This window comes from Stappia sp. (assembly GCF_965276915.1).
GTDB lineage: Bacteria > Pseudomonadota > Alphaproteobacteria > Rhizobiales > Stappiaceae > Stappia.
The window spans coordinates 917,501-974,723 of the sequence record NZ_OZ255709.1 but is presented as its reverse complement, the minus strand read 5'-3'; the positions used below and the strand labels follow the sequence as shown (position 1 = coordinate 974,723).

The following is a 57,223-nucleotide window of genomic DNA, read 5'->3' as shown; positions in this document are numbered from 1 at the left end:
CGTGTCAGGAGCTCCAGAGGATCTCCGCGGCTGAGCAGAAGGGCGCGGCGAACGCTTTGCTCGGCCATCGGGCCGAGAATCATGCCGAGAATGATCGGGGCGAGCGGCACATTGAGCTTTTCGAGGAAGTAGCCGGCCGTTCCCGCCGCCAGCATCACCCACAGATCGACCGGAATGACCGTGCCCTCGATCCACCACAGGTGATCGCCGGAAAACGTCGTGGTCGCCAGCACCTCGTTGGAGGGATCGACCAGCATGTAATACTGCTCCGAGCGCAGCCGGAAGCTGCGGATACCCTCGACGATCGGATCGGCCGGCCGGGTGATGGTCACGTCATAGTCGATATAGTCCTCGACCGGCTGCAGGTTGTCCGGCCAGCCGGGCGGGTGGGCAACGAACTGGCCACCGATGAGGAAATGATAGGTGGGCCGGTCACGGAAGGCATCGCCCATGTGGCCGTGCCAGCCGGCCATGCCGCACCCGTCGCCGACAAGCTGCAAAAGGCCGTCTTCCTGCAGCTTGGTCATGTTGCCGAATTCCTCGCGATGACCGGACCGCGCCGACGACCAGATCGGCGTGATCAGATCGAGGCCGGCGAGGTCCCCGGGCCGCTCCAGCGGCTCGAGCGTATCGAACACCTCGACCTCGAACCCGTTGTCTTCCAGCAATTTCCTGTACCAGTCGGCGAAGGCTGTGGGGGCGTGCCCCTCCCAGCCACCGACAAAGAGAGCCGCTCTCATCCTCGTTCCTTTCGCATCCAGGAGAGCATCGCCGCCATGTCGCGCGCACCGTGACCGGCCTGCTCCGCCTGCTTCAGCATGCGCAGGGCAACCGCGCCCTGCGGCATCGGCACGCCGAGCCGGCTGGCCAGGTCCACCGCCGTCTCCATGTCCTTGCGCGCCAGCGCCACCGTGAACGTAACCTCGTGATCGGCCTCGTGAAGGTAGAGCGGCCGGCGATAGGTCAGCATCGGAGCCGCCGCCGCCGATGCCTCGATCACATCGAACGCCATGTCGGGCGCGATGCCGGCCGCCCCGGCGAGCGCCATGGCCTCGGCAAGGCTCTGGTTGAGGCCGTGGATCATCGAGTTGACGGCCAGCTTCATCGCGGCGCCAGCGCCCCTTTCACCGAGACAGATGGTCCGCCGGCCCAGCGCCTCCAACACCGGCCACAGAGGCTCCGCCTCCTCGGCGGCGCAGCCGGCCATGATCATCAGCTGCGCGGCGGCGGCTGCCTGCGTGGCGCCCGAGACCGGTGCGTCGATCACGCGCGCCTCGCCGGACGCGCCCTCGACAAGCCTGCGAACATGGTCCGGGCTCATGGTGCCCATTTCCAGGAAGACCTTCGCCCCCGGCGCGGCGAACAACCCGTGCGCAGCGAAATGCACGGCCTCGGATGACGCATCGTCCGCCAGCATGGTGACGACGACATCCGACGAGCCGGTAAGATCGACCGGGCGGGACACCGCCTCGCAACCAAGCTCCGCCGCCAGTCTTTCCGCCTTTTCCGGGGTCCGGTTCCAGAGTGTCAGAGCATGGCCGGCCGCCGCGAGATTGCGCGCCATCGGCTCGCCCATGCGTCCCAGCCCGGCAAAACCGACCCGCATCACGCCACCTTGCCGGGCGCGATGCCCGAGATCGCCTGCACGAGATTGTCCTCGGTCACCTCCGCGGCGGAGAAGGTCCGCATGATCCTGCCGCTGAACATGGCAATGATCCGGTCGGAGACATGCAGCACCTCAGGCATCTCGGAACTGATGACGATCACGGCGTAGCCATGGCCGGCAAGTTCGCGGATCAGGTTGTGGATCTCCGATTTCGAGCCCACGTCGATGCCACGCGTCGGTTCGTCGACGATCAGCACTTCGGGATGCATCGAGAGCCACTTGCCGATGACGATCTTCTGCTGGTTGCCGCCCGACAGGTTGCCGACCGTCTGCCTCCAGCCCGGCGTGCGGATATCGAGCTTGTCGCGATACTGATCGAAGATCGCGACCTCGGCTCCGTCTGACACGAAAGGTCCGGCCGTCAGGTCGCCGACCTGGGGCAGGGTCATGTTGTCCCGGCAGTTCATGCCAAGCACCAGCCCCTGGCCCTTGCGATCCTCCGGCACGAGGGAAATGCCACGGGCGATGGCATCGGAAGGAGACGATATCCGCACCTCCTCGCCGTCGAGCAGGATCCTGCCCGCGGACGGCTGCCGCAAACCGAACAGCGTCTCGGCTATTTCCGTGCGCCCCGCGCCGACGAGCCCGTAGAAGCCGACGACCTCGCCCCGACGCACCTCGAAGCTCACATCCCGGTAGAGCTCTCCGCAGGAGAGACCACGAACCTCCAGCGCCACTTCACCCGGTTCGGCCGGCGCCTGCCGGCGGCTGAGGTCGAGCTTGCGGCCGATCATCAGCTGGGTGATCTCGTCCTCGCTGGTCTCCGCCGTCTCCAGAGTGCCCCGATACTGCCCGTCGCGCAGCACGCTGATACGATCGGTGATGCGGAAGATCTCCTCCATCCGATGGGAGATGTAGACGATCCCGACACCGCGCGCCTTCAGGCCCTCGATCACATCGAAAAGGACACTCTTCTCTGCATCTGTCAGCGACGCGGTGGGTTCGTCGAAGATCGCCACTTTCGCATCCACCGTCAGCGCGCGCGCAATCTCCACCATCTGCTTGTTGGCGATGGAGAGGTCCGCGACGCGGGTGCGCGGCGTGAAACCGACCCGGAGCGTCTCCAGGATGCGAGCGGTGTCCTCGTTCAGCTTCGGCCAGTCGACCCGGCCGAAAGACCGACGGGGCAGTTCGCCGAGGAAGACATTCTCGGCGACCGACAGCTCCTCGGCCAGGCTCAGCTCCTGATGAATGAACACCACCCCCTTGGCTTTCGCCTCGAGCGGCGAGCGCATCACCGTGGGCGTCTCGCCGATCAGGATCTCGCCCTCGTCAGGCTGATGGATACCGCCCAGGACCTTCATCAAGGTGGACTTGCCGGCGCCGTTCTCCCCCATCAGGGCATGCACCTCGCCGGGCCGAACCGAAAAGCCGACACCGTCGAGGGCGCGCACTCCGGGAAAGGTCTTGACGATGCCCTCCAAACGCAGGGCCGGATGTAGGTCGCTCATATCTTCAGCTCCTCCCGGCCCTTGCGATTCAACTGCCTGTCGAGAAACAGCACGGCGACAAGGATCAGCCCGATCACCAGGTTCACGGTCTCGGTGTTGGCGCCGATATGGCCAAGTCCCTTGCGCAGGAGCTGAATCGCGATGACGCCGCCGAAGGTCGACACGATCGATCCGGCGCCGCCGGTCAGGCGCGTTCCGCCAAGTACAACGGCGGTGATCGCCCACAGCTCGTAGAGCTGGCCGTCATTGGGGTTCACCGAACCGCTGCCGGAATAGAAAACGACGGCGGAAAGGCTCGCCAGCAACCCCATGATCATGAAATTGATCAATATGTGCGGACCCACGCGGATGCCGGCATTGACGGCCGCCTCGCGATTGTCGCCGATGGCATAGGCGTTCCGGCCATGCACGGTGAAGCGCATCACCAGCCACAACGCCACTGTCGCGGCGAGCAGGAACCATGTCGCGGTGTGCAGCCCGAGAAAGCGAGCCTCGGTAAAGTCGACCAGCGTCCAGTTCAGATGCGAAGTGGGCTGCTCGCCATTGTACATGAAGACCAGGCCGCGATAGCCGAGCATCGCCCCCAGCGTGACGATGAACGCGTCCACCCCGGTCTTCCATACGATGAGGCCGTTGATCGCGCCGAGCACCAGCCCGCTCACCAGGGCGAGCGCCCAGGCAACCGGAATGACCCAGTCGCCAAGGCCTGCGAACAGCGGCCAGCTCATGCTGTCGAGCAGCACGATCGCCGAGAGCGCGAAGGTGGCCCCGACCGAGAGGTCGATATTGCCGTTGATCATGATGACGGTCATGCCGAGCGCGATGATGCCGATCGGTGCCGACTGCTTCAGGAGCAGGAGCATGTTCTGCGCGTCCATGAAGCCCTTCTGCGACAACGAGAGATATTCGCCGGCGATGCTGAAGAAGACGAGCTCCAGCACGATGAAGCCCCAGATCGCGCCATGCTTGGCGTATTTTTTGAAACTCAGCCGTTCCATGGTTCCAATCCTCACGCGATGGGTGACCAGAGCCGGCCGCGCTTGGCCGCGATGTCCAGCCAGACCGCCAGGATGATGATGATCCAGGTGACGACGTACTGGACATAGAACTCGAGCCCCACGAGCAGCAGTCCGTTCTGGATGAAGCCGAGGATCAGTACGCCGATCACCGTCTTGAACACGGTTCCGGCCCCGCCAAGCAGCGATGCGCCGCCGAGGATGACGGCGGCAAGCACCTCAAGCTCCAGCCCCTGTCCCACCGTGTTCTGGCTGCCCATCGACCGGCTGGCCTGCATGAGACCGGCTGTCGCGACACAGAAGGAGGAAATCAGGTAGCAGCAGAAGACCACCCGGGCGCGGGCAATGCCCGAAAAGGCGGCAGCCGTCGGATTGCCGCCAACCGCGTAGACCTTACGCCCGAAGGGGGTCTTTCCGAGCAGCAGGCTCAGGAGGGCCGCAAGCAGGAAGAAGATCAGGATGGGCACCGGCACCCCAAGAAGCCTGTCCTGCCCGAAGACGCTGAACCAGGTTGCGGACTTGTCCGCGATATCCATGTTCTTGCCACCCGAATAGGCCAGCGTCAGCCCGTGAATGGCGGACAGCATGCCAAGCGTGACGATCAGGGAATTCAGTTTCAGGTAACCGACCAGGAAGCCGATCAGCGCGCCCAGGCACAGGGTCATCGCGAACATGGCCGGGATGGCGAGATCCGGGCCCAGCTTGTCATGCAGGTCCAGCACGACAATCGTCGAGAAGGACATCATCGAGCCGACCGAAAGGTCGAGATTGCCGCTGATGACCACGAAGGTGACGCCAAGCGCCATCACCCCGAGGATCGCCGAGGAGCGGACCACGCCAAGGACGTTGTCGACCGCGATGAACCGCTCGTTGGCGAGCGTGAACCCGATCATGAATATGACAAAGGCGACCAGAATTCCCTGGCGCGCCAGGAAGCCTCCGATCGTTTCCTTCGACGGACGTGACATTGTTTCCTCCCTTCGGCCAACCGCGGCATCCGCCCGGGCCGGCAGTTTTCCGCACGCCACCCTCCCCGGTGGATGCGCCGGCATCCCTCTCAGATCCCGGTATTCCTTTCAAATCAAAGTCATGCCCCCGTCAATCATCACCACCTGCCCGGTCATGTAGTCGCTGTCACGCGAGGCGAGGAACGTGGTCGTCCCGACGATGTCCGCCGGGGTTGCCACCCGGCCACGCAGGATGCCGGCGGCAAACTCCTCCATCGCCTGGCCCGGCCGAGTGGCGGCACCGATTTCCATCAGGTCGCGGTCGACCTCGCGCCACATCTCCGTCGCCACCACGCCGGGCGCGAACGCGGTGACTGTGATGCCGTGCCTGGCGAGGTCGCGCGCGCCGGACTGCGTCAGCGAGACCACCGCCGACTTGCTCGCGCAATAGGGCGCAACATTGCCGAAACCCTGCCGGCTGGCGATCGAGGCGGTGTTGATGATCTTGCCACCGGTGCCCTGGGCGATCATCTGGCGGGCCGCTTCCTGCATGCCGATCAGGCATCCCAGACCGTTGACCCGCATGATGAAATCCCAGTTCTCCTCGGTAACATCGAGGAAATTCATCGGCTTGTTGACGCCGGCATTGTTGAACTTCACGTCAAGCCTGCCGAACACGCCGACCGCGTGGGCGACCATGGCACGCACCTCCGCCCGCTCGGTCACGTCGACGGCGAAATGCGTTATCCTGGCACCGCCACGGGCGGCGCGTTCCTCGTTTTCGCCGGCGACCTCGGCAAGCCTAGCCTTGTTGATATCGGCAAAGCAGACATGAGCCCCCTCGTCCAGAAGCGCCTCGCCGATTGCCCGGCCGATGCCTTGCGCGGCCCCGGTGACAATGCAGGCCCTGCCCGAAACACCGCCCATGGTGTTCCTCCCGTTCAAAGTGGATTCTGGATGAGGAAAGCAGCACCTCGGCAACACGCGGACGCGAAAAGCCGCGCGCGCCGGACAGGACACTCAGAAGACAGGCTTGGTGAAGCTGTCCATGTTGTCCTGGGTGATCTTCGGCGTGTCGAAATAGTTCAGGAACGGCACGTCCTTGCCGCCGAGAATGTCGAGAGCGGTCTGCAGTGCTGCCTCGGCATCGTCCACCGGAGACTGGTAGATCGAACCCCAGTAGTCGCCGGCCGCCATCGCCTCGTAGCCGACGGCGAAGTTGGTCGCCCCGACAAACACGATGTCGCCGCTCCGCCCGGCCGCCCTGGCGGCGTTCAGGGCGCCGACACCCATGTTGTCATCGCCGGAATAGACACCGTCGATGTCGTCATACTTGACGAGGAAGGCCTCCATCACTTGCTGGGACTTCTCGCGGTTCCAGTCGCCGGGCTGGGTCTCGAGCAGGGTGACGTCCGGGCAGACCTCCGGAAGGCGATCCTCGAACCCCTTGGCGCGTTCGATCGCCGTCGTATAGCCCGGCTGGCCGGATATCTGCACGATCCGTGCTTCCTTATCAGTGCCCATCGCCTTGAACCGATCGCACATGATCTCCGCAGCGCGCGCGCCCTGCGTGATGTTGTCCGGCCCGGAGAAGGAGGTGACGAAATCGAACCCGGCTTCGGCGATGTTCGAATTGGTCACGACCACCGGAATCTTCGCCTGATGCGCTTTCCGGACAGCCGGGATCACGGCCTCGCCATTGGTCGGCCAGATGATGATGGCGTCGACCTGCTGCTGGATGAGGTCCTCCATCTGGGCGATCTGGCGCGCCACGTCGCCGCCGGCATCCAGGACCACGACATCGATGTCGGGGTTCGCCTCGGCCGCCGCGACGAAAGCCTTCTCGTAGGTCGTCTGGTAGCTGTCGACGCCGACATTGTTCTGGGTGATGCCGACGGTCCAGCTCTCGGCGCTGACCGGTCCGGCAAGGATCATGCCCGCCAAGGCGGTTGTCAGGGCCAGCCCGGCCTTTTTCGAGAAATCCATCGCATGTTCCTCCCTTGCGATCTTTTTTGAACAGATTGCCGCTGTCCTCCCAGCCGGGGAATCTCCCCATCGCAACCCCCTTCCATTCATCAACGAACAGCGGCCGATCGCAGCCGCGAAAATATCCGAAATGGACATCCCGATATCCATTCCGGATATTTTCGCGATACTTGCCGGATATCAAATCGGACAGCCTTGGGAGGAGCCGGCCATGACAGGACCGGGTAATGGCGGGCGGCGACAGATGCAACGCCCCGGAACAGACGAACTGCGCGGCGGGATGATCCACGAGACCTTGCATAATGTCCATCACGGACAAATCGCGCGTCCCCCGGGCGGCAGCGAGCGCATGGCGCCGAACACGGTCGAACTCGAGGACGTGGTCGGGTTCCTCGAGGAGCTTCTCGTCGAGATCGACACCGCCCTGGAACCGAACGCACCCAACCCGTATCTGAACATGATGTTGCACCTGATGCGCAGCCATCTGGAGGGGCGGGCCGTTACCGCCTCTTCGATGGTCGCGGCGGCGGGCGTGCCCTATGCGACGGCGACACGCAAGCTTGCCGACATACAGCGCGCCGGCCTGATCGAGCACCGTCCCCGCACCAAGACCGGCAAGAGCTTCTCGCTGCATCCGGCGGCCCGGACGCTGGAAACCTGGAGCCGGGTGGCCGACCGCATTCACCGCATCACCATGCGACGCTTCGGCATCCCGGGTGCCGCGCGCAGCACGTCGGACTACTATTTCGGCGGCTCCTACCAGGCAGGCCAAGCACTGATCGCGCCACCCCAGGCCCTCGCCCAGCCGCTGAAGCTGGCCGGCGGGCTCAGCATTCTGGTGCATGGCGATCCGACCTTCATGGTGATGGACACGCTCAAGCGGCAGTTCGAGCAGATCGTCGGCACGAATATCAGGCAGCGTGCGTTCTCGATCGACAGGCTGCGCGAGGAAACACTGCGCAATGCCTCGCGGGCGAGAAGCCGCTATGACCTTGTCGCCGTCGACCTGCCCTGGATCGGGGAGTTCGTGAAGAAGGGCGTGCTGCTGCCCTTGAGCGAGGTGATGGACGTCAACCGCCTCGATCCGAGCGACTTTCATACAGCCGGCTGGCGCGCCGCCCATTGGGACGGCAAGCCTTACGGCGTTCCGAGCCAGACCACCCCGGAGCTGATGTTCTACCGCCGCGACTGGTTCGCCGAGGAAGGCCTTGCGGCGCCGGTGACCACGGAGCAGGTGCTCGAGGCCGCCCGGCGGCTGCACGACCCGCGCAAGGGGCGCTACGGCGTGGCCTGGAACGCGGCGCGCGGCACGGCTCTCGGCCATACCTTCATGATGACCTGCGCCGATTTCGGCCAGCCGATCATCAATATTCCCGAAATGGCCGGCGGGTTCGACGCCGATCATCTCGAGCGGAGCGACATCCGCCCCACCATCGACACGCCGCGCGGGCGCCAGGCGGCGGAATATCTGATGGCCCTGATGGAGTTCTCGCCGCCGGACATCCTGTCGATGTCCTGGTATGAAAGGGTCCGGCCCTATGCTGCGGGCAAGGTCGCGATGGCCTATGGCTACACGCTGCTGGCTCCCTATTTCGAGCTGGACAGCACCTGCCCGGCGCATGGCAACACCGGCTACGTTCCCCATCCGCACGGCCCGCAGGGCGTCCCGATCGCCCCGGTCGGCGGCTATGTGCTCGGCATTCCGGCCAATCTCGCGCCCGAGCGCGTCCCCGAGGCCGTCGACGCGCTCGTCGCCTTCACCGCGCCGGCGGCGCAGAAACTGTTCGTCCAGAACGGCAGCCGCACGGTGCCTCGCTACTCGGTCGGCGCGGATCCCGAAGTCCGCAGCCTGTCACCGATCTTCGAACTGGTCGACCAGATGTCGTGGCGCGACGAGCTGCAGTTCTGGCCACGGCCGCCGATCCCTCAGATCCCGGAGATCATCCAGATCTGCGGCCAGGAACTTCACGACATGCTGCGCGGCGTGATCGCGCCCGAGGACGCCCTCGCGCGTGCGCAGGCCTGCGCCGAACAGGCAATGCGAAAACCGGTTACCTAGGGAGGAAGACATGGACCCCAATCGTCTTGCGGGCAAGAACATCGTCATCACGGGGGCCGCCCAGGGCATGGGCGCGGCCAACGCGGAATATTTCGCCGCGCAAGGGGCGAATGTCTGCCTTGGCGACGTCAACCATGACGGGGTCCAGGATGTCGCCCGCCGGATCAACGCGGCCGGAGGCGGCAAGGCCATCGCGCTGCGGATGGACGTGACCAGACGGGCCGATCACACCGCCGCCGTGAACGCCTGCGCCGAGGAATTCGGGTCGATCAACATCATGCTCAACAATGCCGGCGTCAACAAGCCGCGCATGTTCCTCGATATCGACGAGGACAACTGGGACATGATCATGAACATCAACGCCAAGGGCATGCTGTTCGGCATGCAGGAGGCGGCGAAGAGGATGATCGAACAGGGTCCGATGGAGGATCATCCCTACAAGATCATCAATGTGGGTTCGATTGTCTCGCGCACCGCCTTTCTCGACGTCGTTCCCTATTCCTGCTCGAAATACTGCGCCCTCGCCCTGATCATCGGCGGCGCCAAGGCGCTGTGGGAACACAAGATCACGGTCAACGGCTACGGGCCGGGCGTTGTCAAGACCGAGCTCTGGGAGCAGCTCGACAAGGACCTCGTCGAGATCGGCATGTTCGAGAAGGAGGGCCAGTCGATGGACCATCTCGCGCAGACGATGATCCTGATGAAGAAGCTCTCCGGCCCCGACGACGTCAAGGGCACCGCGGCGTTCCTGTGCTCCCACGAGAGCGACTACATGACCGGCCAGCTCCTCATGATCGATGGCGGCATGATCATGCAGTAGGCCGGATCTTTTCCGCGTCACTCCAGCCATTTCCAGCTTTGCCCACGGTGCGTGCCCACACGCGCCCGACGAGAGGTATCTGCCATGTCACGCGCCCTTACACCCAATATCCTGACCCCGCAGGATCTCGATCCAAACTGGAACTGGGAGGGTCGTCTTCCGGCCTGGGGACACACATCCGTCGATTTCGAACGCCGTGTCGATCACGACCGGCTGCGCCGCTATCGTCTCAGCCGCACCCGCGAGGCGCTGAAGAAGAGCGACTGCGGCACGTTGCTGCTCTTCGACGTGAACAATATCCGCTACGTCTCGGCCACCAAGATCGGCGAGTGGGAGCGGGACAAGATGTGCCGCTTCTGCCTGCTCACCGGCGACGACGCGCCCTATGTCTGGGACTTCGGGTCCGCCGCCGTCCACCACCGCAAATATGCCGACTGGCTGGTGCCCGACCACTGCCGCGCCGGCGTGGTCGGCATGCGCGGGACCATTCCCCCGAGCTTCGGACTGATGCGGAAATACGCCGAGGAAATCGCCGGCCTGATCCGCGATGCGGGCATGGCCGGCCAGCCGGTTGGCGTCGACTATGCCGAGACCGCCATGTTCCACGCCTTGCAGGAGGCAGGGCTCAACGTGGTCGATGGCCAGCAGGTCATGCTGTCGGCGCGCGAGATCAAGAACTGGGACGAAATCCAGTTGCTGACCCAGGCGGCCAGCATGGTCGACGGCGTCTACCACATGATCTACGAGAACCTGAAGCCGGGCGTGCGCGAAAACGACATCGTCGCCATGTCGAACAAGCTTCTCTACGAGATGGGATCGGACGACGTCGAGGCGATCAACGCCATTTCCGGCGAGCGGTGCAACCCGCATCCGCACAACTTCACCGACCGCCTGTTCCGGCCTGGCGACCAGGCCTTCTTCGACATCCTTCAGAGCTATCAGGGCTACCGGACCTGCTACTATCGGACCTTCAATATCGGCCGGGCGACCCCCTCGCAGCACGATGCCTATGTGAAGGCCCGGGAGTGGATCGACGCCTCCATAGCGGCGATCCGGCCAGGCGTGACCACCGACCAGGTGGCGAAGCTCTGGCCCAAGGCGGAGGAGTTCGGCTTCCCCGACGAGCTGTCCGCCTTCGGCCTGCAGTTCGGCCACGGGCTCGGGCTGGCCCTGCACGAGCGGCCGATCATCAGCCGCGCCGTCAGCCTCGACAACCCGATGGAGATCCAGACCGGCATGGTCTTCGCGCTGGAGACCTACTGCCCGGCGAGCGACGGCTACTCGGCGGCACGGATCGAGGAGGAGGTCGTGGTCACCGACAAGGGCTGCGAGGTCATCTCCCTGTTCCCGGCCGAGGACCTGCCGATCGCCAATCGCTATTGATCTCCCGCAAACCGTCCGGCCCGCCATCGGCGCCGGGACCAGCTTCGCGAGACATGCCATGAGTTCCGCAAGGAAGAAGATGAAATCCGGATCGAATGCAGACGACTATCTGCGCATGTATCGGCAGATGGTCCGCATCCGGACATTCGAGGACAATGCCAACCAGCTCTATCTGTCGGCGAAGATGCCCGGCCTCACGCATATGTATTCCGGCGAGGAAGCCGTCGCCGTCGGCATCTGCGAGGCGCTGACCACGTCCGACAAGATCACCTCCACCCATCGCGGACATGGCCACTGCGTGGCCAAGGGCGCGAACTTCCGGGAGATGTTCTGCGAACTGCTCGGCCGCGAGGAAGGCTATTGCCGGGGCAAGGGCGGTTCGATGCATATCGCCGACCAGTCGAACGGCAACCTGGGTGCCAACGCCATCGTCGGCGGCTCCATGGGCATCGCGACGGGGGCGGCCCTTCGGGCGAAGCTGCTGGGATCCGACGATGTCACCGTCTGCTTCTTCGGCGACGGTGCCACCGCGCAGGGTCTCCTCTACGAGGTCATGAACATGGCGGCGCTGTGGAAGCTTCCCGTGATCTATGCCTGCGAGAACAACGGCTACTCCGAATACACCAAGACCGCCGAGATCGCCGCCGGCACCATCACCGGCCGTGCCGAGGCGTTTGGCATCGAGGCGTTCCAGGTGGACGGGCAGGACGTGGTTGCGGTGAACGACCTGGCGCAGAAGCTCGTCGCGCGCTGCCGCAAGGGCGAGGGTCCGTTCTTCGTCGAACTGCTGACCTACCGCTATCACGGCCACCATGTCGGCGACATCAACCGCGACTACTACCGCTCGAAGGACGAGGAGAAGCTCTGGAAAACCGAGCGCGATCCGATCACCCGTCTTGCCGACTGGCTGACCAGCGAGGGCATTGCCTCGGAAGAGGAGCTCGCGGGGGTTCGCGACGACATCAAGGCCGATGCCAAGGCCGCCGTCGAATACGCGCTGAACGCCCGATACCCCGACCCGACCGAGGTCGACCAGCATGTCTTCGCGGACTGAGGGAGAAGCAACCATGCGCGAAATCACCCTGTCCCAGGCCGTCAACGAAGCGCTTGCCGAGGAAATGCGGCGCGACCCGACCACCTTCATCCTGGGCGAGGACGTGGCGGAGGCCGGCACGCCCTTCAAGGTGCTCTCCGGCCTTGTCGAGGAATTCGGCACGGACCGGGTCATCGACACACCGATCGCGGAGCCGGGCTTCATGGGGATCGCCGTGGGCGCCGCCATGACCGGCGCGCGTCCGATCGTCGACCTGATGTTCGGCGACTTCATCTTCCTGGTCATGGACCAGCTCTGCAACCAGGCCGCCAAGATCCACTACATGTCCGGCGGCAAGCTGAACGTGCCACTGGTGCTGCGCACCAACCTCGGCGCCACCCGGCGCTCCGCCGCCCAGCACTCGCAGTCGCTGCAGGCGCTGGTCGCGCATATTCCCGGACTGAAGGTTGCGCTGCCATCCTCTGCCTACGAGGCCAAGGGGCTGCTGAAGACGGCGATCCGCGACAACAACCCCGTCGTCATCTTCGAAGACAAGCTGATGTATAACGACAAGGCCCCGGTGCCCGAGGAGGAATACCTGATCCCCTTCGGGGTCGCCAACGTGCTGCGCCAGGGCTCCGACATCACGCTGATCGCGACCTCGTCGATGGTCCAGGTCGCCGAACAGGCGGCCGCGCTGCTGGACCGCGACGGCATCCGGGCCGAGGTCATCGACCCGCGCACCATCGTCCCCCTGGACGAGGAAACGCTGCTTGCCTCCGTGCGCAAGACCAGCCGCGCCATCGTCATCGACGAAGGCCACCAGAGCTATGGCGTCACGGCCGAGATCGCCTCGCGGCTCAACGAGAAGGCCTTCTACCATCTCGACGCGCCTGTGCTGCGGATGGGCGCGATGGATGTGCCGGTGCCGTTCTCGCCTGCCCTGGAAGATCTCACCGTGCCGACCGCCGAGCGTGTTGCCGGCAATGCGCGCCGGCTCTGCGCCGGGGAGATGATCCATGCCGCATGAGGTGATCATGCCGGCTCTTGGAATGGCGCAGGAAACCGGCCTGCTGGTCCGCTGGATCAAGCAGGCCGGCGATGCCGTGACCGAAGGCGAGGCGCTGTTCGAGGTCGAGACCGACAAGGCGACGATGGAGGTCGAGGCGCAGGCAACCGGTTATCTTGCCGATGTCAGCGCGGGGGAAGGAGACGCCGTACCGGTCGGCGCGGCAATCGCCCGCATTTGCGAAACGCCCGCCACGGACGCCCCGCCGAAGGCAGAGGCGGCCGCGGAGCAACAGCCACGCAGCGGAACCGCGCTTCCCGAAGGCGAGCAGGTGATCATGCCCGCCCTTGGCATGTCCCAGGATCAGGGGCTGATCGTCAACTGGCGCAAGGCACCCGGCGACAGCATTGCCAACGACGACGTTCTCTTCGAGGTGGAAACGGACAAGAGCACCGTGGAAGTTTCCGCCGGACACACCGGGTATCTCGCGGCGGTCCTGGCGAAGGCCGGCGACGAAGTTCCGGTCGGCGAGACCGTTGCAATCATCAGCGTCGCCCGCCAGCAGACCCCGGTCGATCAAGCCTGGAACGCGGCCTCGGCGGTTCACGCCTCCCCCACCGAAACATCCCCTACCCGCCAGACGTCGACGGGCGCGGGTGCCGTCGCGACGCCACCGGCGCGGCGTCCGGCACCGCCGGCAAGCGGGCGCATTCTCGCCTCTCCCAAGTTGAGACGGCTTGCGCTCGAGCGTGGTCTTGAGCTTGAAAAGCTCGCGGATGCGGGCCATTCCCAGCCGTTCCATGCGCGGGATCTGGAAGAACTCGAACGACTTTGCGCCGCTGGTCCCGCAGCGGCCGCCGAGGGACGGGCCGCGCGCCGGGCCACCGCCCGGCTTGCCTTCGACGGTTTCTCGCCCTTTGCCTCCTGGGCAAGGGAGAATGGCGTGACCGATCCCGCCGCCCTGCTCGCCGGGCTCGCCGCCACGTCCCTGCGTCGCAGTGGAGACACGCCGCGCGACAACATCGTCATCGCCGTCGAGGTCTTCGGTGCCAGGCGCCACTATCACGATGCCGACCTTCCGACCCTTCGCGGCGGTCTCGTCGAAGAGGTCGGCGACACAGCCGACCTGATCCTGCGCGACCTTCGCCAAGGCCCGGTTGCCTGTGTCGCGATGGGTCCGGAAGCGGCCCCGGTGCTGACACTGACGGGATCCGGCAACGCCCTCGAGATCACCTTCGAATGCGGCGCGGAGCAACTCTCGGCGCACGCCGCTCTCACCCTCCTGTCCGAATTCGCAGGCCGGATGGAGCAACCGCTCCGCCACCTGCTCTGATCCCTGGAAGGGCCACCCAATGGATTTCACCGACCTCTACATCAACGGTTCCTGGCGCGGCGGATCGTCGAACGAACGGTTCGACGTGGTCAATCCGGCCACCGAGGAGACACTCGCGTCCGTGGCATCCGCGGACATTGCCGATGCGGATGCGGCGCTGGATGCCGCAAAGGCCGCGATGAAGGAATGGGCCGCACGCACCCCGCGCCAGCGCTCCGAGGTACTGCGCAAGGCATGGGAACTGATGAGCGCCCGTCTGGAGGATTTCGCCCGCCTGATCACGCTGGAGAACGGCAAGGCCCGCGCCGACGCCATTGGCGAGGCCGCCTATGCGGCCGAGTTCTTCCGCTGGTTCGCCGAGGAAGCAGTCAGGGCCGACGGCCTGATCACCCGGGCGCCGGCCTCCGGTGCGAGGATCATCGTCCAGCACCGCCCCGCAGGGCTTGCGGTTCTTGTGACCCCCTGGAACTACCCCGCCGCCATGGGCACCCGCAAGATCGCTCCGGCGCTGGCCGCCGGTTGCAGCGTGATCGTAAAGCCCGCGTCCGAGACACCGCTCACCATGCTGGCGCTGATGCCGCTGCTGGAGGAAGCCGGCGTGCCCCCCGGCGTCGTCAACGTGCTTCCCTCGCGGCGCACGGGGCCGGTTGTCGATCACATGCTGCGCGATCCGCGGGTGCGGGTGATCAGTTTCACCGGATCCACCCAGGTGGGCCGGACATTGCTGCACTCTGCGGCCGATCAGGTGCTGAAGCCGGCGATGGAGCTCGGCGGCAATGCCCCCCTGATCGTGTTCGAGGATGCCGACCTGGACGTCGCGATCGACGGCACCATGCTCGCCAAGATGCGCAATCTCGGCGAGGCCTGCACCGCCGCCAACCGCATCTATGTACACGAGGCGGTGGCGGGCGAATTCACGCGCAGGCTCACCGAACGCATGTCCGCGCTCAAGACCGGTGACGGAAGCGATCCTTCCGTCGATGTCGGCCCGCTGGTCAATGCCCAGACGCGGGACAAGGTCGCCGCCTTCGTGGAAGACGCCCTCACAAAGGGCGCGCGCCTTGAATGCGGCGGCCGGATACCGGAGGGCAAGGGCTTCTTCTACCTGCCGACGGTCCTTTCCGGAGTGCCGGACAATGCCGACTGCCTGCGCGACGAGATTTTCGGCCCGGTGGCCGCGATCCAGATATTCACCGACGAAGAGGAGGTGATCGCCCGGGCCAACGACACCGAATACGGGCTGGTCGCCTATGTGTTTTCAGAGGACATGAAGCGGGCGCTGCGCGTCTGCGAAAGGCTCGACTACGGCATGGTGGGGCTGAACCGGGGGCTGGTGAGCGACCCGGCCGCACCCTTTGGCGGCACCAAGCAGTCCGGCCTCGGCCGCGAGGGCGGCCACGAAGGCATGCTCGAATTCATGGAAACCCAATACATCGCCGCGAGCTGGTGAGGGAGGCCGAGATGTCCCAGGTTATCGCCAGCCCGACCGTGCGCAGAATCGCACGGGAGAAGGGCATCGACCTCGACGCGCGCGCCCGGGAGCTCGGGCGCGAGACGCTGGCCCGGGAGGACCTGGAAACTGGGCACGGCCCCGCCCGGGCGGATACCGGCCATGGAACCTGCTGGGACGTCGATCACGCCAGGTACGGCCCTGTCAGCGAAGAGCCGATGGCGCGCTTCGCACAGGTCGCCGCCCGCAATCTCGCGGCGGCCCAGGTCCTGATCCCGGCGGTGACACATCACGAGCGGGCCGACATTTCCGCTCTCGAACAGTTCCGCAAGTCCCTTAAGCCGGAGGCCGAGGCGCGCGGCGTGAAGCTCACCGCCCTTGCGTTCCATGTGCGAGCTCTGGCGCGGTGCATGCGCGACTTCCCCCGCTTCAATGCCTCGCTCTCGCCTGATGGCGACCGGTTGATCCTGAAGGACTACGTGCATATCGGCATCGCCGTCGACACGCCGCACGGGCTCATGGTGCCGGTGATCCGCGATGCCGACCGCAAGGGCATCTGGCAGATCGCCCGGGAGATCGCCGACCTTTCCGGCCGAGCCCGGGAACGAAAGGTCAGAGCGGAGGAAATGGGCGGAGCCTCGACCTCCATCACCAATCTCGGCGCGATCGGCGGGACGGCCTTCACGCCGATCGTCAATCCGCCCGAGGTCGCCATTCTCGGCATCACGCGCAGCGAGACCGTCACCGTATGGGATGACGGGACGCCGCGTCCGGTGCCCATGGTCCCGCTCGATCTCAGCTACGACCACAGGGTTATCAATGGCGCGGATGCGGCGCGGTTCATGGCAAGACTGTGCGAACTTGTCGCCGACCCGCGGCGGATGCTGATCTAGAGGTCGAACGCGGGCTGTTTCAGCCGCGCCGTCGCCGCCGGAACGCCTTGACGAGCGGCCAGAGGATCATGCCGAGCGTCGCGATGGCGAGGGTGGCGGAAATCGGGCGTGTCAGGAGGTCCAGAGGATCTCCGCGGCTGAGCAGAAGGGCGCGGCGAACGCTTTGCTCGGCCATCGGGCCAAGAATCATGCCGAGAATGATCGGGGCGAGCGGCACATTGAGCTTTTCGAGGAAGTAACCGGCCGTTCCCGCCGCCAGCATCACCCACAGATCGACCGGCCGGCCGTTGATGACATAGACCCCGACGCACATCAGGACCAGGATCGCGGGCACCAGAAGCACGCCGGGAAGCCGCTGGATCTGGGCGAAGACGCGGGTTGCCGCCGCGCCGCCGACCAGGAAGATCAGCACCGAAGTCAGCAGCATCTCGATCATGAAGCCACCGACCAGCACCGGGCTCTGATGGAAGAGCTGCGGTCCGGGCTGCAGCCCGTGGATCATCAGCGCGCTGAGCACCAGCGCGGCGACCACGTTGCCCGGAATGCCAAGCGTCAGCGCCGGGATCATGGAGGCAGCGTTGTCCGCATTGTTTCCGCATTCCGCAGCAGCGACCCCTTGCGGGTTGCCCTTGCCGAAACTGCCCGGATCATCGGAGGCATTTTTTGCGGCGTTGTAACTCAGGAAGGCGGCGATGTTGCCGCCCGCTCCGGGCAGGATACCGACGGCTATTCCAATCAGCGACGAGCGAAGCCAGGTCGGGACAAGCCGCCTGATCTCGCCCGGGGCAAACGGAACGCCGGAAAGCTTCAATTCGGATGCCGACAGTCCTTTCAGGTCGCATTTCTCGGCGAGCTGCAGCACCGGCGGCAAGGCATAGAGCCCGACCAGCACCACAATCAGGTCCAGACCGCCGAGCAGCCAGGTCTGCCCGAAGGTGAAACGGGCCTGGCCGGACAGCGGATCGATGCCCATGGTGCCGATCAGGAGACCGAGCGCGGCCGCCATGACACCCTTGACCGGATCGCTGCCGACCATGACGCCAACGGAGGCCATGCCGAACATCGCGATCCAGAAATACTCGGCCGGGCCGAAGAACAGAGTAACGCGCGCCAGCACGGGACCGATGGTCATAAGCGCCAGGGCACTGGCAATGCCGCCGATGGCCGACGACCAGCAGGCGATCTTCAACGCCTTGGACGCCTCGCCACGGTCCGCCATGGGGAAGCCGTCGAACGTGGTCGCGATCGACGCAGGGGTACCGGGAATGCGCAGCAGGATCGCGGGGATCGCGCCGCCATACATCGACCCGTTGTAGATGCCGGCGACCATGGCAAGGGCGACCAGCGGATCCATCGAATAGGTCAGCGGAAGCAGAAGCGCGATCGCCATGACGGGGTTGAGCCCGGGCAGGGCGCCGATCAGCACGCCGAGCAGGGTCGAGCCGAGCATTGCCGCGAGCGGGCCGGCAGTCATCACGGCCAGCACCGCATTGGTGAAGAAATCCATCAGTCTCCCCCGAACCGCGACACGGACCACAGCTCCGCCGGCAGCGGCTTTTCGAGCACCACCGAGAAGACCAGCCAGACAAGGACGATGAAGCTCGCGCCGACGACCAGCGTGTAGAGCGGCCGCCGGAAGCCGAGCAGAAGCGGCAGGCACAGCATCAGCAGGGCCGACGCCGTATAGAAGCCGAGCGGCACGACGAGAGCCACATAGGCAATGCTCGCCGCAAGCGCCTTCGTCATGTTTCCCGGAACGTCGACAAGGCGGCGGGCGACGTCCGCCCGGGCACGCGCCGCCCGCAGGATGACCAGCGAACCGCACAGGGTCAGGAACAGTCCCAGCACCATCGGGTAGCTGCCCCCGGCGCCGGAATAGGAGGCCGCCTGCCAGGCAGCACCCAGACCGAGGCCGGCGAAGAGCAGGCCGAGGGCGATGTCCTGACCCCGCTCCATGCTACTTGCCCAGGCCCAGGTTCCTGGAAACGACGGCAAGCGCATCGAACTCGGCCTGAAGGCGGGCGCCGAGATCCGCTCCCTTCACCACATTGGGCACTTCACCCTTGGAGGCGAGAAACTCGACATAGGAGGGATCGTTGACCGCTTCGTCGATCACCCTGGCGAGCTTGTCGACAATCGCCTGGTCGAGCCCCTTGGGACCGAGAATGGCGCGCCACAGAAGGGTCTCCTTGTCACCCAGCCCGAGGCTGTCCAGTCCAGCGGCCCCCGGCAGCGCCGGCACCGCCGCGGCGGACGTCACCAGGAGGCATTTGGCCTCCCTTGCCTCGACATAAGGCAGGACCGGGGAAATCGAGCCGCCATAGATATCGACATGCTTGCCGAGGAAATTCTGCAAGGTCTCGCCGGCGCCGCCGAAGGGAATCGCCACGGCCTTGATGCCACGCGCCTGGAAGATGCGCTCGGCCGCCAGTTGCATCGTACCGCCGATGCCGTCGTTGCCGTAGGTGTACTTGTCCGGATTGGCCGCGAGTTCGGCCAGGAACTCCTCGCCGGTCGCGGCCGGAAAGTCCGGCTGGACGCAGAGCGTGTAGGCCGTCTCGGACGTCGAGGCTATCGGGGTGAAACTGTCCAGCCCGTAGGCGACGTCCTGCACCTGCGGCACGGTGGTCAGCGGGCTGTTCCAGGTGGCGAACAGCGAGTAGCCGTCGGGCCTGACCTGCATGAACTGCGAGGCACCGACCGACCCGCCGCCGCCGCCGACATTGAGGACGGCAATGGAGGTCCCGAGCTTCTCCTCGAGCAGCAACGCCAGCTTGCGGGCGCTGGTGTCGGTGCCGCCGCCGGCCCCGGCGGGGATGGTCAGTTCGATGGGACGCTCGGGATATTCGGCAAGCGCGGGCATGGCGGTGCAGCCGAGCATGGCGCCTGCGACAATGATCTTCGTGATTTTCATCTGCTTCTCTCCCTAGGGCAGTTTTTTCGTCAGCCGATTTCGCTGCGGTAATGGAATTGCGCGGCACTGCCGCGGGCGACACGCCACTCGACCGGCGTGCCGTCGATGTCGAAGGCAGTGCGCTTGATGATCGCCAGCGGGTCGCCGGGTTTCAGCTTCAGGCGGGCGGCGACCTGCCCGTCGGCACGCCCGAAGGAAAGGTCATCGGTCGCACGCTTGACCAGCACGCCGAAGCGCTCGAAATAGAGCGGATAGAGCAGCGGTCCGAAGGCGCTGTCCGGCAGGGTTTCGAAGCCGGAAAAGCGGTCGGCGCGAATGTAAAGCTCCTCGAAAAGAACCGGCTGATCCGACAGGCTGCGCAGGCGAATGATGCCGATGGCATCGCTCGTGCCCAGCGCGAGCGCCGCTTCCTTCGGCGCCTCGGTGCGGGCGCGCAGGATCAACTCGCTGGTCGGGATCGAGGCGGGCGCCCCGTCGGCGCCCCGGACCTGGAAGAAGCGAAAGAGCGTCGCGTCGAAGGAAGGCCGGCGCAGATAAGTCCCCGATCCCTGGCGCCGTTCAAGCAGGCCTTCCGCCACCAGCCCGTCGACCGCCTTGCGCACCGTGCCGACAGAAATGCCGTACTCGTGCGCCAGCCGCGCCTCGGACGGGATGGGATCGCTGCCCCCCCACTCTCCGCTGGCAATGCGCGAGGCAAGCGCGTCGCGCAGCCTTGCATAGGCCGGCAGCCGCTCGTCCGCGCTCGGAATTCTGGCCGTCATCGTTTCATCCTCCCTGCATGCTTCATTAGCGATATTGACCCATTCAGTCAACCAGTCATATATATGAATTATCACGAGGACTTCACATGATCCGATTCGACTGCCATGCCCATGTCTACGAGACGCTGACCCCGGCCAGTGGCGCGCGCTACGTGCCGGCAGGCCCAGCGCCGCTTTCGGACTGGCTGGCGCACGGGGCCCGCCACGACATCGCGGGCGGGGTGCTTGTCCAGGTCAGTTTTCTGGGCTTCGACAATTCCGAGCTTTGCGCCGCGCTTTCGAAACTGGACAGGCGCCGGTTCGCCGGCATTGCCGTCGTGCCCTTCGACGTATCGGAGGCGGAACTGGACCGGCTCGCCGCCTCGGGCGTGCGCGGCATGCGCTGGAACCTCGTGCGAGGCGCGGCCCTTCCCGACTTCGGGGCGACAACTGTCGGCCGTCATCTGGAGCATCTGCGCAGGCGCGGGCTGCATGTCGAGATCCAGCTGGAAAGTCCCAGGCTGCCCCTGGTCGTCGCCCCGCTGCTCGATCGCGGACTGACGGTCGTGGTCGACCACTTCGGCCTGCCGGGCGAGCACGAGCCCGCCCCGCCTTCCTGGCTGCACACGCGCTCTGCCGCGACCGCTGCCGAGCGGCTCTATGTCAAGTTTTCAGGCGCCTATCGCAGTCCCGTCGAGATAGCGCCTCACGCCAAGGCCCTGCTTGACGCGCTGCCCGCCGATCACGTCGTGTGGGGCAGCGACTGGCCGCATACCCAGCATGAAGACCGCATCGACTACGACCGGACCGTGGCCGAGCGCGGCGCATGGCCGGAGTTCTCCGACGCGCTCGCGGCGCGCAACCTCTACGGCATCGAACCGGCCTGACGGCAGCGCGGCCGGTAACGGCGGCGGCGCGATGTCAGGCCTTGCCCTGCGCCGGAAGATGGATGGAGTTCGCCACTTCGATCAGGTGCGGCGCGATTTCCTCGCACACTCTTTCGAGCGACCATTTCAGGCTCGAGATCGAGCATTGGACCGTTGCCACCGGGCGCCCGTCGGCGGTCGTGATCGGCGCCGCGATGCCGATTTCGTTCATGATGTTCTCGCTCTGGGTCAGGCCGTAGCCGCAGGCAACCGCCTTCTCGATTTCCTCGGCGATCTTCGCGCGGTCCAGCGTGGTCTTCGGCGTCAGCGCGGTAATCGGCCAGGTCGCGATCGCCTCCTTGCGCTCGGCCTCGCCAAGCCGGGCGATCATGGCCCGGCCGCTCGAGGTCGTGAGAGCCGACAATCGCCGGCCCGCGATCATCGCGCCGAATGCCGTCAGCTGCGTCGGGATGCGGATCACGTAGACGATCTCTGTCCCGGCAAGGCGGGCGACATTCACGCGCTCTCCGAGCTGCTTGCCGAGCTCGATCATCTTGGGCATGGCCAGCTGAACGAGAGGGTCCGCCCACTGATAGGCATTGCCGAGTTCAAGCAATTTTACCGAAGGACTGTAGCGGCGAGAATCCGGGTCCTTGTGCAGGTAGCCGATCTTGTGGAGCGTGTTCGTCAACCGCTGGGCAGCACTCTTGTCGAGGCCGGTCAGTTCGGCGATTTCCGTAAGCCCCAGAACGGTGTAGCGCTCGCCGAACGCATTGAGAACCCGCATGCCCTTTTCCAGGGACCCGACGAACAACGTGTCCTGCTTGTCCTTCCCCACGCGAGCTCTCCCTGTCGGTTCCGCCGAAGATTTGCGCAAGAGCGCCATCGAACGGGCATTCTGGATTCTTGACACGCGCAAACGCGCTTCATACGCTCAACTATAATACGGTTTGACGTATTATTATATAATAAAACCCAACCAGAGGGACCGGTCCCCGTGCCGGTTAAAAAGCAGATGAACCCACGTCTCCTGATGAGTTCCGTCGCATTGACCTTGGCCATGGTTGGCAGCAGTGCCCTGGCCGACAAGGCAAGCGACACGCTCAATGCCGCTTTCACCAAGGAACTGGAATCGGTCGACAGCTACTTCAACTCCGCCCGCGAGGGCGTCATCCTGCAGCGCTCGATCTGGGATGGCCTGCTCTACCTCAACCAGGAAACCGGCGAGTACGAAGGCAATCTCGCCACGTCGTGGCAATGGGTGGACGACACCACGCTCGAGATGAAGCTCCGCGAAGGCGTCAAGTTTCACAATGGCGAGGAATTCGACGCCGACGACGTCGTCTACACGGTGAAATTTGTTGCAAACCCGGAGAACGGCGTTGTCGTCCAGCGCAATGTCAACTGGATGAAAGACGCCGAGAAGATCGACAAGTACACGGTCCGCATCACGACGAACGGTCCGTTCCCCGCCGCCCTGGAGTTCCTCGCCGGTCCGGTGTCGATCTATCCGAACGAGTATTACGCCGAGGCGGGTCCCGCCGGCATGGCGCTGAAGCCGGTCGGCACCGGCCCCTACATGGTCGAGAGCGTCGATCCGGGCAAGCATTTCGTCCTGAAGAAGTATGACGGCTACCATGGCGGCCCGAAGGGCAAGGCAACGATCGGCACGGTCGACATCCGCACCATTCCCGACGTCAACACCCAGCTGGCGGAGATGTTCAGCGGCGGCCTCGACTTCATCTGGGGCGTACCGGCCGATCAGGCGGAAAAGCTCGCGGCGATGGGCCGGCTCAACGTCGTCAACGAAAGCACGATGCGCATCGGCTATCTCGAACTGGACGCGGCCGGCCGCAGCGGCGCCGACCACCCGATTACAAAGCTGGCCGTTCGACAGGCGCTCATGCACGCGATCGATCGCAAGGCGATCGTCGACAACCTGCTCAAGGGCAAGTCGAAGGTCGTCCACTCGGCCTGCTTCCCGACACAGTTCGGCTGCGAGCAGGACGTCACCACCTACGAGTACGACCCGGAGAAGGCCAAGGCCCTTCTGGCCGAGGCCGGTTACCCGGACGGGTTCTCCGTCGACCTCTACGCCTATCGCGACCGGAGCTATGCCGAGGCGATGCTGGCCTATCTCGCGGACGTCGGCATCACGGCCAACCTCAAGTATCTTCAGTACTCGGCCCTGCGCGACATGCGCCACAAGGGCGAAACCAGCATGAGCTTCCAGACCTGGGGCTCCTACTCGGTGAACGATGCGTCCGCGATCACCAGCCAGTTCTTCAAGCATGGCGCCGAGGATTTCGCGCGCGATGACGAAGTGAAGGCCTGGCTCGACGTCGCCGACACGGCCGTCGATCCGGAGGTGCGCAAGGAGAACTACTCGAAGGCGCTCAAGAAGATCGCCGACGAGGCCTATTGGGTGCCGCTGTTCTCCTACAACGCGAACTACGTCTTCACCAAGGACGCGGCCTACACGCCGACGCCCGACGAGGTGGTGCGCTTCTTCCACGTGCGCTGGAACTAGCCCCGCTTGCGAGCATCCCGCGCCGCATGCCGGCGCGGGATGTCTCCGGTCCGCCACCGCTTAACCGCTCCCGCAACAGGGGGCGCGACAGGCAGCCAGGGGATGGCCGCGCCTTCCTTCACGAGGAAGCCGGAAGCCTGACGATCGGAACAACACATGCTTATCTTCACGTTGAAACGGCTGGGACTTGCCGTCCTGGTGACGCTGACGGTGTCGCTGCTCAGCTTCAGCCTGCTGTTCATGTCCGGCGACCCTGCCTCCGCGATCGCCGGCGAGAACGCGAACGCCACCGACATCGAGGCCATTCGCGCGCTCTACGGGTTCGACCGTCCGTTCATGGTCCAGTATGTCGACTGGCTGTCGGGCGCCCTGACCGGGGATTTCGGCCAGAGTTATTATTTCAAGCTGCCGGTCTCCACCCTGATCGCCGACCGGTTGTCGACGACCATGCTGCTGGGCGTGTGCGGCATCTCCTTCGCCCTTCTGACCGCCATTCCCCTTGGCGTCCTGGCCGCCATGCGTCCCAATTCGCTGATCGACCGGGGAGCGCTGTTCCTGTCCGTGATGGGGCAGGCGATGCCGAGCTTCTGGTTCGGCCTGGTGCTGATCGTCATCTTCTCGATCCAGCTCGGCTGGCTGCCGCCGTCCGGTTCCAGCAGCTGGAAACACTTCATCATGCCGACCATCGTGCTTGGCTACTACGCCATGCCGGCAATCATGCGCCTGACCCGCGCCGGCATGCTGGAAGTGCTCAACGCGGACTACATCCGTACCGCCCGCGCCAAGGGCGCCAGCGAGATGCGGGTGATGTTCAAGCATGCGCTGCGCAACGCGGTGGTGCCGGTGGTCAGCCTCGCCGCTGTGCAGATGGGCTTCATGCTCGGCGGTTCCATTGTCGTGGAATCCATCTTCGCCCTGCACGGCGCCGGCTATCTTGCCTGGGAATCGATCTCCCGAAACGACCTGCCCACCGTCCAGGCGCTGATCCTGATCTTCTCCTGCTTCTACATCGTGTTCACGTTCCTGTCGGATCTCGCCAATGCCTGGCTCGATCCGCGCATCCGGGTGGGCTGACATGGCGCGTACAATCGAAACGGTTACCGAGGAGCTGCGCGCGCCGAGCCCCGCCGCCATCCTGCGCAAGCGTGTCTTCGGCCATTACGGGCTCGTCTTCGGGTTGACGGCCCTTGCCGTGATCGTCCTGATCGCGCTGCTCGCGCCGCTGCTGGCCGGCCACGATCCCTATGCCCAGAACCTGGTGGCGCGCATGAAGCCGCCCTTCTGGATGGCCGGCAGCGACCCCGAACACCTGCTGGGCACCGACCATCTCGGTCGCGACTATCTGGCCCGGCTCCTCTACGGCGCCCGCATCTCTCTCGCCATCGGCCTGTTCGCGGCGCTGATCTCCGGCCTCATCGGCACGGCGATGGGGGTTGCCGCCGGCTATTTCGGCGGACGCGTCGACCTCGTCGTCACCTTCCTCATCAATGTGCGACTGGCCATGCCGGTCGTGTTGGTGGCGCTGGCGGTCGTCGCCATTCTCGGCGGCTCGCTGCAGGTGGTGGTCTGCGTGCTCGGCCTGCTCCTGTGGGACCGTTTCGCGGTGGTCATGCGCTCCTCCGTCCTGCAGGTGCGCGACCTGGAATATGTCAATGCCGCCAAGGCAATCGGCTGTTCGACACGGCGCATCATCCTGCTGGAGATCATGCCCAACGTGGTCAACAACCTGATCGTTGTCGTGACCCTCGAAATGGCGCACGCGATCCTGCTGGAAGCCGCCCTCTCCTTCCTCGGCCTTGGCGTCCAGCCCCCGACCCCGTCCTGGGGCCTGATGATCTCGGAGGGCAAGCAGATGATGCTCTTCGAGCCCTGGCTGATCGCCATTCCCGGCGTCGCGCTCTTCGTCCTGGTGCTTGCCATCAACCTTCTCGGCGACGGCCTGCGCGACGTGACCGCACCGGAGAACAGGGGATGACCATGACCACGGAACCGATCCTCAAGGTCGAGAACCTGACCATCGACGTCCCCATGGCACAGGGCACGCTGCATGCCGTGCGCGGCATCGACTTCGAGCTGCGGCGCGGGGAGACGCTCTGCATCGTCGGCGAGAGCGGCAGCGGAAAGTCGCTCACCTCCCTCGCCCTGATGGGGCTGTTGCCCAAGAAGATGCGCTGCAAGGCGGCGAGGCTCGACTTCTCCGGCATCGACCTGCAGCGCCAGACGCCGAAGGCGATGCGCGCCCTGCGCGGCGACCGCATGGCGATGATCTTCCAGGAGCCGATGACCTCCCTGAACCCCGCCTACACGATCGGCGACCAGCTGATGGAGGCGCTCCTGCTGCACCGGCCCGTCAGCAAGGCGGAGGCGCGGGAGCGTGCCATCGAGCTGCTTGGCAAGGTCGGCATCACGGCGGCCGAAAGCCGGCTCGGGCAATACCCGCATCAGCTCTCGGGAGGCCTGCGCCAGCGCGTCATGATCGCCATGGCGCTGATGTGCGAACCCGAACTGATCATCGCCGACGAGCCGACCACGGCGCTCGACGTGACAATCCAGGCGCAGATCCTGCGGCTGCTCGCCGACCTGCAGCGCGAGATGAACATGGCGATGATCCTGGTCACCCATGATCTGGGCGTCGTTGCTCGGATCGCCGACAAGGTCGTCGTCATGTATGCGGGCGAGGTCGTCGAGAACGGCAGCGCGCGGGAGATCTTCGAGAGCCCGCGCCATCCCTATACCAGGGGCCTGCTGCGATGCATCCCGGTGCCCGGAAAGACCAAGCCCGGCGAGCATCTGGGGTCGATCCCCGGCATCGTGCCGTCCCTGATCGGCAAGGTCGAAGGCTGCGCCTTCCGCTCGCGCTGCGAGCTGGCGGAGGACGCCTGTTCCTCTCCCGTGCCCGTCCGGCGCCCGGGAACGGACCATGCCTATCGATGCATACACGACTTTGCGGGAGGCACATCGGCATGAGCGACACGGCAACTCCCCCGGTTCTCGAACTCGCCAACGTCACCAAGACCTATCAGGTGAAGCAGGGGCTCTTTTCCGCTCCCAAGCCGCTTCACGCCCTGGGAGGTGTCAGCCTGCGCATCCACAGGAAGGACGTGCTCGGCCTCGTGGGCGAATCCGGTTGCGGCAAGTCGACGCTGGCGAAGGTCCTGCTCGGCCTCGAGGTTCCCACATCCGGCAAGGTTCTGGTCGACGGCAAGGAGATCACGCCCCGGGAGCGCAAGCTGCAGGCCCGGCGCATCCAGCCGATCTTCCAGGATCCGTATTCCTCCCTCAACCCGCGCAAGAGCATTGAGGACATCATCGCCCTGCCGCTTGTTGCCCACCGGATCGGGGACGCCGCGTCCCGCGCCAGCTCGGTGCGGCGCATGCTCGATCTTGTCGGCCTGCCGCAACGGGTGCTGAAAGGCTATCCCAACCAGCTTTCCGGCGGACAGCGCCAGCGGGTCGCCATCGCACGGGCGCTGGTCATGAACCCGGAAATCGTCATCTGCGACGAACCCACCTCCGCGCTCGACGTGTCCGTCCAGTCCCAGATCCTCAACCTTCTGGGCGACCTGCGCGAGGAGCTCGGGCTGACCTATCTCTTCATCAGCCACAATCTGGCGGTGGTGGAGCACCTGGCGACGCGCGTGGCGGTCATGTATCTCGGCCGGGTCGTCGAGGAGGCACCGGCGGCCGAGCTGTTCGCCGGGCCCCGCCACCCCTACACGCAGGCCTTGCTGGAATCCGTGCTCACCCCCGACCCGAACCTGTCGGTGCCCGACACGCATCTGGGAGCCAGCTATCCCAACCCGATCGCGCCGCCGACGGGATGCCACTTCCATCCCCGCTGCGCGCAGATACGCGATATCTGCAAGACCGCCCCGCCCCCGCATGTGACCGGTCCGAACGGCCACGTGGACTGTCATCTCCACACCCTGCCGACAACCTGAGCGGATACATCGATGAGCAATTTTTCCAACTCGCAAACGGTGCGCAAACACGTCGTCGAGACACGGGGCGGCGTGGTCGCCGCCCAGCACCGCGTGGCCGCGGAAACCGGAGCAGCGGTGCTTGAGGCGGGCGGTAACGCCATCGACGCGGCCGTCGCCGTTTCCTTCGCCATCGGCGTCGTCGAGCCATGGATGAGCGGGCCGGCCGGCGGCGGTGCCATGGTGATCTGGCGCGAGCAGGAGCGGGAGGCGCGCACGGTCCAGTTCGGCATGCGCTCGCCGGCAACGCTCGACCCCGCCCGCTACCCCCTGTCGGGCAACAAGACCGCGAGCGACCTGTTTCCATGGGCAGCCGTGGTCGAGGACCGGAACATCCAGGGCGCGACGGCCATTGCGGTGCCGGGAACCGTTGCCGGAATGGAACTTGCCCACGGCACCTACGGAACCCTTCCCTGGAAGGACCTTGTGATGCCGGCGGCGCAGCTCGCCGACGACGGCATGCTGGTCGACTGGTACGCCTCGCTTGTCATCGCCTCGGTGGCACGGGAGCTGGCCAAGGACGCGGATGCCGCAGCGCTCTTTCTCGATGACGGCACCTGGCCCAAGGTGGCCGGCTGGACGGCCGTCTCCCAGGCGCGCCTGAACCAGGAGAAGACGGCGGCAACATTGCGCCGGATCGCCGAGGCGGGCGCACGCGACTTCTATGAAGGCGACATCGCCGCCGCGCTCGCCGCAGACATCCAGGCCAAGGGCGGCTTCCTGTCGCCCCAGGACCTTGCCGCCTACAAGGCATTGCTGACGCCGGCGCTGGACGTCGCCTATCGCGGCGGTGTGGTTCATGCCGCCGCGGGCCTTACCGCCGGCGGAAACCTCGCCGAATGCCTGATGCTGATGGAAGACGCCTTCACCCCCGGCGCCGCGCCGGACGCCCGCAGCTTCACGGAGACCGCCCGCGCACTTGGCAAGACCTACGAGCGCCGCCTGCGCGAGATGGGGGACAGCGAGGCGCCGCATGCGCCGTCCTGCACAACGCATTTCAGCATTGTCGACCGGCACGGCAACATGTGCGCGGTCACGCAGACGCTGCTGTCGCTCTTCGGATCGCGCGTCGTCTCCCCGTCCACCGGACTGTTGATGAACAACGGCATCATGTGGTTCGACCCGGAGCCCGGCAAACCCAACTCGCTTGCCCCGGGCAAGGCCTGCCTGATGAATGTCTGTCCGGCGATCGGGGCGAAGGACGGACGCCGGTTTGCGATCGGGGCCTCCGGCGGACGCAAGATCCTGCCGGCCGTCCTGAACCTCACCTCCTTCCTGATGGATTTCGGCATGTCGCTGGAAGAGGCCTTCCACCACCCCCGCGTCGACAACAGCGGCGGCGGCGCGATCGTCGCCGACGAGACTCTTTCGCCGGAGATCATCGCGGCGCTGGAAGCCGTACACCCGGTCACGACGACCAGACGGACCGTCTTTCCCTATGCCTTCGCCTGCCCGGCCGGCGTGATGCGCGAAAACGGCATGAACATGGGTTGCACGGAAATCATGTCGCCCTGGGGCGATGCAATAACCGAAAACAAGGGAGCCTGACGTGGCCGACCGCGACAGCGCCATCGCGCGCATCGACACCTATCTGACATCCGGCGCCTACGAGCAGGAGCTCGGCCGAATGATTGCCTTCGAGACGGAAAGCCAGGATCCGGGCCAACGCCCGGAACTGATGCGCTACCTGATCGAGGAAATCGTGCCGAAGCTCGAGAGCCTCGGCTTCTCCCACCGCGTCATGACCAATCCGGTCGACCCGTCCGTTCCCTTCCTCTTCGCCGAGCGTATCGAGGACCCGACGTTCGAGACCGTTCTGACCTACGGCCATGGCGACGTGATCCGGGCACAGACAGACCAGTGGCGCGAGGGGCTGCATCCCTTCCGCCTGGTACGCGAAAGCGACAAGCTCTACGGGCGCGGCACCGCCGACAACAAGGGCCAGCACTGTATCAACATCGCCGCGCTCAGGACGGTCATCGAGGAGCGCGGCGCGCTCGGCTTCAACTGCAAGATCGTCATCGAGATGGGCGAGGAATGCGGCTCGCCCGGCCTTGCCGAGCTGTTTTCGCAGAACCGCGAGACCTTCGCCGCCGACGTGCTGATCGCCTCCGACGGGCCGCGCCTGCACCCCGACCGGCCGACCCTGTTCATGGGGTCACGTGGCGCGGTCAATTTCGACCTGCGCGTCGAGCTGCGCGAGGGCGCCCACCATTCGGGCAACTGGGGCGGGCTCTTGCGCGATCCGGCGATCGTGCTTGCCCATGCCATTGCCAGCATCGCCGACCGTCGCGGCCAGATCCAGGTGCCCGAATGGCGCCCGACAAGCCTGACGCCCAATGTGCGCGAGGCGCTGAAGGACTGCCCGGTCGGCGGTTTCGACGGCCCGCAGGTCGATGCCGACTGGGGCGAGGAAAGCCTGACCCCGTCCGAGCGTGTCTTCGGCTGGAACAGTTTCGCCGTGCTGGCCCAGTCAAGCGGCGTGCCGTCGGCGCCGGTCAACGCGATCTCGGGACGCGCCAACGCCCATTGCCAGCTGCGCTATGTAGTCGGCACCGATCCGGACGACATTCTTCCGGCCCTGCGCCGTCACCTCGACACCCATGGCTTCGGGATGGTCGAGATCATTCCCGCCGACCGGGGTTTCTTCCACGCAACGCGCCTCGACCCCGACCATCCCTGGGTCACGCGGGTCAAGACCTCGATCGAGGCGACCACGGGCAAGAAGCCGGCGATCCTGCCGAACCTCGCCGGCTCACTGCCCAACGAGACCTTTGCCGACATTCTCGGCCTGCCGACCGTCTGGGTGCCGCATTCCTATCCCGGCTGCTCCCAGCATGCGCCGGACGAGCACACCCTCCTGCCAATGACCCGGGAGGCCCTCGCCATGATGACCGGCCTGTTCTGGGATCTCGGCGAGGCGAATGCAGCGCGCCGGCAAGCGGCAGAATTGTCCGCCTGAACCCCGGGGAATGAAACGCCGGACCCTGCCGACCCCGGTCGGCAGGGTTCAAGCCGCGAAGGCGGTCCTTGAAAATTGCCCTGTCGGCAGTCAGCCAGGTATCTGCAACGCGTCCCTGAGCGCCAGCCCGTCCTTCGGCCGCAGGTCGAGATCGGCCTCCAGATGGTCGATATGATGCAGCACGAGACCACTCAGGCGTTGGACATCCCGGTCCCTCAACGCCGCCAGAATGCCCTCGTGCTCGCCGTGGCCGCAGCTTGATGCCCCGGACTTTCCGTAAAGCGCGATGACGAGGGAGGAGCGGGCAATCAGCTCTTCCATGAAGCGCTTGAGAATGGCGTTGCCGCCGACCGAGGCCAGCAGAAGATGGAAATCGCCCGACGCCTTGATCTCGGCGCGGCGCGCATTCGGCCCGCGTTCCGACAGGAGGCGGGCCTCCTCGCGCAGGTGTTCGGCAAACGCGTCGATGTCGGCTTGCGTGACCCTTGCACATGCTTCCGTCGCGATGGCCGGCTCGATCAGGCGCCGCGAGGCGAAGACCTGCCGCGCCTCTTCCGGAGACGGATTGGCGACAAAGGCGCCGCGATTGCGCTCGCTGCGCACCAGCCCCTCGAAGGCCAGCATCTGCAGGGCCGAGCGAGCCACCGTGCGGCTGACGTCGAACAGGGCCCCCACCTCACTCTCGGAGAGCTTGGCCCCCGGCGCGAGACGACGGTCGACGATGGCATCGCGCAGATGGTCGTGTATCGCCTGCGCGCGATCCTCCGCACCGTCCACCCTGTCGTTTCCGACGCGTGCGATGTTCATCCCAGCCGGTTCCATGTGGTTCGTTTAGTCCCGATATCGCCAACAGGGAAGATGGTTTTCAAACGCAATCGCCCTGAAGATTGCATACAATCATCGCATTAAATCGAAAGCAATCGCACATCATTTATGCACCCCCGCACGACCGCGTCAACGACCCGGGTCGTTTAGATATTTGATATCAAACCTCTACCGGGAATCCGGAGAACTGGCACGCATGATGCTTTTCCCAAGTTCAACATGGGGGAAGTTGAATGAGCAAGGCTGCCGCGATCGACATCGCCTCGGTTTCCAAGGTTTACGGCGAGACGACGGCCGTTCATGCCGTCAGCCTGAAGATCCCGGCGGGTAGCTATTGCTGCCTGCTCGGTCCGTCCGGTTGCGGCAAGACATCGACCTTGCGCATGATCGCCGGCCACGAAAGCGTCTCCTCGGGGGACATCCGGCTCGGGAACACGGTCGTCACCGACCTGCCGCCCGCCCGGCGCGGCACGGCGATGATGTTCCAGTCCTACGCCCTGTTTCCCCACCTCGACGTCCTCGACAATGTCGCCTTCAGTCTCAAGATGAAGGGGGTTTCCAGGGACCGACGACGTGAGAAGGCGCTGGATCTTCTCGCCCTTGTCCAGATGGAAGACTACGCGGGCCGCCGACCGGCCCAGCTCTCCGGTGGCCAGCAACAGCGTGTGGCCCTTGCCCGGGCGCTGATCACGGATCCCGAAGCCCTGCTTCTCGACGAGCCGCTGTCGGCACTCGACCCGTTCCTGAAGATCAGGATGCGGGCGGAGCTCAAGAAGCTCCAGACGTCCCTCGGCATCACCTTCGTCCATGTCACCCACAGCCAGGAAGAAGCGATGGCGTTGGCCGACATGATCGTGGTGATGAATGACGGCCGTATCGAACAGGCAGCCTCCCCGCGAACCGTGTTCGAGCGGCCAGCCACGGCTTTCGTTGCGCGCTTCATGGGGGATCACAACGTCATCTCGGGCCGGGTAGTGGCCGGGGCCAGCGACGGTTCGCTCTCGGTGCAGGTCGGGAACGGCGGCACGTTCACCGCCACGGGCGGCAAGCTCCGGCCGGGCGAGGAGGTCGATATCGCCATTCGAACGGACCGCGTGCGGATCGTCGAAAGCCCCGATCCCGATCTCGGCTTCAAAGGCACTGTCGGCAATGTCGAGTACCGGGGGTCTTCCGTCAGATTGTCGGTCAACGGCGCCGGGATCGGGGACTTCTCGGCGATCATCGACGACGCCGCCTACTTCACCAACCCGCTTTCGGTTGGCGATGCCGTGCCTCTGGCATGGAAAGCCGAGGACGCCATCGTCCTCGGCCGGCTTGCTTCATGAACCATCCACATCAATAAGACAGGGGAACACGTCATGACAAAACCGACAGGAACCGGTGCCGGCATTTCACGCCGCACGCTCTTGAAGAGCGGCGCGGCCACGGCGGGCCTTGCCGCCGGCGCGGGCGCTATCACCGGCTTTCCCACCATCTGGGCACAGAATCCGATCACCCTGCGCCAGTTCGGCACGGGCGTTTCGAACCTCAATGCCATCGCCCAGAAGTGCAAGGAAGACCTCGGTATCACCCTGGAGATGACGGCAACCGACTCCGATGCCGCGGCCCAGCGCGCGGTGACGCAGCCCGATTCCTACGACATTGCCGATATCGAGTACTGGATCGCCAAGAAGGTCTATCCGGCCGGCGTGATGCAGCCGATGCAAACCGGCCGGCTGAAGTACTACGACAAGATCGTCCCGCTCTTCATCAACGGCAAGCTGACCCCGGACAGCGTCGTCGCCCAGGGTACGGCGCCGCATACGGTCGGTTTCGTCGAATCGCAGGAGGCCACGAGCTTCGCCAGCGAGCCGACCGAATGGATGACGATGGTGCCGACGATCTACAACGCCGACACGCTGGGCATTCGCCCGGACCTGGTCGGCCGAGAGATCTCCAGTTGGGCCGATATCATGGACCCCGCCTTCAAGGGCAAGGCATCCATCCTCAACATCCCGTCGATCGGCATCATGGACGCCGCCATGATCATGGAGGCGATGGGCGAGGTGACGTATGCCGACAAGGGGAACATGACCAAGGAGGAGATCGACAAGACGATCGACTTCCTTATCAAGGCCAAACGGGACGGTCAGTTCCGGGCATTCTGGAAGAGCTTCGACGAAAGCGTCAACCTGATGGCCTCCGGCGAGGTCATCATCCAGTCGATGTGGTCGCCGGCCGTCGCCGCCGTGCGCGCGCGGGGCATCCCTTGCGTCTACCAGCCCCTCAAGGAGGGCTATCGCTCGTGGGGCGGGGGTATCGGCCTGGCCAGGCACCTGTCGGGCGCGAAGCTCGACGCGGCCTATGAGTATATCGACTGGTACCTGTCCGGCTGGGTAGGCGCCTATCTCAACCGCCAGGGCTACTATTCCGCCGCCATGGAAACGGCGAAGGAATACATGTCCGGGGACGAGTGGGGCTTCTGGGTCGAGGGCAAGCCGGCCCAGGGCGACATCCTGTCGCCGGACGGCTCGGTCATGGAAAAGGCGGGTGCGGTGCGCGACGGCGGCTCGTTCGAGGAACGCATGGGCAAGGTCGCCTGCTGGAACTCGGTGATGGACGAGGATCGCTACATGGTTCGCCGCTGGAACGAATTCATCGCCGCCTGATATGGAAGCCGCCCCATTCCCGAGGGAACGGGGCGGCGTTTCCGCAGTCTCATCCACGATCCAGCGAGGCCTTCGATGACCGCCACCGCCCAAGACGGGGCCACCATCACCACAACCGGGCGCCGTACGTCGCCGGCAAGGGCCGCGCTCGATCTCGTCACCGGACTGTCGGCCTACATGCAGGCCGCCCCCTTGGCCTTCATCCTCGGCGCTTTCCTGCTGGCACCGGTGCTGATGATCACCGCGGTGAGCTTCTGGGACTACGATTTCGCCCGCCTTTATCCGGACTTCGTCCTGACCAACTACGCCGAGACGCTGGGGTCCAGGGTAACGTGGCGAACCTATTTCAACACGCTGCGCTATGCCGCCATCGTCTGGGCGCTGACCCTCTTCATCGGCTTCTGGGTCGCCTATTTCCTCGCCTTCCACATCCGCACCACAACGATGCAGATGGTGCTCTTCCTTGTCTGCACGGTGCCATTCCTGACCTCCAACATCATCCGGATGATCTCCTGGATACCGGTCCTCGGCCGCAACGGTCTGGTCAACTCGGCGCTGATCGATGCGGGACTGATACCCGCTCCGATCGAATGGCTGCTCTATTCCGATTTCGCCGTGGTGCTGGCGATGGTGCATCTCTACACGCTGTTCATGGTGACGCCGATCTTCAACACGCTGATGCGGATCGACCGGTCCCTGATCGAAGCCGCGCGGGACGCCGGCGCCAATGGCCGACAGGTTCTGTGGAATGTCATCCTGCCCCTGGCGAAACCGGGCATGGCAATCGGCACCATCTTCGTCGTCACCCTGGTGATGGCCGACTTCATCACCGTGCAGGTCATGTCCGGCGGCCAGAGCGCCTCGGTCGCCCTGATGATGCGCAACCAGATGTCCCTGCTGCAATATCCGGCCGCGGCGGCGAACGCGGTGGTGCTGCTCGTTCTCGTTCTCCTGATGGTGGCGGGCATCCTGCGCATCGTCGACATCCGCAAGGAGCTTTGACATGAACGGTGAAAGGCGGACTGCCGAGTTCTGGTTCCTGGCGCTGTTCTTCGCGCTGTTCGTGCTGTTTCTCTACGGCCCGCTCTCGGCCATCCTGATCCTCTCGTTCCAGGGTCCCGGCGGCGGTTTGACGTTCCCGCTCGACGGCGTGTCGCTGCACTGGTTCCACAACCTGACGCAACAGCAAGCGGTCGGGGACTTCGGCAGTTCCTTCCGCCGCTCGTTCCTGCTCGGCATCATGGTGATGCTGGTGACCGTCGTTGTCTCGCTGCTCGCCGGGCTGGCCTTCCGCCGCAAGTTTGTCGGCGCGACGCCGCTGTTCTATCTTTCGATCGCCAGCCTGGTGGTTCCCTCGATCATCATTTCGCTCGGGATTGGCGTCATGTTTCAGCAGCTCGGCCTGCGGCCATCCTGGTACACGTCCGCCTTCGGCGCACATCTGACCTGGACATTGCCCTTCGGCGTGCTGATCATGTTCGCGGTGTTCAACCGGTTCTCCCCGTCCTACGAGGAGGCGGCGAGAGATCTTGGAGCGACGTCCTGGCAAACATTCCGTCATGTGGTTCTGCCGATGATCGCCCCGATGCTGATCGGTGTCGGCCTGTTCGGCTTCACGCTCTCCTACGACGAGTTCGCCCGCACACTGATGACGGCCGGCACCTACAACACGCTGCCTCTCGAGATCTACGGCATGACGACGAACGTCACCACTCCCGTGCTTTACGCGCTGGGAACCGTGACCACGCTGTTCTCGTTTCTCGTGATCCTGCTCACCCTGGGCGCTATTGTCTGGATCGGCCGTCGCCGGCTGCGCGGACAGGACACGGCGTGAGAATGCGCGTTCTCGTCGTCAATCCCAACACCACCGCCTCGATGACGGAGACGATTGCCCGCGCCGCGCGGGCCGCCGCAGCTCCCGACACGGCCATCGAGGCTGTCACCTCGACAATGGGGCCGGCCTCCATCGAGGGATACTACGATGAAGCGCTGGCAATCCCGGGCCTGCTTGCCGAGATCCGGCAGGGCGAAGCGAACGGCGCGGACGCCGCCGTGATCGGCTGTTTCGACGATACCGGCCTCGACGCCGCCCGCGCCCAGGCGGGCATTCCGGTCATTGGCCCCTGCGAGGCGGCGCTGGCACTTGCCTCCTTCGTCGCCCAGCGGTTCTGCGTGGTGACGCTGTCGGAGCGCTCACGCGTGCCGCTTGAAGATCTGGTGCGTCGCTATGGCATGGGTTCGCGCGCATGCGTTCGTGCCGTCGGTGTTCCGGTGCTGTCCCTCGAGGAGCCCGGATCAGGCGCCGGCGCCAGGCTGCGCGAGGAAATCGCGCGCGCGCTCAAGGCCGACCGGGCGGAGGCCATCATCCTTGGATGCGCCGGCCTGGCCGACCTTGCGGCCCGGCTCCAGTCCGAGTTTGGAGTGCCCGTCATCGACGGCGTAGGCGCAGCCGTCAAGCAGGCCGAGGCGCTCGTTTCCCTCGGCCTTTCCACCAGCAAGAGGGGCGCCTACGCCCTGCCCGCCAGCAAGGCCTATTCCGGTCTTCTGGCCGGCTTCGCCCCCAGGACGCAGGTTCCCGCGTGATGACGAATGCCCGGATCCGGACACTCGCACCCTCCGAGGTCGAGACACTCATCGACTGGGCCGCGGCCGAAGGCTGGAACCCCGGAGAGCAGGATGCGACCGCTCTTCGGCCGGCAGACCCTGACGGGTTCCTGGGAGCCTTCGTCGACGGCGAGATGGTTGCCGGCATCTCGGCGATCTCCTACGGAACCGCATTCGGCTTCATCGGCCTCTACATCTGCCGCCCGGACATGCGCGGCAAGGGCTTCGGCAAGACTGTCTGGGATGCGGGCATGACCCGGCTCGCGGGAAGAACCCTGGGTCTCGACGGCGTGCCCGAGCAGCAGGCCAACTACCGTGCCATGGGGTTCGTGCCCGCCTACCGGACGTTCCGCTACAGCGGAACCATCGCGGCGCCGGCGAGCGGATCCGCGAATGTTCAACCGGTCTCTCCCGGCATGCTGCCGATGCTGGAAGATTTTGATCGCGCGTTCTTTCCCGCTCCGAGAGCGGCCTTCCTGCAAGGGTGGCTTTCAGCGCCTCACATCGCACTGGTCTGCATGGAGGGAGAAACGGTGCTTGGCTACGGCGTTGCTCGCCGATGCCGCGAAGGCGCGAAGATCGGCCCGCTCTTCGCAGCCGAGCAGGCGACGGCCGGGATGTTGCTGTCGGAGCTGTCCCTCAGGTGCGATTGCGAAATCCATATCGACGTGCCGGAGACCAGCGGCAGCTTCGCCGACACGCTCTTGCGACAGGGCATGTCGAAGGGCTTCGAGACCATGCGCATGTATCGCGGCCCGACGCCCGCACTTCGCAGCGACGGGATCTTCGGCATCACCACGCTGGAGCTTGGCTGAAACGGTTTCCGGCGTTCCGCCCTTCCCTTCGTTTGCTCTGCCCGTGCCCGCGTTCCGGAAACGCAAACGGGATCCCGTGTTTCGGGATCCCGCTGCTGAATGCGGCATGCGCATTCCGTCCGCATCGACTACGCGGCCGGCGCGGCTGCCCGTTTTCGCCCGTCGAGCTTCTTGAACAGGAAGAAGTAGAGCTTGATATACTGCCCCACCAGGATCGCGTTGATGATCGTGCCTTCGCGAATGAAGTGGACATCCCCGAGAAAGCTGAGGCCGACCAGCACCGACGTTATCAGCAGCGCGCAGTCGAAGCCGGTTTTCACGTTGCCCCACTTCCAGCCCGTGCGTTCGAAGACCGTATTCACGAACAGGTCGGTCGGCATCAGGATGAGATTGGCGCGGATCATCAGGAACAGCCCGAAGGCCAGAGCCGCGTCGGCGAAGACGAGCAACGCCACCCTGGCGTAATATTCGTCCGGCTTCACGAACTCCGTCAGGAACAGGTTCAGGTCCAGGAATATTCCCAGCACCGCCGCCGGTACCAGCCCCAGAAAACTGATCATCTTGAATTTCCTGGGCAGCACCAGATAGGCCAGGAACAACATGATCAGATCGAAGATGAAGCTGTAGGCGCCCTGGCTGAGAGGGGTGTAGATCAGCGTCATCGTCCTGGTCAGGCTGCTTTGCGGCGAGACGCCGATTCCCGCCCGGATGGCCAGGCTGATGCCCAGGGTGAGCACATAGATACCCAGGATATAGACGATCCAGCGCCGTATCAGGCTGCCTGTGTCGACGATCTCCGCTTTTGCCGAATGATTGGCCATTTGTCCTCCCGAACCGTTTTTTTGCACGTGGCCGCCGCCGTCGCGGCGTCTCCTGCTCCACGCTCTCTTGAAGTTGTCTTGCGCGGACATCGAGGTTCCGTCCCCGACCTGTCCGCAGTCCTCCCCGTCGACGGACGCCAGGCGTCCGTCGACACGTCCCGCATCCCCGCAGGCGTCAGGCCATGAACCGGAACCGGTGCAGCGAGATGAAAAGGCTCAGCAGCTTGTTGACGACAGGCTCGCCTTCGTTGCTGTTGCCCAACTCCTCCAGGGCCGCATCGATGGCTGTTGCGCTGGACGTCAACTCCTCCACGGACATGTTTGCCATGACCCCGTGGATTTCGAGCGGCATCACGGCCTTGTCGACCTTGTCGTCCGTCACGATGCAGGCACCGGAATAGGCGTCCACCTGCCTGATGCAGTGGCACATTTCCTCGCTGTCCCGCCCAACGACGACGAAATAGGGCTTCGGTGCCGGCCAGAAGGTGGCGACCGCTCCGCGATCCAGGTTAACTCCCTTGAACAACCCGTTCACGACGTGCCGCTTGCCGTCGGGATATCTCTGCACCACCGAGAGGCGGGCATGGGTGTTGCCCTCGACTTCCGGAACGACCTTCCCGTCCCTGAAAGGCACCCAGACTTCCCGGTAGAACTGGTCATGGCCCCGGCCATAGACGTCGAACAGATAGACCTTGGCCTTCGTCCCGTCCTCGGACACCTCGATCGGCACGATGTCCAGCATCTGCGGTGTCAGATCGCCGGCGCCGGCAACGCCCTTGGTGCACATGCCGGAATAGTCGATGTCGGCGTTCCGCAGAAGCTTGCCATCCCTGGCAATCAGTTCGCCGTCCTTGAAGACATAGAGCGGATTGATCCGCGACAGGCTGTCGGTCAGGACGATGTCCGCGAAACGGCCAGGCGTCAGGGAACCGATCCGGTCTTCCATGTGGAACGAGCGGGCGGTGTTGTAGGTCGCCATCTTGATGGCCTTGATCGGATTGATGCCCATCTCCGCGCAGAGCGAGATGATCCAGTCCATATGGCCCATCGTCCGCAGGCGCTCGATGGATATGTTGTCCGTGCAAAGCATGAAATTGTCGGTCGGGAACTTGCGGTCGACGATCGCCCGCAGCAGCCTCTTGATGACCTCGCTGCTGCCCACGCCGAACTTGATATGCGTCGGGAACCCGTAGCGGATGCTCTTTTCGATGTCGTCCTCGTTCCACACATCGTGGTTGTTGGAGACACCGATCGCCGGCAGATAGTTCAGCATCATGTCGGAAAGGGCCGTTACGCCCCAATGCCCGTTCATGAAACCGCCCCGTTCGCGAACCCAGGCGGCCTTGCGGAAGTCGTCGTCGTTTCCGGAGCTGTAGGTAAAGTGCTCGAATTCGCCCAGACCGATAACGGGCTCCATGTCGAGAACCGCCCGGGTCACCGCCGCCGGCGTCTTCTTCCCCGGCGCGAAGGCGAAGAGCCTGTAGGGCAACTTGTGATGATCGCGGAACAGGTCTCTGGCAACGTCGGCGCCGTCATCGCCCGCCGCGCTGAGCAGGTCCAGGCACTCCGCATAGATCGTGGTGGTTCCGCAGGGCACCATCGCCTCGGCGAGTGCCGTCGGATTGGCCAGCTGGGACTCGAAGTGCAAATGCGCATCGATCAGTCCGGGGATCGCATAGAGCCCCTTGCCGTCGAACGTCTCCTTCACGCGGGTGATCGCCTCATCCGGGTTCAGAGCCACAATTCTCTTGTCGTAGACCAGGATGGAGCCCTGGTAGACGGTCTCTCCATGCACATCGAGAATGTTGAGGTTCCTGATGAGCAGATCCGCCTCCTTGTTCCCGTTCAGAATGTCGAATATCGCACGAACCTTGTCGTAGTGACCGGTTGCAGCTTGGTTCACGGCTTCCCTCCCTTTGCAGCCCGATGACGTTGCGTGTTCCGGAGAGCAGAAGAAGGGATTGAAGCGCTTCAGAAAAGCAGTATTTTCCGTCCGAATTGCTCTCGTTTCGAGAGCACTAGAGGAGGAAACCGGCCATGCTGCACTCTCGCGTGTTACGCTATGTCGACGAAGTCGCGCGCTGCGGGTCCATTCGCGGGGCGGGCGAACGTCTCAACATTGCATCCTCGGCAATCAACAAGCATGTGCTGCAGTTGGAAGAAGCCATCGGCGAGCCGCTGTTCGAGCGACTGCCCAGGGGACTGCGCCTGACGCCGGCGGGCGAGATTCTCCTCGCCCATATTCGCAGGACCATGAAGGAGTACAGTCAGGTCGAAGCGGAAATCCGCGACCTGAAAACGCTTCAGGGCGGCGAGGTGATCATCGCCACGATGAACGGGCTTGCCGGCGGCATCGTGCCGAAGGCCGCGGCGAACTTCTGCGCCCGCCATCCGCATATCAAGATATCGATCCGGGTCATGTTCATCCGCGACATCCTGCAATCGGTCATGGACGGGGAGGCCGATCTGGGGCTCGCCTTCAATCTGCCGCCGTCGCCCCAGCTGGAGGAACTTGCGAGGCTGGACACCCGGCTTGGCGCCGTGGTTTCTCCCGACCACCCGCTGACCGGCACGGGCTCCCTGTCGCTTGCCCATTGCCAGCCCTATCCGCTGATCTTTGCCGACAGGTCGATGCTCATCCACGGCATTGTCGCGGATGCGTTCGCAAGCGCCGGCCTCGATGTCGAGCCGACTTTCCTGACCAACTCCATCGAGACCATGAAATGTCTTGCCGCCTCCGGGGACGGCGTCGCCTTCCTCAGCAGGTTCGACATGGCGGAGGAACACCGCAACGGCGTCCTTCGCTACCTGCGGATCGGCGATCGCACGATGGGGAAGAACATCCTTTCGCTCGTCCAGCGGGGAAAACGCAGTCTCGGCCTGGCAACGTCCATGGTGGCGGAGGAGATCATGCGGGAACTCCGATCAACGGCCGACTGACTAGCCTGCCGCGGGGAGACCCACAGGGGAAAGTCCAGGGCGGCAGCATGGATGTCCCGGCAAGGTCGGACATCATCGAGCCAGAAAAACCGCCAACTCAATGAGTTGGGGGTTCTACGTTGGTTGCGGGGGCCTGCACACATCTTAACTTGCGACCATTGCTGCCGGTCGATGATCTCCTAAAAACTCCTCTTACCGGCGACCACAGCGGCCTAGTTCGTGCCGTGGCGTAGCTCCTGTTCCTCAAGGTGCTGGCCGACTTATCTGTTCGACAGCCCGTTGTCCCAAAACCTCTGACAACGGACAGTAGTGACGTGGATTCGAGTGTGCGATCAAAGCATGATGGCTCTTCTCGAGGAAACTACCAGAACCGCTGCAACCACCGCCGTGATACCAACGCAAATTGCCGCTTCGCTTGGCGTATCCGCAATCGAGGCCAGGAAGCTCGTGACGCTTAAGAGCGAGAAGCCACCGCGCTCGAGCAGGCTCAGGGGCCGGCGCCAGTATCCGATCAGCGCAATTTGCATCGCGCTGAGGCAGACACCCAAGGCAACGGTCGTCAGCACGACGACGTGGATCCGGTCATCCAGCAGTCCGCCGAAGGCGAAGACGAAGGGCAGCAGGTAAAGCGCCTTGGCGATCTTCACGCTCAGCCAGCCGGTCTGCATTGGCGGCGCTCCGGCAATCCGGGCACCGACCATCGCGGTCATGCAGATCGGCGGGGTGATCGTCGAATCCTGCGCGAACCAGAAGATGATCAGATGCGCCGCCAGAAGCGATATGCCCAGATCCTGCAAGAAGGGTGCGCCAAGCGCGGCAATGATGACATAGGAGGCCGTTACCGGCAGCCCCATGCCGACGAAGTAGCTGATAAGCCCCAGCAGGATGATCGCGAACACCGCCGAACCGCCGGAGAAAGTCAGCAGGATCGACGTGACCTTGGTCAACAGACCGGTCTGTACCACCACGCCATAGATCAGGGCTGCGCTGGCCAGTAGCGCCGAGATGTTCAGCGCCGTCCGCGCCCCCGCTTCCAGCAGTGCAATCGTCTTGTGGAAATCCAGGCGCGTGGACCGGCGCATCATCGCGACAAGAAAGGTGCCGATGACGCAGGCCGCGGCGGCGAAGTATGGCGTATATCCAAGCAGCAGCAGGCCAATCAGGATCAGGATCGAACCCAGGATGTGCCAACCGCTGGCAAACACCGATACCAGGGTCGGAAGCTGTTCGCGCGGCAGGCCCTTCAGGTCCCGCTTGGCGGCGATGGTGTCGGTAAACACATAGAGGGTCAGGTAGTACAGGATGGCCGGAGCAACCGAATACAGAAGGATCGTCGTCAGCGGCAACCCAGTCAGGTTGGCCATGATGAAGGCTCCGGCCCCCATGAGCGGCGGCGCCAGCGCGCCGCCCACCGAGGCCACCACCTCGATGGCGGCGGCCTCGACCGGCTTGTAGCCGGTGCGCTTCATCAGCGGGATCGTCATCACACCGGTGGTGGCGACGTTGGAAATTGAAGAGCCCGAAAGCATCCCCATCAATCCGGACGAGATCACCGCCACCTTCGCGGGTCCGCCGCGTCGGTGTCCGGCTACCGAGAGAGCCAGGTTGGTGAAAATCACGTCACCACCGGTGGCCCTGAGCAATACCCCGAACAGGAGGAATGCAAAGAGGAACGTGGCCATGATCCCGGTGATGAAATTGAACAGCCCGCTGGTGTCCATGTAGAGCGTTTCGATCAACTCATCGAGCTTGATGCCGCGATGCTGGAACAGCCCTGGCCAATAGGGTCCGGTAACGGCGTAGACGACGAAGACAAGGTTCAATCCCACGATCACGCCGCCAACCGTGCGACGCGTCGCCTCGAAAGTCACGATCAGCGCGATGACACCCAAGACGATATCGTAGTTCGGTATCGGATCGAAACCCACGTAACGGTCAAGCCAACGTTCCTGCGAGATGACGGCCCACCCGAATGCGATCACCGCAAGCGCGGCGAGCCCCCAGTCGAGCATCGAGGGTCCATCCTTCCGGCTGCGGTGAAGCGCCGGGTAGAGCAGCAAGCTGAGCGGAACCGCGAAGGCGAGGTAAAGGCCCCGGCTGGCAATCTCGCCAATCGTCGTGCGAAAGGCGAAGAATAGCGTGAAGATGGTCAGGGCAGCGCAGGCGACCCGGATGACATGCCGGGTCAGACCGTGCGTTCGGCGCTGTTCAGCGGGGAAGATCGAGGCCTCGAACTCGGCCTGCGACAGGGCGGGAATATCGAGAGGCGTTTCACCCACGGGAGCATCAACTGCCGTTGTATCCGTCATCATGATCTCTGTGCCGGTGGTATTGCCGTTGTTATTGGATCGCCCCGGGACAAGATCCCGGGGCGGTGGCCTCAAGTCAGGCCGGCTTCATTTGATCCAGCCGACTTCGCGGTAATACTTCTCTGCACCCGGATGCAGGGGGATCGGCGCGCCGATGGCCATGTCCTTCGGCTCCCAGTTGGCAAACCCGCTGTAGGCCGACACCAGGCGCGACTTGTTCTCCGCCATGCGCTTGACCATTTCATAGACCATGTCGTCGTCCATCGACGCGTTGGTGATTACCAGCGTCGACAGGTCGAGCGACGGCACCACTTCGGTCTGGCCGGCATAGGTGTTGGCCGGGATGTCATAGGCCACATAACCCCAGTTTTTGATCATTTTCTGGCGGATGTCCTCGGGAACGGCGTAGAGACGCGAACTGCGTGTCGCCAGCGCCTGCTGGAAGTCGCTCGCCCCGGTGCCGACCGTATTCGTGTAGACGTCGATCTGCCGGTTCAGGAATGCATCCAGAAGGCCTTCCTGCGCGCCTTCCATGACAAAACCGCCGTTGCGCTCGACCGCCGCAAAATCCGCGCCATTTTCCATCAGGATCTTCTCGATGCCGAACAGATTGGATGATCCTTTCGCCCCGACGCCGATTCGCAGTTTCCCGCCGTCCTTGATGTCGGAAAACACGGTATCGGGCACATCACCGGCCAAGACGATCTGGACGGTGTTTGGCACCACGCTGGCGACAACGCGCAGATCCTTCAGACCGTCACGGTTGAGCACCGGGTTGTTTCCTTCGTACACCGCGAGAAGGAAGGGACCGTAGGAAAGCCCGAAGTCCACTTGCCCCGAACCGACAGCCAGTGCGTTGCCGATGGCACCCTTGCCTGGCAGCGTGCTGACCGGCTGGCCTTCATAGGCTTTATTGACCATGTCGGAAATCGCGGTGGCCGTCGGGTACCAGGTGCCCGTCGGACCGCCTGAAATAAAGGATGCAACCGCATGCGTCTTGTCTTGCGCCAGGGCCGGAGCGGTCGTGGCCAATCCGACGACAGCTATGGCTGCAAGAAGATGTGTGATCTGTTTCAACGGCTTCTCCTGTCGTTAAGTGATTGCGTTTTCGATCTTTTCCAACTTGCAGCTACAGCGCACGCCGTTCTGACAACATTAATATACGAGACGTAGTTTTGCATATCAAACGAAAAGTGCTCTGCTTCGGCACTTCTGCGATTGGTGGAACTTGCCCGTCGCAGCGATTGCGCCTCGCCAGCATGCCCCGATGCCCGAAGGGTCGCTGCGCGGTTCGGGCGCAGGCCGGGCAAGGTCAAAACCGCCCGCAGTCGACCTTCATCTTGTCGCCGGTGATCGCCGATGACAGGTCGGAGGCATAGTAGAGCGCGGCGCGGCCGACCTCTTCAGGGGCAACCCACCGTTTCAGCGCGGCAACGTCGGTGTAGTTCTCGCGCTCGATCTCCTCGACCGGGCGTCCCTCCGCTTCGGATCGCCGTTTCAGGATCCGATCCATGTTCTCGCCAGAGACCGCACCTGGCATCAACGCATTGACCCGAACCCCGACGCTCCCAAGCTCGCGGGCCATGGTCTCGGTGATGCCAATGAGGGCGAACTTCGAAGCGACATAGGCCGAGCGCATCGGATAGCCTTCGATGCCCATGAGCGACGACATGTTGATGATCGACCCCGAACGCTGCGCGCTCATGATCCGGGCCGCTTCCTGGAGACAGTACATCGCACCGACCAGGTTGATGTTCAGACAATTTATCCAGTCCGCCATCTCGACCTCGGCGACCGGCGCGATCGGGCCGGGACCGCCAGCGTTGTTCAGCAGAACATCGACCCGCCCGGTAATTGCGAGCGCCCCGGCGAACATGCTCCTGACCTGCGCTTGATCCGCAACATCGCAGGCGATCGCATGACCGCCGATCGCGTCGGCGACCCGTTTGATCGGCTCGATCCGGCGCCCGGTGACGACGACCTTGGCGCCCGCCGCGGCAAAGACCCGGGCGGTGGCTTCGCCGATCCCGCTGCCGCCGCCGGTGATGACGGCAAGCTTTCCGTCCAAGCGGCAAAGGTCGTTGAAACCAGCGCTCATGTCGCGTCCTTTTCGAAATCTCGCCCCGGATCGAACAAAGGCATTTCAGGGCTGTGCCCCAGGATGAAATCACCCATCAGCCGGCCGATATAGGGGCCGATGGTATAGCCGCCGCGCACGCAGCCCAGCACGAATGCGTCCGGCACGCCGGGAAGCTCTCCGGCAAGCGGGTAGAAGTCGGGCACGTTGGCTTCAAAGCCGGTCCAGCTGCGGAGAACCCGCGCCTGCCCCAGCTCCGGCAGGGCGAATTGAGCCAGCGACAGGTTCGGAATGAGACTGTCGGCGATGACTTCGCCCCTGCCTTCCTGCGGCGTGCCGCGCCCCTGCCAGCCACCGCCGATCAGGATGGTACCGTTGCCTTTCTGCTTCATGGTCAGCAAACCGGTCGCGTGACCGATGACCGTCGTTAACAGCGGCGGCATCCGTTCCGTCACCGAAACCGTGTTGATCCGGGCATCGACTGGCAGATCGACGCCAAGCATCGCGGCCACCGGTTTCAGCCAGGCGCCCGCCGCGAGCAGGATCCGCCTGGCCTTTATTGGCGGGCCACCGGTGTGCAGCACGAAGCCCTGCGTATCGCGGGTGATGGACGTCACCGCGCAGCGCTCGCGATATGGCACCGAGGCCTCGCGCAGGCGTCCGCGATAATACTGGCCGGTCAGCGAGGAGTTCGCATAGCCGTCCTCGCGGCAATAGCTCGCCGCCAGCACGCGGCGGGTCAGGTTCGGTTCTGCGGTCAGGATCTGGTTGTTCGTCACGAACTCAATCGGCGCGCCGGCTTCGGCCTTGAGCGTCTGGCGTTCCACCAGCAGCTCTGCCTCGCGCTCGGTGAAGGCGAGCGTATAGCCACCGGTGCGGCGAAAGCCGACCGCATCCCCCATGCGCGCCCACTCCTCATGGCCCTTCAGCGCATAAGGCATCAGCCTGACCCGCTTGATCTGCAACGAGAGCGTGCCCGCGTTGACGCCGGAGGCCCCCTGCCCCAGGTCGCCACGGTCGAGCACGATCGGCGCCATCCCGCCTGAGGCCAGGCGCAGGGCTGCGGCGCAACCCATGATGCCGCCGCCGATTACCGCGATGTCGTGGTTCTCGTTCATAGCGGTGCCGGTTTCGGCATGGGCAAATCGCCATAGTCGAAGTCGCCCGCCAGAGCGGACACCGGAACCGGGCGTATCGGCGGCCGCGGCGTTGGTGGTGAGATCTCGGACAAAGCCCGGTTTTCATGCAACGCGATAAGCCTGGCCACAGATGACTGGCAGTATTTGCCGCCACAAGGCCCCATGCCCGCACGCTGTCCGGACTTGACCGCATTGCTGCTGACCGCACCCGACTCGATCTCGGCCTCGATGGCACGCCGGGTGAGGCTTTCACAGCGGCACACGACCGTGTCGGGCGTGGCCAGGCCGATCGTGTCCGCACGCAGCGCCGACAGGGCGGTCATCGCCTCGCCAAAACGCGACGCGCGGCGATAGGCCCTTTCCAGAGCCGGATCGGACGCGCTGGCCTGCCCGATATGGCGCAAGGCGGTCCGGGCGACGATCTGGCCGTGCAATTCGGCCGCGACCGCGCCTCTGATGCCACAACCGTCTCCCGCGAGGAACAGTCCTTCGCGAGCGGTGCTGCCGTCCAATTCGGCTTCGGAAACCCACCCGCCGAGCTCGGGTCGGTACCGGACCGCCACACCGGCCATCTGCGCCGCCTCGGTAGATGGGGCAAGACCGCCCCCGAGGCAGACGGAATCCGCCACGATCCCGATGTCACCCGGAAGCGGCGTGCCATCGGCCGCCAGGCGGCACAGGGTGACACCGGTGACCCGGTCGTCTCCGAAAACGGTTTTCACGGCATGGCCCCAGTAGATCGGCACGCCGGCCAGCATCAGGTCGGCGACCCAGCGCCCGCCGCGCCACAGCAAGTCGGGTCGCGCCACCATCGACGGCAGGCGTGCCAGCCAGTCGGCGCGGGTGTTGGGTGTAACAGCTGCCGCCACCGTTCCCCCCAGCCGGCGAATTTCGCTGGCCACGAAGAATACCAGCGGCCCGGTGCCCGCAACCACGCTTGCCCGGCCAGGCAGCCGGATCGACTGTTTGAACAGCGCGGTTGCACCGGCAAGTCCGATGACACCCGGAGTGGTCCACCCTTGAACCGGCTGCGCCTCCTCGCGCGCGCCCGTCGCCAGTATGACGGCACGGCTATGCAGGCGACCTGCGGCGCCATTGCGCAGGGTATGTATGACCCAATGCTCGCCCTGCCTTTCGATCTGCCAGACCCGCGTGTCGGTCATCTGCCTGACACCGCTTGCGGCGAGCCTCTCGCGCAGATTGTCGCCGGAACGGCTCTCGGGGGTCGCCGGGGCCGACAGGATGGATCTGTCCTTGGCCCGCCAGACCTGTCCGCCCGCCTGGCCCTGCTCGTCAATCAGCAAGGACCGACACTCCGCCTGGCCGACGACCAGAGCTGCGGTCGCACCGGCCGGGCCGGCGCCGACGATAGAAATGTCGACTATGTCCTGCATCGCACCGTCACCGCCGCGACTTGACAACAAGGCCGGGCGATACCGTGAGACGGCAGCTTTCAACACTCTGCCCATCCACGAAGACCACGCATTCCTGGCATAGGGCCATCATGCAGAACGCACCTCTCGGAGCACCGTCGCCCGGTGCGTTCCGCAGATGCAGAACTCCCGCCTGCATCAGCGCCGCAGCAAGGTTCTCGTCCGCGCACCCCATCAATGCGACCCCGTCGAAGGTAAAAGGCACCTTCTCCGAGCGTTGGATCCGGGCGGAGTGATCGGGAACGAGGCGGATCATCTGTAGCTGATCCCCAGCACGTCAAAGGTGCGCCGGATCTTGTCGAGATCCTGCCCGCTCAGCGGCAGGACCGGGTCGCGCGGCACGCCCGCCGGTTGGCCGATCAGGTTCAACGCCGCCTTGAAGGCCGCGGGCCACGTGCCTGTCCCCATTAGCGTCTCGTAAATGACCGTCAGCTGGTAGTGCGCCTTGCGATAGGTCTCGTCAGGCGCGGAAGTCCCGACTTTCTGCATCTGCGAGGGAAACAGATCGGTAAACTCGGGGCCGGTGGCGATGAAACCCTTCGCGCCCAGCGCAAAGGCCGGCAGGATATAGTGGCACGGGCCGGTCATCACCGACATCTTCCCGCCCAAACGTGCAAGCAGGTGTGTATGATAGAAGAAGTCGCGCTGGCTTTCCTTGATGCCGATGACGTTATGCGCGTTCACCAGCGTCTCGGTCTGGTCCACGGTCAGCGAGAAGCCCATCCGACGCGGCGAGTTGTACAGGACCAGTGGCAGCCCGGTCGCCGCCGAGATCTTGTCGAAGCGGGCCATCAGTTCCGCTTCCGAAGCCTTCAGGACATAGGTCTGCGGCATCGACAGAAGCACATCCGCCCCGTTCTCTTCGGCCGCCCGTACGTATCCCAGACAGGCTTCGATCGTAGGGGCCGAAATGCCCATCATTACCCCAACACGACCTCGGGACGTATCCTTGGCCAGACGCACGAGCCGACCACGTTCCGCGGCGGTCAGGGCCCAGCTCTCGCCGTTGTCGCCCGCGATGCAGATGCTGGTCGCCCCCCGTCCGATCAGGAACTCGAACAGCTCGACAAAGGCGTCCTCCATGATTTCGCCCTTCGCGGAAAAAGGCGTGGCGATTGCGGGGACATAGCCGTGCAGGTCATCTTTGTTCATTGAAGGGTTCCGTCAGTCGGGGATTGCTGCTGTGAAAACGGTGCCGGTCTGGGCATCGACGATGAAAAGGCGGGACGGTTCGCCTGGGCCGAAGGCGACCGAGGTGGTCCAGAGACCTTCGGGCAGGCGGATCTCTGCGACCGGATCTCCCAGGGCATCGAAGACATAGGCGCGCCCGGCCTGCGCCTGCGCGACGGCGAGCCAGCCGCGGGTGTTGGTGGCCAGACCGTCCGGCCCCAGACCGCCGGACAGTTGCAGGAAGACCCCGACCATCGGCTGGCCCATGGCGGGCAGGTGCGACGACAGCCGCCAGACCTGATTGGCGCGGGTGGCGGCGACATAGACCCAGGCACCGTCCGGCGACAGGCAGATACCGTTGGAATAGGGCACGCAATCGAGCACCAGCCGCAGTTTGCTGTCCGGCATCCGGCACCAGACCCTGCCCCGCTGGTCGCTCAGCGAGGTGCGGCCACTGTCAGTGAACCAGAGCCGGCCATCCGGCCCGTAGCACATGTCGGAAAGACCCAGGAAACCGCAAGATTCGGCCCCGGTCTCAAGAACCGTGAAGCCGCTTTCGTCCCTCAACTCGATCACCCCGTGGCGATAGTCCACGGCGATATGCCGCCCGTCGGGTGCAATTCGCATGGCATGTGGCTCACCGTCGATCCGGTGAACCATCGTCCATTCGCCGCCGGGCGTAATCCGGAACACCCGACCATAGGGCACATCGCAGAGCCAGAGGTTGCGCTCGGCATCGAAGAAGGCAGCCTCAAGGAAGGAATGCATCGGTTGCCCAGGGCGGGTCATCTTCGCCCAGGCGGAGGGTTCGCCCCGGTGTCGCAACTCGTCGGGAAGCCGGAAGGCTGGTTCGGCGATGAGGCGCGGCGTCATCGCACCACCCCTGCCGCGATCAGGGCGTCGATCTCGGAATCGGGCAATCCTGCCTCCAGCAACACCGCCCGGCTGTGCGCGCCCAGCTCGGGAGGCGCCATCGTGACTTCAGGTCCGCCCCGCGACATCGTGTAGCCTGCCACCGGCAGACGGACCGAAGGGTCATCCGGTGACTCAGTGAAATAGCCCCGCTCCGCCAGCTGGCGCGAAGCGACCGCCTCACCAAGCGTTACGATCCGTTCCGCCGGCACATCCGCGCTGTCGAGCATACCGACCCATTCCTCTGCACCCCGCTGCCGAAAGATCGCCTGAAGCGTGACCCGGATCGCGGCGGAATTGGCCCAGACATCGGGCCAATCCCTGATCTCATCGAGAATCGGCAGCGAATATCCGGCCTTGGCCAGGCAGCGACCGAGCTTGCGATACTGGGTCGGCCTGAATGCACCCAGCATCAGTGGTCCGGTGGCCGTCTCATAAGCCGCGATCCCGGCTTCTTCCCGCTTCGGAGCAGCTGGCGCCACCTGAAGGGCGGCCGCTTCGGGGGCCATCAGCGACATGGCCACCTCGAGCATCGACGCGCTGATATGACAGCCCTCGCCGGTCCGGTGGCGTTGCACGACTGCCGCAGCAATTGCGAAGGCGGCCGCATATCCGGCGGCGTAGTCGACAAACGACAGGCCGGGCTTTTGCCCCGCGCTTTGGGAGATGATCCCGGAGGCGGCCTGGATCGTGTTGTCATAGGCTCCCTTACGCGCCTTCGGCCCGGTTTCTCCGTATCCCGTCATCGAACAGTGGATCAACCGGGGATTGATCCCACGCAAAGTGTCGTAGCCGAGGTTCAGCGCGTCCAGTGTTCCCGTCCTATAATTCTCGATGAAGACATCCGCCGTATCCACGAGCTTCTGCAAGGCGGCCACTCCGCGCGGGTCCGCCAGGTCGAGCGCAAGCGACCGCTTGTTTGCGCCCTGCACCTGATAGGTCAACCCGATTGCGCGTGCGTTCAGCGCCGGCACCGGGCCGCGTCCGCGCGCGCAATCGGGCGTCCGCGCGTTTTCGACCTTGATGACGTCCGCGCCAAGCAAGGCGAACTGATAGCCGCAGAACGGAGCCGCGAGCACCTGCGACACCTCGATGATCCGCAGCCCCTCCAGGGCACCTGCCAAGTCAAACTCCTCAATTTTTCGGCTCTTGGAGAATTTTCCTTGAGCTCGCTGATTTCGTTTAATATACAAAACACATGTCCATATGCAAGACGGAATGAACATGTCCAGTGTGCTCCACCGCAACCTGAAATCAACCCTTCCCTCAGTTGTTGGTGGTGAAGGCAGTTACCTCGTGGACGACGCGGGGAATCGGTATCTGGATGCCTGTGGCGGTGCGGCAGTATCCTGCCTTGGCCATGACAATGCCAAAGTGATTGCCGCCCTGAAGCATCAGCTCGACCAGGTGTCCTTTGCCCATACGTCCTTTTTCACCAATGCACCGGCCGAGGAACTCGCAAAATTCCTGGTCGACCGCGCGCCGGAAGGCACTGGCGCCGGGCGTGTGATGTTCCTGGGCAGCGGCTCGGAAGCGATGGAAGCCGCCCTGAAACTCGCGCGGCAATACCACCTGGAACGCGGTCAGCCCGAGCGCGTCCGGATCATCGCGCGCTCACCCAGCTACCACGGAAACACCCTCGGCGCCCTCGCCACCGGCGGCCACGCCGGCCGGCGCGCACCGTTTCAGCCGCTGCTCATGGAGGTTGGCCACATCGAGGCTCCCTATGCCTATCGCCTGCGCGAGAGCGGCGAAGCCGAAGCGGATTACGCGCGCCGGATGGCCGACCTGCTGGAGGCGAAGATCCTCGAGCTCGGCCCCCGGAACGTCATGGCCTTCGTGGCCGAGCCGGTGGTGGGTGCCTCGCTGGGAACGCAGCCTGCGCCCGCCGGCTATTTCAAGCGGATCCGCGAAATCTGCGTCGCGCACGGCGTCCTGTTCATCGCCGACGAGGTGATGTGCGGCATGGGTCGCACCGGATCCCTGTTCGCGCTCGAACAGGAAGGCATCTGCGCCGACATCACCACGCTGGCCAAGGGCCTGGGCGCCGGCTACCAACCGATCGCCGCGGTCATGGCTGCCGAGAAGGTGATCGCCGCCATCGAAACCGGCAGCGGGACTTTGTGGAACGGGCACACCTACATGTCCCACGCAGTCGCAACGGCGGGAGCGCTGGCCGTCCAGCAGGTGATCGAAGACGATGGGCTGTTGGCCAGTGTCCGTGCCAGGGGCGAGCAGCTGCAACAGGCGCTCCATTTCCGTCTGGCCCAACACCCCAATGTCGGCGACATTCGCGGCCGGGGCCTGTTCTGGTCGATTGAAGCGGTCGCCGACCGCGACACCAAGGCCCCCTTCCCCGTCGAACGCTCCGTCGCGCAGAACATCCAGGCCGAGGCGTTCGCCCGCGGGGTAATGACCTACTCGGCGCAGGGCTGTGCTGATGGGCGGCTAGGCGACCACGTCCTGCTCGCGCCAGCCTATACATCAACGCCGGACGAGATTGAACACATCGCCGATACGCTCGCCGCAGCGGTTCATGTCGCACTGGACGGCCGAGCATGAGCAGGAAGACGATCCTTACCGCCGCGATCACCGGCAACCTGATGACACCCGAGATCAGCCCCTGCCTGCCAGTCACGCCGGAGCAGATTGCGCGTCAGGCGCTGGATGCGGCGGCGGCGGGGGCGACAATCGTACACTTGCACGTCCGCGATCCGGAAACGGCGAAAGGGTCGATGGACCTGGCGCTCTACCGCGAACTCGTCGACCGGATCCGCTCGGAGAACAGCGAAGTCCTGCTCAACCTGACGACGGGCGAAGGTGGTCGCTTCATCCCGTCGGACGATGATCCGAGGGTAGCTGCACCCGGCTCGACCCTTTGCGCGCCCGAGCGCCGGGTTGCCCATATCGAGGCCCTCCTTCCCGACATCTGCACGCTGGACTTCAACACCATGTGGTCCGGCCAAGCCAGCGTGATCAACAGCCCGCGCAACCTTGCCATAATGGCCGAGAGGATAATCTCCGCCGGCGTGAGACCGGAAATCGAGATCTTCGATTCCGGCGATCTGCACATGGTCAAGGATTTCGTGGCGCGCGGCGTTCTGACAGCGCCGCTTATGGTGCAGATGGTCCTGGGCGTCCGGTTCGGCGCCGTCGCCAACCCCGAGACGATGGCCTATCTCGTCGGCCAACTTCCAGCCGGCAGCGAATGGGCCGCCTTCGGAATCGGCCGGATGGCCTTTCCGATGCTGGCGCAGGCCTTTCTGCTGGGAGGGCACTGCCGTATCGGGATGGAGGACACGGCCTACATCGACCGCGGCGAGCATTGCCGGTCGAACGCCCAACTGGTGGAGAAGGCAATCAGGATCATACGCGACCTTGGCGGCGACATTGCCACTCCTGCCGAGGCCCGCGCGATTCTCGCGCTGGCCTGACGCATTCCTCAGTTGTCGCCCAGATACCCGAGCCCACGCGAGATCTGGAGCGCGGTCGCCCGCGTTTCGGCGATGTAAAGGCTATCCAACTGGTCGAAGTCGAACCCGCTGTCCGGCCCAGAGACATTGACGCAGGCGACTACCCGGCCGGTGTTATTGCGCACCGGTGCCGCGACGCTCGACCCGCCCGGCTCGTGAAAGCCGCGCGAGAAGACATAGCCCTGCTCCCGCACGCTGGCGACCTTGGCTTTCAGCTCGGTATAGGTCGTCGGCGTATGCTCGGTTGTTGGCACCATCTTTTGGCCGGCGCAGAAGGCCTTCAGCTCGGCATCGTCCAGCGCCGTCAACAGCACCCATCCAACCGGAATGACATAGGCCTTCACCCGCGTCCCCGTCACCATGTTCGAGACATAGCCGGTCCTGGCCTGGTGGCTGCCGAGGTACAGAACGTCCTGCCCTTCCAGCACGCTGAGATGTGCGCTGACGCCGGTTTTGTCCCGCAGGCTGGCCAGGTGCGGACGGGCGATCGTGGCGATCGGCTGCTGATTCAGATAGGCGAAGCCGAGGTTCAGGACCCTTGCGCCGAGAGTATAGGTGTCCTTCTGCTCGCTTTCCTTGAGAAATTCCATGTGGCGCAGCGTATAGACCAGGCGAAAGGCCGATGACCGGCTCAACCCCATCGCGCGACCGATGTCGCTGATCGACATCGCCTCCCCCGCCGCGCCGAGTAGCTCGAGCACTTTGAGACCCCGATGCAATCCGGGGACGAAGTAAACCTTGTGATTGGGGGAGTCAGTCATGTCAGCTCGATCAGGATGGCCTTTTCGGTGTTTTAGATGCAAAACGCCTTGCCCGCAATGGAGAGGGTGTCCGTTGTCAGAAGTTTTTGGGACAACGACCGAGCTGATTTAGGGGAGGTTCTGGTTTAGGGGAGGTTCTGGCCCATCAGGGTTTTCATATTAGGCGGCGGCTTTGCGGTGAAGCAAGCGTCTTTGCCTCATGGTTTCGTGTTTGATCCTTCACCTTTTCAGACACCTAGTGACCTGCTCCCCTGAATTGTCCCCACTGTGAGGTTAGCCGGCCCCTGGCGAAGGAGACAGGCGATGAAACGATCCACGTTTTCCGATGAGCAGATCACAGGCATTTTGAAAGAGCACCAGGCTGGCATGTCGGACGCTGATCTATGCCGCAAATACGGTGTCAGCGACGCTGACTTTTTATAAGTGGCGCTCGAAGTATGGCGGCATGGAGGTTTCGGAAGCCAGGCGGCTGAAGGCTCTCAAGGTAGAGAACGCGAAGCTGAAGAAGCTTCCGGCGGAGCCGATGACGGATGTCTCGACGCACCGCGAGATGCTCGGAAAAACTTCAGACGCCCGGTTCGAAGAGGAATGCCGTGAGCCAGGCTATCGAACACCAAGGCTACTCGCAACGACGCACCTGCGGGATGGTGGGCATTGATCCGCGTGTTTATCGCTACCAATCGGCGCGACCGGACGATGCGGAGTTGCGAAAGCGGCTGAAAGAACTGGCGTCACAACGCCGGTGGTCCGGTTATCGGCGCCTGCACATCCTGCTGAAGCGCGAGGGCGTTGAGGTGAACTGGAAGAAGCTCTACCGGCTCTATCGCGAGGAACGGCTTACCGTTCGCAAGCGTGGCGGCCGCAAGCGAGCCTCGACGGGCTCACCCTGAACGAATTTGCAACCCGCTCCGCAATGGACCAAGGCATGAACAGGGCTGACTTATAGACGCGGGCAAACCGGGGAGCAGGTCACCAGAAACAAAAAAACCGCCAACTCAATGAGTTGGCGGTTCTATCTTGGTTGCGGGGGCAGGATTTGAACCTGCGACCTTCAGGTTATGAGCCTGACGAGCTACCGGGCTGCTCCACCCCGCGTTAATCATGTTTGTTATTTTTGCAGAGTTTTTTTTTGCGCTTTGCGGGCCTGGCGGCGACCGACTCTCCCACGTCTTGAGACGCAGTACCATTGGCGCTGGGGCGTTTCACTTCCGAGTTCGGGATGGGATCGGGTGTTTGGGTCCCCGCAATGGCCACCAGGCCGGCAGAGCGCAAAAATTGTGAACTGGTCTTAGGCTGCTTTGGCAGCGCCTCATTTTGAGGCAATTGATTATGATGGGCATTGACTAATGAGAGTGATCAAGCCGATCGAGCTATTAGTACCGGTAAGCTTCATGCATTGCTGCACGTCCACACCCGGCCTATCAACGTGGTGGTCTTCCACGGCTCTCAAGGGAGAACTGGTTTTGAGGCCGGTTTCCCGCTTAGATGCTTTCAGCGGTTATCCGTTCCGTACATAGCTACCCTGCTATGCCGCTGGCGCGACAACAGGTCCACCAGAGGTACGTCCATCCCGGTCCTCTCGTACTAGGGACAGATCCTCTCAATTCTCCTACACCCACGGCAGATAGGGACCGAACTGTCTCGCGACGTTCTGAACCCAGCTCACGTACCACTTTAATCGGCGAACAGCCGAACCCTTGGGACCTGCTCCAGCCCCAGGATGTGATGAGCCGACATCGAGGTGCCAAACGATTCCGTCGATATGGACTCTTGGGAATCATCAGCCTGTTATCCCCGGCGTACCTTTTATCCGTTGAGCGATGGCCCTTCCACGAGGGACCACCGGATCACTATGACCGACTTTCGTCTCTGCTCGACTTGTCAGTCTCGCAGTCAGGCGGGCTTATGCCATTGCACTCGTCGAACGATTTCCGACCGTTCTGAGCCCACCATCGCGCGCCTCCGTTACCATTTGGGAGGCGACCGCCCCAGTCAAACTACCCGCCACACACTGTCCCGGACGTTGTTGCGCCGCGGTTAGACATCCATGACGACAAGGGTGGTATTTCAAGGGTGGCTCCACAAGAGCTGGCGCTCCTGCTTCGACGCCTACCACCTATCCTACACATGTCGTGACGAATGCCAGTGTGAAGCTGTAGTAAAGGTGCACGGGGTCTTTCCGTCTGACCGCAGGAACCCCGCATCTTCACGGGGAATTCAATTTCACTGAGTCTATGCTGGAGACAGCGGGGAAGTCG

At 64.3% G+C, this 57,223-nt stretch carries 49 protein-coding genes, 1 tRNA gene, 2 rRNA genes and 2 pseudogenes (1 of these 54 only partly in view); 26 read left to right on the top strand and 28 right to left on the bottom strand.

The features are described 5' to 3' along the window. Window positions 1-167 precede the first annotated feature (167 nt). The 7 genes and pseudogenes from ACQY46_RS04515 to ACQY46_RS04485 all read right to left on the bottom strand — a co-directional run. Window positions 168-740: pseudogene (locus tag ACQY46_RS04515) on the bottom strand (ThuA domain-containing protein); the annotation flags it as partial. Next, a complete protein-coding gene (locus ACQY46_RS04510) occupies window positions 737-1,606 on the bottom strand; it encodes an NAD(P)-dependent oxidoreductase (protein WP_428699100.1) in 870 nt (289 codons plus the stop codon). The pseudogene ACQY46_RS04515 and the gene ACQY46_RS04510, both read right to left, overlap by 4 nt. Then, window positions 1,606-3,117, bottom strand: a complete 1,512-nt coding sequence (locus tag ACQY46_RS04505; protein WP_428699099.1) for a sugar ABC transporter ATP-binding protein — start codon at window positions 3,115-3,117, stop codon at window positions 1,606-1,608. The genes ACQY46_RS04510 and ACQY46_RS04505 overlap by 1 nt, the downstream gene beginning before the upstream one ends. Further along, window positions 3,114-4,115 (bottom strand): ABC transporter permease, encoded by a 1,002-nt coding sequence (locus ACQY46_RS04500; protein ID WP_428699098.1) that lies wholly within the window; start codon window positions 4,113-4,115, stop codon window positions 3,114-3,116. Before ACQY46_RS04500 ends, ACQY46_RS04505 begins: the two co-directional genes overlap by 4 nt. 11 nt (window positions 4,116-4,126) lie before the next feature. Beyond that, on the bottom strand, window positions 4,127-5,101 hold the full coding sequence (locus ACQY46_RS04495; RefSeq protein WP_428699097.1) for an ABC transporter permease: 975 nt from the start codon (window positions 5,099-5,101) through the stop codon (window positions 4,127-4,129). A 108-nt stretch (window positions 5,102-5,209) separates the two neighbouring features. Next, a complete protein-coding gene (locus ACQY46_RS04490; protein WP_428699096.1) occupies window positions 5,210-6,007 on the bottom strand; it encodes an SDR family NAD(P)-dependent oxidoreductase in 798 nt (265 codons plus the stop codon). 93 nt (window positions 6,008-6,100) lie between these two features. Beyond that, window positions 6,101-7,066, bottom strand: coding sequence for a sugar ABC transporter substrate-binding protein (locus ACQY46_RS04485; protein ID WP_428699095.1), 966 nt, complete (start codon window positions 7,064-7,066; stop codon window positions 6,101-6,103). Between the two features lie 211 nt (window positions 7,067-7,277). Between ACQY46_RS04485 and ACQY46_RS04480 the strand changes: the two genes are divergently transcribed. The 8 genes from ACQY46_RS04480 (at window position 7,278) to ACQY46_RS04445 (ending at window position 17,046) form a co-directional block, all read left to right on the top strand. Continuing rightward, window positions 7,278-9,125: an extracellular solute-binding protein gene (locus ACQY46_RS04480; protein ID WP_428699094.1), complete on the top strand. Its 1,848-nt coding sequence runs from the start codon at window positions 7,278-7,280 to the stop codon at window positions 9,123-9,125. 10 nt (window positions 9,126-9,135) lie between these two features. After that, on the top strand, window positions 9,136-9,945 hold the full coding sequence (locus tag ACQY46_RS04475; RefSeq protein ID WP_428699093.1) for an SDR family NAD(P)-dependent oxidoreductase: 810 nt from the start codon (window positions 9,136-9,138) through the stop codon (window positions 9,943-9,945). An 84-nt stretch (window positions 9,946-10,029) separates the two neighbouring features. Then, on the top strand, window positions 10,030-11,328 hold the full coding sequence (locus tag ACQY46_RS04470; RefSeq protein ID WP_428699092.1) for a M24 family metallopeptidase: 1,299 nt from the start codon (window positions 10,030-10,032) through the stop codon (window positions 11,326-11,328). Window positions 11,329-11,386: 58 nt separating this feature from the next. Further along, window positions 11,387-12,382, top strand: coding sequence for a thiamine pyrophosphate-dependent dehydrogenase E1 component subunit alpha (locus tag ACQY46_RS04465; protein ID WP_428699091.1), 996 nt, complete (start codon window positions 11,387-11,389; stop codon window positions 12,380-12,382). Window positions 12,383-12,395: 13 nt separating this feature from the next. Next, window positions 12,396-13,391, top strand: a complete 996-nt coding sequence (locus ACQY46_RS04460; RefSeq protein ID WP_428699090.1) for an alpha-ketoacid dehydrogenase subunit beta — start codon at window positions 12,396-12,398, stop codon at window positions 13,389-13,391. Then, complete coding sequence (locus ACQY46_RS04455) at window positions 13,381-14,703, top strand: biotin/lipoyl-containing protein (protein ID WP_428699089.1); 1,323 nt, start codon at window positions 13,381-13,383, stop codon at window positions 14,701-14,703. The genes ACQY46_RS04460 and ACQY46_RS04455 overlap by 11 nt, the downstream gene beginning before the upstream one ends. 19 nt (window positions 14,704-14,722) lie before the next feature. After that, window positions 14,723-16,153 carry an NAD-dependent succinate-semialdehyde dehydrogenase gene (locus tag ACQY46_RS04450; protein ID WP_428699088.1) on the top strand — a complete coding sequence of 477 codons (1,431 nt, stop codon included), beginning with the start codon at window positions 14,723-14,725 and terminating at the stop codon, window positions 16,151-16,153. An 11-nt stretch (window positions 16,154-16,164) separates the two neighbouring features. Next, on the top strand, window positions 16,165-17,046 hold the full coding sequence (locus ACQY46_RS04445) for a 2-oxo acid dehydrogenase subunit E2 (protein ID WP_428699087.1): 882 nt from the start codon (window positions 16,165-16,167) through the stop codon (window positions 17,044-17,046). 19 nt (window positions 17,047-17,065) lie between these two features. Here ACQY46_RS04445 and ACQY46_RS04440 read toward each other — a convergent pair whose 3' ends face one another. From ACQY46_RS04440 to ACQY46_RS04425, 4 genes are read right to left on the bottom strand one after another with little or no spacing between them, the layout of a single operon-like run. Beyond that, window positions 17,066-18,553 carry a tripartite tricarboxylate transporter permease gene (locus ACQY46_RS04440; protein ID WP_428699086.1) on the bottom strand — a complete coding sequence of 496 codons (1,488 nt, stop codon included), beginning with the start codon at window positions 18,551-18,553 and terminating at the stop codon, window positions 17,066-17,068. Continuing rightward, the gene (locus ACQY46_RS04435) at window positions 18,553-19,002 is read right to left on the bottom strand and encodes a tripartite tricarboxylate transporter TctB family protein (RefSeq protein ID WP_428699085.1); all 450 of its coding nucleotides are present in this window, start codon (window positions 19,000-19,002) and stop codon (window positions 18,553-18,555) included. Before ACQY46_RS04435 ends, ACQY46_RS04440 begins: the two co-directional genes overlap by 1 nt. Before the next feature lies 1 nt (window position 19,003). Beyond that, window positions 19,004-19,960: a tripartite tricarboxylate transporter substrate binding protein gene (locus ACQY46_RS04430; protein ID WP_428699084.1), complete on the bottom strand. Its 957-nt coding sequence runs from the start codon at window positions 19,958-19,960 to the stop codon at window positions 19,004-19,006. Window positions 19,961-19,989: 29 nt separating this feature from the next. Beyond that, the gene (locus ACQY46_RS04425) at window positions 19,990-20,721 is read right to left on the bottom strand and encodes a GntR family transcriptional regulator (protein WP_428699083.1); all 732 of its coding nucleotides are present in this window, start codon (window positions 20,719-20,721) and stop codon (window positions 19,990-19,992) included. An 86-nt stretch (window positions 20,722-20,807) separates the two neighbouring features. Between ACQY46_RS04425 and ACQY46_RS04420 the strand changes: the two genes are divergently transcribed. Continuing rightward, entirely contained in the window at window positions 20,808-21,587 is a 780-nt protein-coding gene (locus ACQY46_RS04420) for an amidohydrolase family protein (protein WP_428699082.1), read from the top strand. Window positions 21,588-21,621: 34 nt separating this feature from the next. On the opposite strand, the gene ACQY46_RS04415 is transcribed toward ACQY46_RS04420, so the two are convergent. Next, window positions 21,622-22,404, bottom strand: a complete 783-nt coding sequence (locus tag ACQY46_RS04415) for an IclR family transcriptional regulator (RefSeq protein ID WP_428699081.1) — start codon at window positions 22,402-22,404, stop codon at window positions 21,622-21,624. A gap of 177 nt (window positions 22,405-22,581) precedes the next feature. Between ACQY46_RS04415 and ACQY46_RS04410 the strand changes: the two genes are divergently transcribed. From ACQY46_RS04410 to ACQY46_RS04380, 7 genes are all read left to right on the top strand, one after another. Beyond that, a complete protein-coding gene (locus ACQY46_RS04410) occupies window positions 22,582-24,096 on the top strand; it encodes an ABC transporter substrate-binding protein (protein ID WP_428699080.1) in 1,515 nt (504 codons plus the stop codon). Between the two features lie 156 nt (window positions 24,097-24,252). Then, window positions 24,253-25,170 (top strand): ABC transporter permease, encoded by a 918-nt coding sequence (locus ACQY46_RS04405; RefSeq protein ID WP_428699079.1) that lies wholly within the window; start codon window positions 24,253-24,255, stop codon window positions 25,168-25,170. 1 nt (window position 25,171) lies between these two features. Then, the gene (locus tag ACQY46_RS04400; RefSeq protein ID WP_428699078.1) at window positions 25,172-26,071 is read left to right on the top strand and encodes an ABC transporter permease; all 900 of its coding nucleotides are present in this window, start codon (window positions 25,172-25,174) and stop codon (window positions 26,069-26,071) included. Continuing rightward, window positions 26,068-27,063, top strand: coding sequence for an ABC transporter ATP-binding protein (locus tag ACQY46_RS04395; protein ID WP_428699077.1), 996 nt, complete (start codon window positions 26,068-26,070; stop codon window positions 27,061-27,063). Before ACQY46_RS04400 ends, ACQY46_RS04395 begins: the two co-directional genes overlap by 4 nt. Then, window positions 27,060-28,037, top strand: a complete 978-nt coding sequence (locus ACQY46_RS04390) for an ABC transporter ATP-binding protein (protein ID WP_428699076.1) — start codon at window positions 27,060-27,062, stop codon at window positions 28,035-28,037. The genes ACQY46_RS04395 and ACQY46_RS04390 overlap by 4 nt, the downstream gene beginning before the upstream one ends. A 12-nt stretch (window positions 28,038-28,049) precedes the next feature. Next, window positions 28,050-29,624, top strand: coding sequence for a gamma-glutamyltransferase (locus ACQY46_RS04385; protein ID WP_428699075.1), 1,575 nt, complete (start codon window positions 28,050-28,052; stop codon window positions 29,622-29,624). Between the two features lies 1 nt (window position 29,625). Further along, window positions 29,626-31,038 (top strand): M20 family metallopeptidase, encoded by a 1,413-nt coding sequence (locus tag ACQY46_RS04380; RefSeq protein ID WP_428699074.1) that lies wholly within the window; start codon window positions 29,626-29,628, stop codon window positions 31,036-31,038. A gap of 90 nt (window positions 31,039-31,128) precedes the next feature. On the opposite strand, the gene ACQY46_RS04375 is transcribed toward ACQY46_RS04380, so the two are convergent. After that, the gene (locus tag ACQY46_RS04375; RefSeq protein ID WP_428699073.1) at window positions 31,129-31,845 is read right to left on the bottom strand and encodes a GntR family transcriptional regulator; all 717 of its coding nucleotides are present in this window, start codon (window positions 31,843-31,845) and stop codon (window positions 31,129-31,131) included. Between the two features lie 251 nt (window positions 31,846-32,096). On the opposite strand from ACQY46_RS04375, the gene ACQY46_RS04370 reads away from it, so the two are divergent. The 6 genes from ACQY46_RS04370 to ACQY46_RS04345 all read left to right on the top strand — a co-directional run bounded on the left by ACQY46_RS04370 (window position 32,097) and on the right by ACQY46_RS04345 (window position 37,930). Further along, a complete protein-coding gene (locus ACQY46_RS04370) occupies window positions 32,097-33,188 on the top strand; it encodes an ABC transporter ATP-binding protein (protein WP_428699072.1) in 1,092 nt (363 codons plus the stop codon). 33 nt (window positions 33,189-33,221) lie between these two features. Next, on the top strand, window positions 33,222-34,511 hold the full coding sequence (locus ACQY46_RS04365) for an ABC transporter substrate-binding protein (RefSeq protein WP_428699071.1): 1,290 nt from the start codon (window positions 33,222-33,224) through the stop codon (window positions 34,509-34,511). 75 nt (window positions 34,512-34,586) lie between these two features. Beyond that, window positions 34,587-35,513, top strand: coding sequence for an ABC transporter permease (locus ACQY46_RS04360; protein WP_428699070.1), 927 nt, complete (start codon window positions 34,587-34,589; stop codon window positions 35,511-35,513). A 1-nt stretch (window position 35,514) separates the two neighbouring features. Then, window positions 35,515-36,345 (top strand): ABC transporter permease, encoded by an 831-nt coding sequence (locus ACQY46_RS04355; RefSeq protein ID WP_428699069.1) that lies wholly within the window; start codon window positions 35,515-35,517, stop codon window positions 36,343-36,345. A gap of 2 nt (window positions 36,346-36,347) precedes the next feature. Beyond that, window positions 36,348-37,094 carry an aspartate/glutamate racemase family protein gene (locus tag ACQY46_RS04350; RefSeq protein WP_428699068.1) on the top strand — a complete coding sequence of 249 codons (747 nt, stop codon included), beginning with the start codon at window positions 36,348-36,350 and terminating at the stop codon, window positions 37,092-37,094. Beyond that, entirely contained in the window at window positions 37,094-37,930 is an 837-nt protein-coding gene (locus tag ACQY46_RS04345) for a GNAT family N-acetyltransferase (protein WP_428699067.1), read from the top strand. The genes ACQY46_RS04350 and ACQY46_RS04345 overlap by 1 nt, the downstream gene beginning before the upstream one ends. Before the next feature lie 128 nt (window positions 37,931-38,058). Here the strand turns inward: ACQY46_RS04345 and ACQY46_RS04340 are convergent, their stop codons facing one another. Together ACQY46_RS04340 and ACQY46_RS04335 are read right to left on the bottom strand one after the other, a co-directional pair. After that, entirely contained in the window at window positions 38,059-38,751 is a 693-nt protein-coding gene (locus tag ACQY46_RS04340) for a YczE/YyaS/YitT family protein (RefSeq protein ID WP_428699066.1), read from the bottom strand. A 175-nt stretch (window positions 38,752-38,926) separates the two neighbouring features. Continuing rightward, the gene (locus ACQY46_RS04335; protein WP_428699065.1) at window positions 38,927-40,654 is read right to left on the bottom strand and encodes an adenine deaminase C-terminal domain-containing protein; all 1,728 of its coding nucleotides are present in this window, start codon (window positions 40,652-40,654) and stop codon (window positions 38,927-38,929) included. Window positions 40,655-40,788: 134 nt separating this feature from the next. Here ACQY46_RS04335 and ACQY46_RS04330 point away from each other — a divergent pair, with 134 nt between their 5' ends. Further along, complete coding sequence (locus ACQY46_RS04330; protein WP_428699064.1) at window positions 40,789-41,691, top strand: LysR family transcriptional regulator; 903 nt, start codon at window positions 40,789-40,791, stop codon at window positions 41,689-41,691. 332 nt (window positions 41,692-42,023) lie between these two features. Here ACQY46_RS04330 and ACQY46_RS04325 read toward each other — a convergent pair whose 3' ends face one another. From ACQY46_RS04325 to ACQY46_RS04285, 9 genes are all read right to left on the bottom strand, one after another. Continuing rightward, on the bottom strand, window positions 42,024-44,000 hold the full coding sequence (locus ACQY46_RS04325) for a TRAP transporter permease (RefSeq protein WP_428699063.1): 1,977 nt from the start codon (window positions 43,998-44,000) through the stop codon (window positions 42,024-42,026). Between the two features lie 87 nt (window positions 44,001-44,087). Beyond that, complete coding sequence (locus tag ACQY46_RS04320) at window positions 44,088-45,077, bottom strand: TAXI family TRAP transporter solute-binding subunit (protein ID WP_428699062.1); 990 nt, start codon at window positions 45,075-45,077, stop codon at window positions 44,088-44,090. A 235-nt stretch (window positions 45,078-45,312) separates the two neighbouring features. After that, window positions 45,313-46,098 (bottom strand): SDR family NAD(P)-dependent oxidoreductase, encoded by a 786-nt coding sequence (locus ACQY46_RS04315; RefSeq protein ID WP_428699061.1) that lies wholly within the window; start codon window positions 46,096-46,098, stop codon window positions 45,313-45,315. Beyond that, window positions 46,095-47,195, bottom strand: coding sequence for an NAD(P)/FAD-dependent oxidoreductase (locus ACQY46_RS04310; protein WP_428699060.1), 1,101 nt, complete (start codon window positions 47,193-47,195; stop codon window positions 46,095-46,097). The genes ACQY46_RS04315 and ACQY46_RS04310 overlap by 4 nt, the downstream gene beginning before the upstream one ends. Then, entirely contained in the window at window positions 47,192-48,610 is a 1,419-nt protein-coding gene (locus ACQY46_RS04305; RefSeq protein ID WP_428699059.1) for an FAD-dependent oxidoreductase, read from the bottom strand. The genes ACQY46_RS04310 and ACQY46_RS04305 overlap by 4 nt, the downstream gene beginning before the upstream one ends. A gap of 7 nt (window positions 48,611-48,617) precedes the next feature. Beyond that, window positions 48,618-48,905 carry a (2Fe-2S)-binding protein gene (locus ACQY46_RS04300; protein WP_428699058.1) on the bottom strand — a complete coding sequence of 96 codons (288 nt, stop codon included), beginning with the start codon at window positions 48,903-48,905 and terminating at the stop codon, window positions 48,618-48,620. Further along, entirely contained in the window at window positions 48,902-49,801 is a 900-nt protein-coding gene (locus ACQY46_RS04295; protein ID WP_428699057.1) for a dihydrodipicolinate synthase family protein, read from the bottom strand. The genes ACQY46_RS04300 and ACQY46_RS04295 overlap by 4 nt, the downstream gene beginning before the upstream one ends. A gap of 12 nt (window positions 49,802-49,813) precedes the next feature. Continuing rightward, a complete protein-coding gene (locus ACQY46_RS04290) occupies window positions 49,814-50,692 on the bottom strand; it encodes an SMP-30/gluconolactonase/LRE family protein (RefSeq protein WP_428699056.1) in 879 nt (292 codons plus the stop codon). Next, window positions 50,689-51,855, bottom strand: coding sequence for a CaiB/BaiF CoA transferase family protein (locus ACQY46_RS04285; protein ID WP_428699055.1), 1,167 nt, complete (start codon window positions 51,853-51,855; stop codon window positions 50,689-50,691). The genes ACQY46_RS04290 and ACQY46_RS04285 overlap by 4 nt, the downstream gene beginning before the upstream one ends. Before the next feature lie 100 nt (window positions 51,856-51,955). Here ACQY46_RS04285 and ACQY46_RS04280 point away from each other — a divergent pair, with 100 nt between their 5' ends. Both ACQY46_RS04280 and ACQY46_RS04275 read left to right on the top strand, forming a co-directional pair. Next, a complete protein-coding gene (locus ACQY46_RS04280) occupies window positions 51,956-53,293 on the top strand; it encodes an aspartate aminotransferase family protein (RefSeq protein ID WP_428699054.1) in 1,338 nt (445 codons plus the stop codon). Further along, entirely contained in the window at window positions 53,290-54,165 is an 876-nt protein-coding gene (locus ACQY46_RS04275; protein ID WP_428699053.1) for a 3-keto-5-aminohexanoate cleavage protein, read from the top strand. Before ACQY46_RS04280 ends, ACQY46_RS04275 begins: the two co-directional genes overlap by 4 nt. 8 nt (window positions 54,166-54,173) lie before the next feature. Here the strand turns inward: ACQY46_RS04275 and ACQY46_RS04270 are convergent, their stop codons facing one another. Further along, the gene (locus tag ACQY46_RS04270) at window positions 54,174-54,965 is read right to left on the bottom strand and encodes an IclR family transcriptional regulator (RefSeq protein ID WP_428699052.1); all 792 of its coding nucleotides are present in this window, start codon (window positions 54,963-54,965) and stop codon (window positions 54,174-54,176) included. Window positions 54,966-55,268: 303 nt separating this feature from the next. Between ACQY46_RS04270 and ACQY46_RS04265 the strand changes: the two are divergent. Next, window positions 55,269-55,837: pseudogene (locus ACQY46_RS04265) on the top strand (transposase); the annotation flags it as partial. A gap of 146 nt (window positions 55,838-55,983) precedes the next feature. On the opposite strand, the gene ACQY46_RS04260 reads toward ACQY46_RS04265, so the two are convergent. The 3 genes from ACQY46_RS04260 to ACQY46_RS04250 all read right to left on the bottom strand — a co-directional run. Continuing rightward, window positions 55,984-56,060 (bottom strand) — tRNA-Met (locus ACQY46_RS04260). Between the two features lie 47 nt (window positions 56,061-56,107). Further along, window positions 56,108-56,223: ribosomal RNA gene (gene rrf, locus ACQY46_RS04255) — 5S ribosomal RNA — on the bottom strand. A 94-nt stretch (window positions 56,224-56,317) separates the two neighbouring features. Next, window positions 56,318-57,223 (bottom strand): 23S ribosomal RNA (locus ACQY46_RS04250); it runs 1,817 nt beyond the window's last position.

Bases quoted from the DNA above. Each gene is read 5' to 3' on its own strand.
- ACQY46_RS04510 (WP_428699100.1), bottom strand. From the start codon at position 1,606: ATGCGGGTCGGTTTTGCCGGGCTGGGACGCATGGGCGAGCCGATGGCG.
- ACQY46_RS04505 (WP_428699099.1), bottom strand. From the start codon at position 3,117: ATGAGCGACCTACATCCGGCCCTGCGTTTGGAGGGCATCGTCAAGACC.
- ACQY46_RS04500 (WP_428699098.1), bottom strand. From the start codon at position 4,115: ATGGAACGGCTGAGTTTCAAAAAATACGCCAAGCATGGCGCGATCTGG.
- ACQY46_RS04495 (WP_428699097.1), bottom strand. From the start codon at position 5,101: ATGTCACGTCCGTCGAAGGAAACGATCGGAGGCTTCCTGGCGCGCCAG.
- ACQY46_RS04490 (WP_428699096.1), bottom strand. From the start codon at position 6,007: ATGGGCGGTGTTTCGGGCAGGGCCTGCATTGTCACCGGGGCCGCGCAA.
- ACQY46_RS04485 (WP_428699095.1), bottom strand. From the start codon at position 7,066: ATGGATTTCTCGAAAAAGGCCGGGCTGGCCCTGACAACCGCCTTGGCG.
- ACQY46_RS04480 (WP_428699094.1), top strand. From the start codon at position 7,278: ATGACAGGACCGGGTAATGGCGGGCGGCGACAGATGCAACGCCCCGGA.
- ACQY46_RS04475 (WP_428699093.1), top strand. From the start codon at position 9,136: ATGGACCCCAATCGTCTTGCGGGCAAGAACATCGTCATCACGGGGGCC.
- ACQY46_RS04470 (WP_428699092.1), top strand. From the start codon at position 10,030: ATGTCACGCGCCCTTACACCCAATATCCTGACCCCGCAGGATCTCGAT.
- ACQY46_RS04465 (WP_428699091.1), top strand. From the start codon at position 11,387: ATGAGTTCCGCAAGGAAGAAGATGAAATCCGGATCGAATGCAGACGAC.
- ACQY46_RS04460 (WP_428699090.1), top strand. From the start codon at position 12,396: ATGCGCGAAATCACCCTGTCCCAGGCCGTCAACGAAGCGCTTGCCGAG.
- ACQY46_RS04455 (WP_428699089.1), top strand. From the start codon at position 13,381: ATGCCGCATGAGGTGATCATGCCGGCTCTTGGAATGGCGCAGGAAACC.
- ACQY46_RS04450 (WP_428699088.1), top strand. From the start codon at position 14,723: ATGGATTTCACCGACCTCTACATCAACGGTTCCTGGCGCGGCGGATCG.
- ACQY46_RS04445 (WP_428699087.1), top strand. From the start codon at position 16,165: ATGTCCCAGGTTATCGCCAGCCCGACCGTGCGCAGAATCGCACGGGAG.
- ACQY46_RS04440 (WP_428699086.1), bottom strand. From the start codon at position 18,553: ATGGATTTCTTCACCAATGCGGTGCTGGCCGTGATGACTGCCGGCCCG.
- ACQY46_RS04435 (WP_428699085.1), bottom strand. From the start codon at position 19,002: ATGGAGCGGGGTCAGGACATCGCCCTCGGCCTGCTCTTCGCCGGCCTC.
- ACQY46_RS04430 (WP_428699084.1), bottom strand. From the start codon at position 19,960: ATGAAAATCACGAAGATCATTGTCGCAGGCGCCATGCTCGGCTGCACC.
- ACQY46_RS04425 (WP_428699083.1), bottom strand. From the start codon at position 20,721: ATGACGGCCAGAATTCCGAGCGCGGACGAGCGGCTGCCGGCCTATGCA.
- ACQY46_RS04420 (WP_428699082.1), top strand. From the start codon at position 20,808: ATGATCCGATTCGACTGCCATGCCCATGTCTACGAGACGCTGACCCCG.
- ACQY46_RS04410 (WP_428699080.1), top strand. From the start codon at position 22,582: ATGAACCCACGTCTCCTGATGAGTTCCGTCGCATTGACCTTGGCCATG.
- ACQY46_RS04405 (WP_428699079.1), top strand. From the start codon at position 24,253: ATGCTTATCTTCACGTTGAAACGGCTGGGACTTGCCGTCCTGGTGACG.
- ACQY46_RS04400 (WP_428699078.1), top strand. From the start codon at position 25,172: ATGGCGCGTACAATCGAAACGGTTACCGAGGAGCTGCGCGCGCCGAGC.
- ACQY46_RS04395 (WP_428699077.1), top strand. From the start codon at position 26,068: ATGACCATGACCACGGAACCGATCCTCAAGGTCGAGAACCTGACCATC.
- ACQY46_RS04390 (WP_428699076.1), top strand. From the start codon at position 27,060: ATGAGCGACACGGCAACTCCCCCGGTTCTCGAACTCGCCAACGTCACC.
- ACQY46_RS04385 (WP_428699075.1), top strand. From the start codon at position 28,050: ATGAGCAATTTTTCCAACTCGCAAACGGTGCGCAAACACGTCGTCGAG.
- ACQY46_RS04375 (WP_428699073.1), bottom strand. From the start codon at position 31,845: ATGAACATCGCACGCGTCGGAAACGACAGGGTGGACGGTGCGGAGGAT.
- ACQY46_RS04370 (WP_428699072.1), top strand. From the start codon at position 32,097: ATGAGCAAGGCTGCCGCGATCGACATCGCCTCGGTTTCCAAGGTTTAC.
- ACQY46_RS04365 (WP_428699071.1), top strand. From the start codon at position 33,222: ATGACAAAACCGACAGGAACCGGTGCCGGCATTTCACGCCGCACGCTC.
- ACQY46_RS04360 (WP_428699070.1), top strand. From the start codon at position 34,587: ATGACCGCCACCGCCCAAGACGGGGCCACCATCACCACAACCGGGCGC.
- ACQY46_RS04355 (WP_428699069.1), top strand. From the start codon at position 35,515: ATGAACGGTGAAAGGCGGACTGCCGAGTTCTGGTTCCTGGCGCTGTTC.
- ACQY46_RS04350 (WP_428699068.1), top strand. From the start codon at position 36,348: ATGCGCGTTCTCGTCGTCAATCCCAACACCACCGCCTCGATGACGGAG.
- ACQY46_RS04345 (WP_428699067.1), top strand. From the start codon at position 37,094: ATGACGAATGCCCGGATCCGGACACTCGCACCCTCCGAGGTCGAGACA.
- ACQY46_RS04340 (WP_428699066.1), bottom strand. From the start codon at position 38,751: ATGGCCAATCATTCGGCAAAAGCGGAGATCGTCGACACAGGCAGCCTG.
- ACQY46_RS04330 (WP_428699064.1), top strand. From the start codon at position 40,789: ATGCTGCACTCTCGCGTGTTACGCTATGTCGACGAAGTCGCGCGCTGC.
- ACQY46_RS04325 (WP_428699063.1), bottom strand. From the start codon at position 44,000: ATGACGGATACAACGGCAGTTGATGCTCCCGTGGGTGAAACGCCTCTC.
- ACQY46_RS04315 (WP_428699061.1), bottom strand. From the start codon at position 46,098: ATGAGCGCTGGTTTCAACGACCTTTGCCGCTTGGACGGAAAGCTTGCC.
- ACQY46_RS04310 (WP_428699060.1), bottom strand. From the start codon at position 47,195: ATGAACGAGAACCACGACATCGCGGTAATCGGCGGCGGCATCATGGGT.
- ACQY46_RS04305 (WP_428699059.1), bottom strand. From the start codon at position 48,610: ATGCAGGACATAGTCGACATTTCTATCGTCGGCGCCGGCCCGGCCGGT.
- ACQY46_RS04300 (WP_428699058.1), bottom strand. From the start codon at position 48,905: ATGATCCGCCTCGTTCCCGATCACTCCGCCCGGATCCAACGCTCGGAG.
- ACQY46_RS04295 (WP_428699057.1), bottom strand. From the start codon at position 49,801: ATGAACAAAGATGACCTGCACGGCTATGTCCCCGCAATCGCCACGCCT.
- ACQY46_RS04290 (WP_428699056.1), bottom strand. From the start codon at position 50,692: ATGACGCCGCGCCTCATCGCCGAACCAGCCTTCCGGCTTCCCGACGAG.
- ACQY46_RS04280 (WP_428699054.1), top strand. From the start codon at position 51,956: ATGTCCAGTGTGCTCCACCGCAACCTGAAATCAACCCTTCCCTCAGTT.
- ACQY46_RS04275 (WP_428699053.1), top strand. From the start codon at position 53,290: ATGAGCAGGAAGACGATCCTTACCGCCGCGATCACCGGCAACCTGATG.
- ACQY46_RS04270 (WP_428699052.1), bottom strand. From the start codon at position 54,965: ATGACTGACTCCCCCAATCACAAGGTTTACTTCGTCCCCGGATTGCAT.